At 59.0% G+C, this 57671-nt stretch carries 48 protein-coding genes (1 of these 48 running past the window's edge); 10 read left to right on the top strand and 38 right to left on the bottom strand.

Annotated features, from left to right (window positions below):
• The 5 genes from ACTQ05_RS03190 to ACTQ05_RS03170 all read right to left on the bottom strand — a co-directional run.
• On the bottom strand, positions 1–37 hold the start of the coding sequence (locus ACTQ05_RS03190) for a hypothetical protein (RefSeq protein ID WP_441537920.1). The gene continues 1493 nt to the left of window position 1, outside the view; only the first 37 of its 1530 coding nucleotides appear in the window; the start codon lies at positions 35–37; its stop codon lies beyond the left edge, outside the window.
• Positions 38–52: 15 nt separating this feature from the next.
• A complete protein-coding gene (locus ACTQ05_RS03185) occupies positions 53–3181 on the bottom strand; it encodes a type I restriction endonuclease subunit R (protein ID WP_441537919.1) in 3129 nt (1042 codons plus the stop codon).
• Between the two features lie 142 nt (positions 3182–3323).
• The gene (locus ACTQ05_RS03180; RefSeq protein WP_441537918.1) at positions 3324–4544 is read right to left on the bottom strand and encodes a restriction endonuclease subunit S; all 1221 of its coding nucleotides are present in this window, start codon (positions 4542–4544) and stop codon (positions 3324–3326) included.
• Complete coding sequence (locus tag ACTQ05_RS03175) at positions 4541–6394, bottom strand: type I restriction-modification system subunit M (RefSeq protein ID WP_441537917.1); 1854 nt, start codon at positions 6392–6394, stop codon at positions 4541–4543. The genes ACTQ05_RS03180 and ACTQ05_RS03175 overlap by 4 nt, the downstream gene beginning before the upstream one ends.
• A 2-nt stretch (positions 6395–6396) precedes the next feature.
• Positions 6397–6603, bottom strand: a complete 207-nt coding sequence (locus ACTQ05_RS03170; protein WP_270225392.1) for a hypothetical protein — start codon at positions 6601–6603, stop codon at positions 6397–6399.
• A 482-nt stretch (positions 6604–7085) separates the two neighbouring features.
• On the opposite strand from ACTQ05_RS03170, the gene ACTQ05_RS03165 reads away from it, so the two are divergent.
• Positions 7086–7913 carry an abortive infection family protein gene (locus tag ACTQ05_RS03165; protein WP_441537916.1) on the top strand — a complete coding sequence of 276 codons (828 nt, stop codon included), beginning with the start codon at positions 7086–7088 and terminating at the stop codon, positions 7911–7913.
• A 203-nt stretch (positions 7914–8116) separates the two neighbouring features.
• On the opposite strand, the gene ACTQ05_RS03160 is transcribed toward ACTQ05_RS03165, so the two are convergent.
• Positions 8117–8851: an exonuclease domain-containing protein gene (locus ACTQ05_RS03160; protein ID WP_441537915.1), complete on the bottom strand. Its 735-nt coding sequence runs from the start codon at positions 8849–8851 to the stop codon at positions 8117–8119.
• 258 nt (positions 8852–9109) lie between these two features.
• Between ACTQ05_RS03160 and ACTQ05_RS03155 the strand changes: the two genes are divergently transcribed.
• The gene (locus tag ACTQ05_RS03155) at positions 9110–9235 is read left to right on the top strand and encodes a hypothetical protein (protein WP_441537914.1); all 126 of its coding nucleotides are present in this window, start codon (positions 9110–9112) and stop codon (positions 9233–9235) included.
• A gap of 644 nt (positions 9236–9879) precedes the next feature.
• Here the strand turns inward: ACTQ05_RS03155 and ACTQ05_RS03150 are convergent.
• A complete protein-coding gene (locus tag ACTQ05_RS03150) occupies positions 9880–11112 on the bottom strand; it encodes a uracil-xanthine permease family protein (RefSeq protein WP_441537913.1) in 1233 nt (410 codons plus the stop codon).
• 241 nt (positions 11113–11353) lie between these two features.
• On the opposite strand from ACTQ05_RS03150, the gene ACTQ05_RS03145 reads away from it, so the two are divergent.
• On the top strand, positions 11354–12010 hold the full coding sequence (locus ACTQ05_RS03145) for a helix-turn-helix transcriptional regulator (protein ID WP_441537912.1): 657 nt from the start codon (positions 11354–11356) through the stop codon (positions 12008–12010).
• 244 nt (positions 12011–12254) lie between these two features.
• Here ACTQ05_RS03145 and ACTQ05_RS03140 read toward each other — a convergent pair whose 3' ends face one another.
• Positions 12255–12632, bottom strand: coding sequence for a RidA family protein (locus ACTQ05_RS03140; RefSeq protein WP_152077077.1), 378 nt, complete (start codon positions 12630–12632; stop codon positions 12255–12257).
• 299 nt (positions 12633–12931) lie between these two features.
• Between ACTQ05_RS03140 and ACTQ05_RS03135 the strand changes: the two genes are divergently transcribed.
• Both ACTQ05_RS03135 and ACTQ05_RS03130 read left to right on the top strand, forming a co-directional pair.
• On the top strand, positions 12932–15427 hold the full coding sequence (locus ACTQ05_RS03135; RefSeq protein ID WP_441537911.1) for a DUF3656 domain-containing U32 family peptidase: 2496 nt from the start codon (positions 12932–12934) through the stop codon (positions 15425–15427).
• A 15-nt stretch (positions 15428–15442) separates the two neighbouring features.
• Positions 15443–16102: an RluA family pseudouridine synthase gene (locus ACTQ05_RS03130; protein ID WP_441537910.1), complete on the top strand. Its 660-nt coding sequence runs from the start codon at positions 15443–15445 to the stop codon at positions 16100–16102.
• 445 nt (positions 16103–16547) lie between these two features.
• On the opposite strand, the gene ACTQ05_RS03125 is transcribed toward ACTQ05_RS03130, so the two are convergent.
• The 26 genes from ACTQ05_RS03125 to ACTQ05_RS03000 all read right to left on the bottom strand — a co-directional run bounded on the left by ACTQ05_RS03125 (position 16548) and on the right by ACTQ05_RS03000 (position 43282).
• Positions 16548–17294 (bottom strand): DeoR/GlpR family DNA-binding transcription regulator, encoded by a 747-nt coding sequence (locus tag ACTQ05_RS03125; protein WP_427717633.1) that lies wholly within the window; start codon positions 17292–17294, stop codon positions 16548–16550.
• Between the two features lie 3 nt (positions 17295–17297).
• Positions 17298–18377: a Gfo/Idh/MocA family protein gene (locus tag ACTQ05_RS03120; RefSeq protein ID WP_441537909.1), complete on the bottom strand. Its 1080-nt coding sequence runs from the start codon at positions 18375–18377 to the stop codon at positions 17298–17300.
• A gap of 578 nt (positions 18378–18955) precedes the next feature.
• A complete protein-coding gene (gene rplX / locus ACTQ05_RS03115; protein WP_006235043.1) occupies positions 18956–19261 on the bottom strand; it encodes a 50S ribosomal protein L24 in 306 nt (101 codons plus the stop codon).
• 13 nt (positions 19262–19274) lie between these two features.
• Entirely contained in the window at positions 19275–19643 is a 369-nt protein-coding gene (gene rplN / locus ACTQ05_RS03110) for a 50S ribosomal protein L14 (protein WP_117734331.1), read from the bottom strand.
• A 118-nt stretch (positions 19644–19761) separates the two neighbouring features.
• Positions 19762–20022: a 30S ribosomal protein S17 gene (rpsQ, locus tag ACTQ05_RS03105; RefSeq protein WP_006235040.1), complete on the bottom strand. Its 261-nt coding sequence runs from the start codon at positions 20020–20022 to the stop codon at positions 19762–19764.
• Between the two features lie 16 nt (positions 20023–20038).
• Positions 20039–20254: a 50S ribosomal protein L29 gene (rpmC, locus tag ACTQ05_RS03100; RefSeq protein ID WP_006235039.1), complete on the bottom strand. Its 216-nt coding sequence runs from the start codon at positions 20252–20254 to the stop codon at positions 20039–20041.
• A complete protein-coding gene (rplP, locus tag ACTQ05_RS03095) occupies positions 20254–20691 on the bottom strand; it encodes a 50S ribosomal protein L16 (RefSeq protein WP_370450531.1) in 438 nt (145 codons plus the stop codon). Before rplP ends, rpmC begins: the two co-directional genes overlap by 1 nt.
• Positions 20691–21401, bottom strand: coding sequence for a 30S ribosomal protein S3 (gene rpsC, locus ACTQ05_RS03090; RefSeq protein ID WP_154514689.1), 711 nt, complete (start codon positions 21399–21401; stop codon positions 20691–20693). The genes rplP and rpsC overlap by 1 nt, the downstream gene beginning before the upstream one ends.
• A 6-nt stretch (positions 21402–21407) precedes the next feature.
• Positions 21408–21779 (bottom strand): 50S ribosomal protein L22, encoded by a 372-nt coding sequence (gene rplV / locus ACTQ05_RS03085; protein WP_006235036.1) that lies wholly within the window; start codon positions 21777–21779, stop codon positions 21408–21410.
• A 14-nt stretch (positions 21780–21793) separates the two neighbouring features.
• Positions 21794–22054, bottom strand: coding sequence for a 30S ribosomal protein S19 (rpsS, locus tag ACTQ05_RS03080; protein ID WP_006235035.1), 261 nt, complete (start codon positions 22052–22054; stop codon positions 21794–21796).
• Between the two features lie 32 nt (positions 22055–22086).
• Positions 22087–22917 carry a 50S ribosomal protein L2 gene (gene rplB, locus ACTQ05_RS03075; RefSeq protein WP_117583062.1) on the bottom strand — a complete coding sequence of 277 codons (831 nt, stop codon included), beginning with the start codon at positions 22915–22917 and terminating at the stop codon, positions 22087–22089.
• A 179-nt stretch (positions 22918–23096) separates the two neighbouring features.
• Positions 23097–23384 carry a 50S ribosomal protein L23 gene (gene rplW / locus ACTQ05_RS03070; RefSeq protein ID WP_006235033.1) on the bottom strand — a complete coding sequence of 96 codons (288 nt, stop codon included), beginning with the start codon at positions 23382–23384 and terminating at the stop codon, positions 23097–23099.
• Positions 23385–24011, bottom strand: coding sequence for a 50S ribosomal protein L4 (gene rplD, locus ACTQ05_RS03065; protein WP_006235032.1), 627 nt, complete (start codon positions 24009–24011; stop codon positions 23385–23387).
• A 46-nt stretch (positions 24012–24057) separates the two neighbouring features.
• Entirely contained in the window at positions 24058–24678 is a 621-nt protein-coding gene (gene rplC, locus ACTQ05_RS03060; RefSeq protein WP_089572481.1) for a 50S ribosomal protein L3, read from the bottom strand.
• A 458-nt stretch (positions 24679–25136) separates the two neighbouring features.
• Positions 25137–25757 carry a histidine phosphatase family protein gene (locus ACTQ05_RS03055; protein ID WP_441537908.1) on the bottom strand — a complete coding sequence of 207 codons (621 nt, stop codon included), beginning with the start codon at positions 25755–25757 and terminating at the stop codon, positions 25137–25139.
• Positions 25758–25796: 39 nt separating this feature from the next.
• Positions 25797–26951 carry a cation diffusion facilitator family transporter gene (locus tag ACTQ05_RS03050; RefSeq protein WP_441537907.1) on the bottom strand — a complete coding sequence of 385 codons (1155 nt, stop codon included), beginning with the start codon at positions 26949–26951 and terminating at the stop codon, positions 25797–25799.
• Between the two features lie 140 nt (positions 26952–27091).
• Positions 27092–27400 carry a 30S ribosomal protein S10 gene (rpsJ, locus tag ACTQ05_RS03045; RefSeq protein WP_427717612.1) on the bottom strand — a complete coding sequence of 103 codons (309 nt, stop codon included), beginning with the start codon at positions 27398–27400 and terminating at the stop codon, positions 27092–27094.
• Positions 27401–27460: 60 nt separating this feature from the next.
• Entirely contained in the window at positions 27461–29560 is a 2100-nt protein-coding gene (gene fusA, locus ACTQ05_RS03040) for an elongation factor G (protein ID WP_154514697.1), read from the bottom strand.
• Positions 29561–29579: 19 nt separating this feature from the next.
• On the bottom strand, positions 29580–30053 hold the full coding sequence (gene rpsG / locus ACTQ05_RS03035) for a 30S ribosomal protein S7 (protein WP_006235013.1): 474 nt from the start codon (positions 30051–30053) through the stop codon (positions 29580–29582).
• Between the two features lie 73 nt (positions 30054–30126).
• Positions 30127–30504 carry a 30S ribosomal protein S12 gene (gene rpsL, locus ACTQ05_RS03030; RefSeq protein WP_154514699.1) on the bottom strand — a complete coding sequence of 126 codons (378 nt, stop codon included), beginning with the start codon at positions 30502–30504 and terminating at the stop codon, positions 30127–30129.
• 439 nt (positions 30505–30943) lie between these two features.
• Positions 30944–35419 (bottom strand): DNA-directed RNA polymerase subunit beta', encoded by a 4476-nt coding sequence (locus ACTQ05_RS03025; protein ID WP_370450532.1) that lies wholly within the window; start codon positions 35417–35419, stop codon positions 30944–30946.
• A gap of 6 nt (positions 35420–35425) precedes the next feature.
• Complete coding sequence (rpoB, locus tag ACTQ05_RS03020) at positions 35426–38854, bottom strand: DNA-directed RNA polymerase subunit beta (RefSeq protein ID WP_427796029.1); 3429 nt, start codon at positions 38852–38854, stop codon at positions 35426–35428.
• Between the two features lie 561 nt (positions 38855–39415).
• Positions 39416–40324, bottom strand: a complete 909-nt coding sequence (locus tag ACTQ05_RS03015; RefSeq protein WP_154514705.1) for a UTP--glucose-1-phosphate uridylyltransferase — start codon at positions 40322–40324, stop codon at positions 39416–39418.
• Between the two features lie 311 nt (positions 40325–40635).
• A complete protein-coding gene (gene rplL / locus ACTQ05_RS03010; RefSeq protein WP_154514707.1) occupies positions 40636–41013 on the bottom strand; it encodes a 50S ribosomal protein L7/L12 in 378 nt (125 codons plus the stop codon).
• A 102-nt stretch (positions 41014–41115) separates the two neighbouring features.
• Complete coding sequence (rplJ, locus tag ACTQ05_RS03005; protein WP_117646079.1) at positions 41116–41637, bottom strand: 50S ribosomal protein L10; 522 nt, start codon at positions 41635–41637, stop codon at positions 41116–41118.
• 508 nt (positions 41638–42145) lie between these two features.
• Complete coding sequence (locus tag ACTQ05_RS03000) at positions 42146–43282, bottom strand: pyridoxal phosphate-dependent aminotransferase (RefSeq protein WP_441537906.1); 1137 nt, start codon at positions 43280–43282, stop codon at positions 42146–42148.
• Positions 43283–43375: 93 nt separating this feature from the next.
• On the opposite strand from ACTQ05_RS03000, the gene ACTQ05_RS02995 reads away from it, so the two are divergent.
• A complete protein-coding gene (locus tag ACTQ05_RS02995) occupies positions 43376–44035 on the top strand; it encodes a hypothetical protein (protein WP_441537905.1) in 660 nt (219 codons plus the stop codon).
• Position 44036: 1 nt separating this feature from the next.
• Here the strand turns inward: ACTQ05_RS02995 and ACTQ05_RS02990 are convergent, their stop codons facing one another.
• Positions 44037–44600: a uracil-DNA glycosylase family protein gene (locus ACTQ05_RS02990; protein WP_441537904.1), complete on the bottom strand. Its 564-nt coding sequence runs from the start codon at positions 44598–44600 to the stop codon at positions 44037–44039.
• 3 nt (positions 44601–44603) lie between these two features.
• Complete coding sequence (locus ACTQ05_RS02985; protein ID WP_441537903.1) at positions 44604–45980, bottom strand: alpha-amylase family glycosyl hydrolase; 1377 nt, start codon at positions 45978–45980, stop codon at positions 44604–44606.
• Positions 45981–46217: 237 nt separating this feature from the next.
• Between ACTQ05_RS02985 and ACTQ05_RS02980 the strand changes: the two genes are divergently transcribed.
• Genes ACTQ05_RS02980 through ACTQ05_RS02965 form a run of 4 tightly spaced genes read left to right on the top strand, consistent with a single transcriptional unit; the run spans position 46218 to position 53375 of the window.
• Positions 46218–48800, top strand: a complete 2583-nt coding sequence (locus ACTQ05_RS02980; RefSeq protein ID WP_441537902.1) for a dynamin family protein — start codon at positions 46218–46220, stop codon at positions 48798–48800.
• 9 nt (positions 48801–48809) lie between these two features.
• Positions 48810–52325, top strand: coding sequence for an ATP-binding protein (locus ACTQ05_RS02975; protein ID WP_441537901.1), 3516 nt, complete (start codon positions 48810–48812; stop codon positions 52323–52325).
• A complete protein-coding gene (locus ACTQ05_RS02970) occupies positions 52325–53014 on the top strand; it encodes an HNH endonuclease signature motif containing protein (protein ID WP_441042019.1) in 690 nt (229 codons plus the stop codon). Before ACTQ05_RS02975 ends, ACTQ05_RS02970 begins: the two co-directional genes overlap by 1 nt.
• Positions 53007–53375 (top strand): DUF6985 domain-containing protein, encoded by a 369-nt coding sequence (locus tag ACTQ05_RS02965; RefSeq protein ID WP_154514722.1) that lies wholly within the window; start codon positions 53007–53009, stop codon positions 53373–53375. Before ACTQ05_RS02970 ends, ACTQ05_RS02965 begins: the two co-directional genes overlap by 8 nt.
• Before the next feature lie 220 nt (positions 53376–53595).
• Here ACTQ05_RS02965 and ACTQ05_RS02960 read toward each other — a convergent pair whose 3' ends face one another.
• A complete protein-coding gene (locus ACTQ05_RS02960) occupies positions 53596–54792 on the bottom strand; it encodes an MFS transporter (protein ID WP_427796027.1) in 1197 nt (398 codons plus the stop codon).
• A gap of 123 nt (positions 54793–54915) precedes the next feature.
• The gene (feoB, locus tag ACTQ05_RS02955; protein WP_441537900.1) at positions 54916–57327 is read right to left on the bottom strand and encodes a ferrous iron transport protein B; all 2412 of its coding nucleotides are present in this window, start codon (positions 57325–57327) and stop codon (positions 54916–54918) included.
• Positions 57328–57671 lie beyond the last annotated feature (344 nt).

Raw genomic sequence — 57671 nt, 5'->3', positions numbered from 1 at the left:
CGCGGTTATCTAAACACTTTTGCAAGCCAATCGTCATTGCATCCTCCAACAACTATGCCGCGCGGTCCATGCCATAGAAGTAGTTAAATATCTCCTCAATACATCCGGGCAATGCTTCATCGGGATAACTAGACTCAGGAAGCTTGTATACCTCGTCGCGCACGATAAGCCTCACAATGTCGCGAGTCTCAGTCTTCTCCGTCCAGCGCACCATGTTGGTAAGCCGTTCTTCGATGATGGAAACCATCTCTATGGCTACGTTCTTGACCTGCTTGATCTCAGCAGGCGTCAATGTGTCCTTGAACAGCATCTCGAATACCGTCATCTGCTGTTGATTCTGGAAGCCTTCGCGCACATACTCCCTCTGCTTGTCATCGAGATCGCGAGAGAGGTTGATGAGGTCGTTGAACGTCTTCTCGATCATCGCCTTGTCCTGCTCGGAGTTGTAGCTCTCGATAATCCGCTCGTAGCGTTCGAAGTAGTCGATGCGTCTGGGATTGCCCCTCAGCGCGGTCTCAAGGCGCCCTTCTATGACAGAACGCAGGTCGTCAATGATGAGGTGTTTGCGCTTGGCCCTGGCAAACTCCTGCGAAAGCCTGTTGAAGTCGATACTACTGATATCGAACTTGGTAGCAGTTTTGAGCCCCTCGGCGGCCTCGCTGACCACCACATGTTCGCTCACGATGCCCTGCAGCTGGACCATGAGCTCGGTTGTGTCAGCACTGGCCCTGTGAGCATTGATGTGGTTGAAGACGGCGCGCAGGGCGTCGCGCTTGGCCAGCAGTTCCTCGCCCACCTCGCGTCGGCTCACGTATTTGTACAGGGTGAACAGCTCACGGCACATGACACCGTAACGTTTCTTTGCCTCGTCGCACTGCGAGACGCAGTCTGCGGCGTTCTTGATCTCTGCAACCTTGTCGAAGCCCTCTGCTGTCAGTAGGGATTCGAGCTCGTAGCCCAGTGACGACACGAACGAGACAGCGTCGTCCGTAAGTTCAGAAATCTTCGCAAGTAGCTCGTCTTTGTCGACCACCGGATCGACTCCGTGTCCGTCATCGGGGTTCTCGGTATAATCGGCCAGGGCCTTCCTCAGGGCCTTCACGACGCCGACATAGTCGATGATGAGGCCGTTGCTCTTGCCCTTGCTCACGCGGTTGGCGCGTGCGATAGCCTGCATGAGACTATGGGCCTTGAGTGGCTTGTCGAAGTACATGGCAGAGAGCGACTTCACATCGAAGCCGGTAAGCCACATGGCGCATACGAAGACGATACGGAACGGATTGTTGGCATCCTTGAACTCGTCGTCTAGCTGGCGCTCCTCCATCTTCTGGCGATGTGGCACTATGTCGAGTCCCCACTTGCGAAAACGATCGATCTCGTTCTGCTCCTGGCTCACCACGACCGCCATCTCGGTGGATTCCATCCAGGCGATTTTACGGCGCTGCTCCATGGCCTGCTGCTGGTCCATGCCGGCAAGCTTTGCGCGCTCCTCGTCGAGCGCCTCGGCCCAATACTCCTGCACGTAGTTGTACATCATCACGCAGGTAACCTTGTTCACGCAGATGAACATGGCCTTACCCGACTCCCATATGTTCGTGTAATGGGAGACGAAGTCGCGGGCCACGGCCCTCAGGCGCGGCTCGGCCATGATGATATGAACGCCGTGATTGAGCTGGGCCTGCACCTTCTCGGTCTGGTCGGCGTCGAGGTCAGCATCTTCAACGGCTTGGAGCAGCTCGTCGTTGATCTCCGGATTCTCGATGCCGAGCTGGTCGCTACGGTTCTCATAGAAGAGCGGTACTGTGGCACCGTCCTCGACGGCGCGCTTGAAGTCGTAGACTGAAACATAGCCGCCAAAGGTCCTGGACGTTAGGTTGTCGTAAGCAAGAATTGGTGTTCCCGTAAAGCCCAGGCGCGACGCCGTTGGCAGTAGCTTCACCATGTTCTCGGCGAAGATGCCGTTATTGGACCGGTGCGCCTCGTCGGAGAGCACGACGATATCGTGGTCGGGCACGATGGGCTCGGCGTCAGGCTGGTTGAACTTCTGGATAAGCGAGAAAATATAGCTCGGATTACCCTTGAGCTTCTCCACCAGGTCCTTGCCGCTCGTGGCACGGCAGCGCTCGGCGGGGATACCCGCCAGGCAGCCGCAGCTTTCGAACGTCTCACTAATTTGCTTGTTTAGCTCATCGCGGTCTGTGAGCACTAGAAACGTCGGAGACCCCGATTGCGTTCGACGAATCTTCTCGGCCAAGAAAACCATCGAGTAGCTCTTGCCCGAGCCCTGCGTGTGCCAGAAGACGCCGAGCTTGCCATTGCGCAGTTCACGCTCAGAGTATGCACGTACGGCTTCGTTCACGCCCAGGTACTGGTGATTGCGCGCCAGGATCTTGGCGGCCGGCGAGTCGAAATGATCAAACAGGATGAAGTTCTGGAAGAGGTCGAGCAGCGTCTCTTTGGCGCACACGCCCCTCAGCATGGTCTCGAGCGCAACACTGCCAGCGTCGCCCTCACTCAGGCGTTTCCATTCACCGAAGAACTCATAGGAGCTGCCCAACGTTCCGATTTTGGACTCCAGCCCGTTGGAGAGCATCACAAAGGCGTTGTAATAGAAAATCTGGGGAATGGTGTCCTGGTAGTCGGTGTAGTTGTCCTCGTACGCGCGCAACACGTCCTTGTCGTGACGTTTGAATTCGACAAACAGCAGCGGCACACCGTTGACGAAGCCTACCAGGTCGCAGCGACGTCGATGCATGGGGCCCTTCACCCACAGCTCCTCTGCCACCACAAAGCGGTTCATCTTTGGATGTTCAAAGTCGAAAGCCTGTGCAAGCTCGGTACGCGTGGAGCCATCGGCCTGAACCTTCTTCACCGGTATGCCGTCGCGAAGCATCTTATACTTTGCCTCGTTAGTCTGGAGCAGCGAATCGCCGACGAAGACCTGCTCCAAGGTTGCCGCAGCCTCGGCGCATTCCGCCTCGGTGAGATGCTCGTTCAGTTCAACCAACGCGTTCATGAGATCGCGCTTGAGAAGGACATCCTTATAGGAGTCGCGGCCCAGCGTGCCACAGGGGCCGAGAACCTCATCGTCGAAGCAATAGTGGACGTCCCATCCCATACAGCGCAGCAACTCACCCGCGGGCTTTTGGACAGCTTCCTCCTCGGAGTAACGGCTAGTCATTGCCTTCCCCCATTCCGTGTCAGGGCATCTGCCGGACGATATTTCAAGTCAAGCGGAATCACGTCGTTAGCCTCACATAGGTTGGGCCAATTGACAGGGTCGAAGTTGAGACCCATCTCGAGCGTCTTTTCGCAGTCCATCGCTACACCTCGATTTCCCTGGACATGAGTTTGGGAAGCAGGCGGTCGCGCGCCTCGTGAGCCAAAGCGGCCTTCTGTTCAAGATGTTCACACATAGCAAACAGCGATTCGGAGACGATGGAGAACCGTTCCTGCGTCTCGCAATCAGGGCTGACAAAACTGATGCGGCTCAACGTATCCGGCTTGAGATGGAGCACATTCGTGCCATTGGCAAGCGTGGCTATCATTTCCGCCGCACCGCTAAACCTTAAAGTGGCATAGAGATAGCTTGCAGTTACACCCTTTGGGACAAGTTTAATTAAATCCATCGACATCAAGAAGCCGTCCGCCCGCTTCGGAACTCGTGCGACATGTCCAACAAGACGGCGCTCTTTCGTCATATCAGTAACAGCCATAATTACGTCACCAGACGAAATCAACTGGTCGGCTTTATAGACGCCTTTATAGGGCTTTTCAGCGCCAAAAGACCAGCCACCGTAAGCCGCAATGTTATTTAGATTGGCAAGTCGCATCTTTCCCGAATCATCGAGATTGTCGGATGTATATGATTTCCCCCTGAAGAAATCAACGCAATCGAGTAGGTTGCCTTTCTTCCACCCCTCGGGGAGGCCGTCGACAATGCGCACAGCCTCATGGCCGGGAAACCTGAGGTCGATGAACCACTCCTTGTAGAGACGCTGGGCGGCCTCCTCAAGGAGCTTAATCTGTCTGCGGTTGTTCTCAATCAGCTCGTCATAGGCAGAGAGCACGCCAACGATGCGCTTCTGCGTAGACAGGTCCGGATAGCGTACCTTCACTCGATTGAGCGCAGCTGCAGGAAGGTGTTTGATGGTCGCACCACCCGTGTAGTACTGACGGATTTCCTGGGTCGAGCCGATGTGAACCAAAAAGTAATAGAGGTACCAGTTGTCCAATTCGCCCTCATGAGCACGGACTCTATGAAGGGCCTTTTGGTAGAACATCTCCTCGTCCGAATTCCAAATCGCGCAGCGACCCGGATCTCCACCCTCGCAGATAAGCAAATCGCCGCTCCTAAGTGCAAACTTCGAGAGTTCGGATTCCTTGAAACGCATTTCCTTGACCTCAGACAGGTCGATACCATCCCACTGGACATTGTCGTTTCCTAGATAGGGATGGTAATCGCCCTCGTTCTTCTTTGCGTCCAGCATTTTGCCAAGCTGCGTGTCGGCAATCGCGCCCAGGGGTGATTCTTGCCAACTCATAGCCCCAGCTCCTGGAAGTTGTGGTCGATGACGGCCATGAGACCATTGCTCTGGCGCTGCAGCTCCAGCAACTCCGAGTGAATCTCGGCCATGCGCTCATGGAAGTCCACACCGTCGTCCTCGACGGGCGGCACGCCCACGTAGGCACCCGGGGTCAGGCTCCAGGAGCTTTTCTCGGCAGACTGGTCGCCCCGGATCTCGGCGCGTTTAGCTACCTTGCAGAGGCCGGCCACGTCAGCGTACTCGCCCTCGCCAAACTTCTCGGTGAGCCATACAGCCTCGCCAATCTCGATTGCCGCAGACTCCATCCTCTCCGTCACCTCGGTTAGGGTCTCGCGGCGCTTTTTCTGCTCGCGCTTGGGTAGGGCATCGACTTCTGCCTTAGCGGCGTCTTTCTGAGCCTCGATGGCCCCCAGCATCACCTCGTGCGCAATGGCGAAATCCTCGACGCCGTCGATACCCAAGAGCTTCTCCGCCGCGTCGCCACCAAACAGCGGCGCAACCTCAGCCGCACGGTCCTTGTACGCCTCAATGAGATCGTGGTACTTGCCCGTTTCGCCGCGATAGAGCCAGACGATGGCGGAGAGGTTCTTCAGCTGCCAGGGCGTCCACTCGTTGAGCGTCGTGGAAACGGCAGTGTGATAGCGTTGGGCGTCGATGAACAGGACCTTATCGAGCAGTTCCTCGGACTTGCCTTTGTCGAAGAACCACAGCGTGCACGGCAGGCTCTTGGTGTAGAAGAAGTTGTTGCCCACGTAGATCATCGCGTCCACGTGGCCGGTCTCCACGAGCTTGCGACGCTGGGCGCGCTCGGAGTTGGAGTCGGTGGCAGAGGACGCCATGACGAAGCCCGCACGCCCCGTGTCCTTGAGATAGGAGTAGAAGTAGTTGATCCAGAGGTAGTTGGCGCCGCTTGCGGACACCTCCTCTTTCTTGTTTGCCTTCGGCGCGCCAAGCGGCAGGCGCCCAGCGTCCAGAGCCTTTGCGTGCTTCACCTTATCCACGTTAAAGGGCGGGTTGGCGGCCACAAAGTCACACTTGCCGTCGAGCGCATGGGCATCGTTATAGAAGGTGTTGGCGTCATCGCCCGACTTAATGTTACCTTGCATGCCGTGGACAGCCATGTTCATGAGGCAAAGCTTGGCGTTGTAGTCGACCTTCTCCTGTCCGTAGAACATCATGGTCTCGGCGGGGTTGCCACCCTGCTCGCGCACATAGTCGCTGGCAGAAACGAACATGCCACCCGAGCCGCAAGCGGGATCGAGCATCTTGCCACGCGAGGGCTCGATGACGTTCATGATCATACGGACGAGCGACTTGGGCGTGAAGAAAACGCCATCGTCGCTAGCCACCGCAGGAGCAAACTTGCCGAGGAAGTACTCATAGATGCGGCCGATGATATCATCACCCTCCTCGTCGAGGGCAGGGTTGTTGAAGACGCGGATGACGCTGCGTAACAGGTCATTGCCAAGTTCGGCGTAGGTGTCGGGAAGGACGCCCTCGAGCGAAGGGTTAATGGCAGCGATACTTGCCATGGCTTCGTTGACCGCCTTGCCGATGTCGGCACCGTCGGGCAGGTTGAGTAAGTAGTCGTAGCGGGCCTTCTCGGGGATGAACATCGCGCCTTTGGCGGAGTAGTCCGCTGCCTGCTTGGGCGGTTTGCGACCCGTGATGGCGGCACGCTCAGCTTCGATCTGCTCGTCGGCGCGCTTGAAACGACCCCATGCATAGCGCAGGAAGATGAGGCCCAAAACCGGCATGCAGTACTGCTGGCTCGTCAGCTTGGAGTTGGCACGCAATTCGTCTGCCGCCTCCCAAAGCTCACTCTCGAGCTTGCGGATATCTGCCATCGTTAGTTCTCCTTCTTGGACAAATACTCAATGAGGCTCGTCTTCACGAGGGACGTGAAGCTGACGCCATTGAGAGCTGCCGCCTCCTTGGCGGCGTCGCGCATGTTCTTGGGAATGCGAATGGTCACTGCCACGTTCTCGCCGTCCACGAGGAAGCTTCTGAGCTCGCTCGGGGTGGCCTCACCGTCGATAAGGTCGGCGTACTTCATGGAAACCTCCGCGATTGCATGATGCAATACAAATGTGCTTACGATTCTAGCAAAGGGCACAGGGAAATAGCCGTCTGGTGCAGATAAGCAGGCAATGCAATTGGCTCCAATAAAATGGAGCAGGACGATTATTTGCGCAGATTAAAGAGCATGTAGAAGCGCGCGACGCAAAGCATAATAAAAGAACTGTATTGAGTACGCTGCGACATACACAGCAATCATTGAAGTGAAACCATAGTGGATCAATTACGGTTCTCGAGATGTTAGGAGGCAGAGAGAGGCTGCTTCAAGGCATATGGCCCATCTGGGCAAGCGAAGACAGCTGCTCAAAAGAGAGCTACTAGGATTGCACATAATAGCTTTTCGTTCAGATAATCTTGCACACGATTCAACGAGCGGTGACGCCCACTCTGGGAAAGCTTGCATCGTCTCCTTATAATGCCTCATCAAGAAAGTATCAGGTGTTTTGCAAGGCGAGAAAAATGGCTATGACCGAAATTGAAAAAGGGCTGTTCCTCAGACTCTTCAACCGTGGCGGCTATGTTCTTAATTTCACAACAAGCTCCTTCGACACTTTTACTAAAAGCAGCATTGGCGTTGCACTTTGTGCTCATTACGACTTATCGAAAGGAAAATCTCTCACCAAGTACATCGAAGAAGAATCTGATGTGTACGGAACAAAGTTGCTATGCGACCTGTTTGATTACTATGAGGCACAGCCTGAATACGCCAGCGAAATGGATGGCACTTCCACTGCCCGCGACGCTAAGGACCATCATTTTCTTTATGAAAAATGCAAGCCCGTTGCGAGGCGAGAGCGGGCGGGCATTTCCGTTCTCGCACAACGTGAGGAACTTGAGACCCATTTCACGAGCGACTACATGCGTCAACAAATCGATGCCCTCTTTTCATCACGAGAGACCAATCCAACTGAAGCAATTGGTAAGTCCAAGGAACTGATCGAAAGTTGTTGCAAGACAATCCTTGAAGAGAACAATAGAGACTATGGGGGCAATTGGGGCGTATCGCAGCTTGTCAAGGAAACGATGAAGTGCCTCGGCATTGAGACAGACGATATTAACGCTGACCTTCCGGCGGGAGGGATCATGAAGCGCATCCTCAGCAGCCTCGGCAACATCGCCGGCGGTATTGCTGAGCTGCGTAACCCATATGGAACAGGTCACGGTAAAGCCGACAGCTACAAGGGGCTGACCATAAGACACGCAAAACTTGCTGTAGGAAGTTCGGCGACACTAGTCGAATACCTCTGGGATGCCCATGAATGGCGCAAAGAACGCCAGCAAAGTTAACCGACACAATCGGTTTCTAACTTATGCAGCCTCGCCAGCGCACTTAAGGGCAACGGTCGCAACCGCCGTAATCCATTCCACCTGCACTTTTGTTTTGATAATGAGGCGCAGCTGATCGTGATAGGCCACTGCGGCAGCCACCTGCCGACATCAGGAACTGCCAGGCAGTAAGGCACCGCACCAGCATGGGCGGAGGGTGCCCCCTACCTCCCCTCCGCCTTCAGCTTCAGCAGCAGGTCGCCCAGCTCGGGGCACTTGCTAGAAAGACACGTCTCGGCTCGCTCGCCCATCCCCCACCGCTGGCGGACTTCCTGGGCGCGCGGGCTCACGTGGTAGTCCCCGTCCATCACCTGCTTGAGCAGCTTGGCGGTCACGCGCGCATCGGCTAGGGCGCTGTGGGCATGGCCCGTCGACTCGTCGAACTCGATGCCAAACCACGTTGCCGCGTCGCCCAACGAGACGCGCCCGTGGCTGCCCACGTCCATGATCGAGGTGTAGAACGCCTGCAGGTCGGCCCAGTCCGTAGGAAATGCGGAAAGGTCGATGTGCTTTGCCTGGCACTCGGTCAAAAGCTGTCGACGGTCCGTCCCGCTCCAGCAAACCACCTGGGCGGAGTAGCGGCCGATCCAATCGCTGAGCCTTTTGATCACCACATAGAGCGGATCGGCCATCGCGGTATCCACGGCCGATATCCCCGTAAGCTCGCGGACGGGAAACGCAACGCCTTCGGTAAATTCCGTCTGCACAAACTGTGAGAACTCGCCCATAACGTTGCCGTGGTAATCGAGCTTGACGGCGCCGACCTCGATAATCTCATTGCGCAGTCCACGGCGCTGGCGCTGCTTTGGCACCGGCGCAAACTCAAAGTCCAGCACGATCTGGCGCGCAAAGTTTGTCGTATCGATAGCCGAGATACCCGGCGTCTTTTCAGCTGACACGGTTATGGCCTCTCTCCGTTGCCTGCCGCTTGCTACATAGGCGGCTACATTGCCGTAAGGATAGGCGCTCGTGCGGACATGAAATCGCCCAGCGCGGCTACCCGGCATCCTTGCGTAAAGCTGCGTTTTGAGATGGTCAGATCGCTGTTATTATCGAACATATATTCGTATTTATGGCTGCAGTTTGATAGACTAGTTATTGTTGACGGCAGTTCCATGCGCCGGGCAGCGCCCTCCATGCGACGGGAGGTGATGCCCATGACCGATCTGATTGATTTCGTGAAGCTCCTGACCTCTTTGGTCTCGCTCCTCACGGCGCTTATCGGACTTACCGAGGCACTCAAGCAGCGTTCGAAGCAAAACAAGAGGGGTCGACGCCGTTAAGGCATTGACCCCTTGATCAAAGCAACGGCGCTGCCCAGCTATCACCCTTGGGCTGCCGTCGACTTCATTCTACCCACGGTTGCCAGGTTTAACAAATGAATTTTCAGTAACGAGGCCTCGGCGCCCGCTCCTGCGTTCGCTCAACTCGTCGCTCTACTCCAGCCACCACTCAACATCCACGGAGCACTCAACCGCAAATGCTAAAGACCACGCGATCGGGCAAAGCCCCGTCACCAACAACACAGGACGGACCCTCAGCTTCCTTTACGTTATAGCTAGCTATATTATACTTTCCGATAATATAGCTAGCTATAACGTAATTCGACAAGCGGCGCACGCAAAAGGGGCGGTACACCACCGCACACGGACCGTTCCGGAAGCTCCTGACCGCTCTGGTCTCGCTCCTCACAGCGCTCATCGGACTTTCCGAGGCACTCAAGCAGCGTCCGAAGCATAAAAAGAGGGGTCGACGCCGTTAAGGCATCGACCCCTTAATCTAAACAACGACACTGCCCAGCTCTTCACCACTTGGGCTGCCGTCAGCCTTATTTTACCCACGGGACAAACCCTTTGAAGTGCGGCTTGGCGCCGCATGGCGTCGGCGGACGAGGCGATGCGTCCGCCGACGAATAGCACCAAATTGGTTACTTCTTGCTCTCGGGCAAGACCAGATCCACGGCAGCGTCCTTGGCAGCATCGATGTGCTGAGCCACGACCAGCGTCTGCGGAAGGATCAGGTTAAGGACAATGGCCATGATGGCGGTGGGGGTTACGGCATTGGAGCCGATGACGGTGGACACCCAGGTGGGCATGCCCTCGCCGGCAAGGCAACCGCTGGCCATCCAGATACCCAGGCCAAAGACGACGGAGGTACCGACGATGGTGGTGGTGCGCTGCGTAAGGCCCTCGCGGGTGAACATGCGCACGCCGTTCATGGTGATGGTGCCAAAGACGCCGACGGTCGCGCCGCCGATGACAGGCTGCGGGATAGCGGAAAGGACGGCAGAAAGCTGCGGGAACAGGCCGGCGATGGCAAAGACGGACGCGATGATCACAAAGACCCACTTGTTGACGACCTTGTTGGAGCAGATGATGCCCACGTTCTGGCCAAGGGCGCTGGTGGGAAGACCGCCCAGCAGGCCGCCGACCATAGAGGTGAGGCCCTGAGACACGATAGCGCCGGAGAGCTCGCGCTCGGTGGGCATGCGGTCGATGGAGCCCAGGCAGGCGGCGGAGACATCGCCGATAACCTGGATGGCAACCATGGGGAACACGACGGCGAGGGTAATGCAGACCTCGGGATCAAACTCGAGTGCGTAGGGCATGAGCTTGGGAAGGGCGAAGACCTGAGCGGTGGCGACGCTAGAGAAGTCGATCATGCCAAAGGGGATGGAGACGATCATGCCAACGATCATGCCAAAGAACACAGATCCCAGCTTGAACGTACCCTTGCCAAAGTTGGCAAGCGCGAAGACCACGGCGAAGGTGATAAGAGCGACGCACCAGGCCTGCGGGGTGCCCCACAGCGGCGTACCCATACCGCCGGCCATATACTTGACGGCCGTGGGATACAGCGAGACGCCGATGGAGAAGATGACCGTACCGGTCACGACGGGCGGGAACAGCCACTTAATCTTGCTGTAGGCCAGACCAAAGAGGACCGCGACGGCACCGCCGACAATCTCGCCGCCCAGCAGCGCACCAAAGCTAAAGCCCGAGGCACCCATAGCCTGCAGGGCCGGCAGGAACGCGAACGAGACGCCCATGACGATGGGCAGGCCGCCGCCGATGCGACGGAAAGGAGCGAAGGCCTGAAGGGCCGTGTCGATTGCCGAAAGAATGAGCGCCACCTGAATGATGTCGGTGCTCTTTCTCATTCTCAATAATAATTTTTTGTTATCAGACTATTTTTCAGCTGAGACAACGCATTTCCGCAGGTCAGGAAAGTGTCTGGTCAAAATAACATCTAACTTTTCTTTTGGTCGACCGCTTACCGCCAAAATCCTACCGTTCGTCTGTATTACGCAATGTACCTGCGAATATACGAGTCAATAGACACCGTGTTACCATGAGAAAAAATTGTTATGAAACTTCCGATTTCATCCAAAGGAGTTGCCCGTGAACGAGACTGTACGTCGCTTTTTGCCGATGGTCGATTTCCTGGAGCAGATACTCGGCAAAAACAGCGAAATCGTGCTGCACGATTTCTCGGATCCCGACCACGCCATCGTCGATATCCGCAACGGCATCGTGAGCGGCCGCAAGGTCGGCGGTCCCGCCACCGATCTGGCACTCAAGATCATGCACGATCCCAAGTATCGCGACCTGCCGTTTATTACGGGCTACGAGGGGCGCGGTGCTGGTGGCAAGGCGTTGGAATCCGCAACGTACTTTATTCGCGAGGATAACGAGATCGTCGGCATGCTCTGCGTCAACACCGATCTTTCCACGGTACGCTCCATCAACGCCATGGCTCAGCAGCTCATGGCCTGCTTCGACGCTGCACCAAGGCAGGCGGAGCCCGCGTCTATCGAGGTCGAAATTCTTTCGGAGTCTACACAGGAGCTCATCGACCACAGCATTTCCGAATTGCTCGAAAGCCGCGGCCAGGATGTCGCCTCGCTTGGGCAGGCCGATCGCGTGGACGTTATTCGCCACCTTAACGGCAACGGCGTATTTATGCTCAAGGGCGCTGTTGCCTGCGCTGCCACCGCACTGGGCATCTCGGAGCCCAGCGTCTACCGCTACCTGCAAAAAGTCCGCAAGGAGGGCTAACGAGCAAAATGGAGCGCGGGCAGTCTTTTTGGGACGGGGCTATTTTAGCTACCCTCCCTCTGCCCACGATTTCGATGAGCCGCAAGTAAAATCAATCCTGCATATAGGGGTAGCTAAAATGGCCCCGTCCCAAAAAGACTGCCCTTGGTGGCTCCGCAAGCGATCCGTCACGTGACAAAAGACCCTGCAGCTCACACGCGCTGCAGGGTCTTTTTGCATGTCATGTTTAGTTGTTGCCAACGCCTTAGAGAGCGGCGACGACCTCGATCTCGACCAGACCGCCAGCCGGAAGAGCGGCAACCTGGAAAGCGCTGCGCGCGGGGAACGGGGCCTCAAACTTGGAGGCATAAATCTCGTTCACGGCGGCAAAGTCGGCGATGTCAGCCAGGTAGACCGTGGTCTTGACGACATCGGCAAACGTAGCGCCGGCAGCGGTCAGCAGGGCCTCGACGTTGGCGAGGGACTGCTTGGCCTGGGCCTCGATGCCCTCGGGCAGCTTACCGGTCGCGGGATCGATGCCCAGCTGGCCGGACAGGAACACCATGTTGCCGGTCTGGATACCGGGAGAATACGGGCCGATGGCTGCGGGCGCGTTATCGGAAGACACGACGGTCTTGCTCATGTTTTTCTCCTTACGATCAAATAGAGAGCGTGAGCGCGGCGTTCGCACCGGGAGGCACAGTTCGGTCTGAACACCGCGCTTGATTGGGATAGTAGGGGATGATTTTGCCAGATGCAAGATAATTATCAGATTGCGATAATATTTTATCGCCCAACGGTTTCCCCGAACCGCTGAACGGTTCTCCACGGGGTCAGCCAGCCCAGGCTACTGAAGACTTTGTCCTGCTTAGGCTGCGGGCATCGCCCATCGCGACGGCGCCACTATACTTTTGAGTATCTGAGCATTTTGAAAGGCAGGATATGACCGCAACCGCCAGCCGAACCACCAACCGCAGGCCCGAGCTTCTGGCCCCCGCCGGAGGCCCGGAGCCCTTTGCCGCCGCGCTCGCCGCCGGGGCAGACGCCATCTACTGCGGCATGGGCAGCTTCAACGCCCGCCGCAAGGCCACCAACTTTACCGATAAGGCCTTTGAGCAGGCCTGCCGCGCCGCGCACCTGGCCGGCTCGCGCGTCTACGTCACGGTCAACATCGTCATCAAGCAGTCCGAGATGAGCGATGCACTGCAGCTCATCCACCGCTGCTCCACGCTGGGCGCCGACGCCTTCATTATCCAGGACTGGGGCCTGTTCTTTGAGGTCAAGCGCACCATGCCCGGCATCGAGACCCATATCTCGACCCAAGCGAACATCCACGATGACCGTGGAACCATCTGGTGCCGCGAGCAGGGCGCCGACCGCGTGACCCTCTCGCGCGAGCTTTCCATCGACGAGATCGCCGCCATCCACGACGCCGCGCCCGACGTTGACCTGGAGGTCTTTAGCCACGGCGCCATCTGCTTTTGCTACTCGGGCCTGTGCCTGCTCTCGAGCTTTGCCATGGCGGGGCGCTCGGCCAACCGCGGCATGTGCGCTCAGCCCTGCCGTCTGCCCTACGAGCTGATCGACGAGAACGGCCGCACGCTCTCCCCCGCCGGTCGCGAGCGCGCGCTATGCCCGCGCGACACCAACACTTCACAGCTTGTTCGCCGCCTGTATGACGCCGGCGCCGCATCGCTCAAGCTCGAGGGCCGTATGAAGGCGCCCGATTACGTGTACTCCATCGTCGATGTGTATCGTCATCAGATCGATGACATGCTGGCCGGGGCCGTCGTAGATAAGGACGAGGACGCCGCTCGCCAGCGCCAACTCAAGCGCTGCTTTAACCGCGACTTTACGCACGCCTATCAGGACGGCACCTCGGGCGACGAGATGATGAGTTACGAGCGCTCCAACAACCGCGGCCAGATTGTGGGCACGGTGCTGGGCAGCCGTCTGGCCAACCGCGACGTGCGCGGGCTCAAACCCGACGACCGTCGTCGCCGCGCCGCCATCGCCCGCATTGAGCTGTTTGAGCCCGTGGGCAAGGGCGACCTGTTGGAGCTTCGTCACGACGATGAGCTCGACCAATTCCTGACCACCATCGCTATCGATGATGCCGCCGCCGGCGACATCATCGAGTGCCGCGTGCCCCGTAGTATGCCCGAGGGCTGCCGCGTGCGTGTGATTCGCAGTCAGCGCGCCATTGACGCTGCCGGCGCTGCGCTCAAGCGCAACGTGCTACGCCGCCGCGCCGTAGACGTGTCCGTCGCGGCGCGTCTGGGCGAGCCGTTTACCGTCACGCTCACCTGCTGCGACGACCCCACGCTCACCGCCACCGCCACCGGCTTTACCGTCGAGGCCGCCAAGACCCGCGCCGTCGAGGCATCCGATCTGGTGGAGCATGTGGGCCGCATGGGTTCCTCGCCCTTTGAGGCCGCGAGCTTTGACGTGGCGCTCGATGAGGGCTGTGGCATGGGCTTCTCCGCTGTGCACAAGGTTCGCGCCGCCGCTTGCAAGGCGCTCGAGGAGGCCATTTTGGCGCCTTACGAGGAGCGCGCCCACACGCTCGAGCTGCCGGCGATTGTCACCAGTGATTCCCGCCCCGCGCCCGAGCACTACCGCGATGAGCCTCAGATCTGCGCCACCGTCACCTCGCTCGAGGCCGCCGAGGCAGCGCGCGCGGAGGGAGCCGCGCGCATCTACATGACCACCGACGCGCTCGATGCGGCCGAGCTCTCCCCCGCCGATGCGTTTGAGCAGGGTATTGTTCCCGTGCTCGATGAGGTCTGCCGCGCCGTCGACCACGCGCGCGTCGACCCGTGGGTCGTTGCCGGTGCCACGGTCGCTATTGGCAACATCTCTGAGCTTGCCCTGGCCGCCCAGGTTGGTGCCACGGCCGAGATTCGCTCTTGCCTGCCCGTGCACAACACGCCTTGCATGGAGGCACTCGCCGAGCGCGGAGCCGGGGCGTTTTGGCTCTCGCCCGAGATCACGCTCGACGAGATCATCTCGCTTGGTACCTCCGCGCCCGCGGCCCTGGGCATCACCGTTTTCGGCCGCCCGCGCGTTATGACGAGCGAGCACTGCATCCTGCAGGTGGCCAATGGCTGCATCCACGATTGCGCCCACTGCCGTCTGCGCGCCCGCAAGCTGTCGCTCAAGAATATCGACGGAAAGGTCATGCCGGTGCGTACCGACATCCACGGCCGCTCGCGCCTGTACGACGCCTACCCCATCGACCTCACACCGCAGGTTCCACAGCTGCTCGACGCCGGCGTGCGCCGTCTCATGGTCGACGGAACCCTGCTCGAGGCCGATGAGATTGGCCGCGCCGTCGCACGCGTCCGTCGCGCCGTCGAGGCCGCGCAGGCCGGCCGTAAGCCCGCCACCCGCCTGCGCGGCGCCACTTCGGGCTGCATGTTTGTGGGAATTAGCTAACCGAAAGGCTTACACGTGAACGAAGAACCTCAAGTCCTCTACTGCGACGCCTGGCTCATGGCCATCGATAAGCCCGCCGGCATGATCGTCCACGGCGACGGCACCGGCGAGCGCACGCTTACCGACTATGCCAGCGACCTTTTGCTGGCGATGGGCGACGGCTTTGCCGCGACCGACATGCAGCCGCTCAACCGCTTGGACCGCGACACCACCGGCGTGGTGCTGTTCTCGCTCGACAAGCAGACGCAGCCCGCCTTTGACCAGATGGTCATCGACCACGCCTTCGAAAAGCACTATCTGGCGCTCGCCGAGGGCAAGATCGACTGGAACGAAAAGCTCATCGACAAGCCCATCGCCCGCGACCGCCACGATAGCCGCAAGATGCGCGTCGGCACCAGCGGCAAGCCGTCGCAGACGCACGTCAAGGTGCTCAAGCGCCTTAAGAGCCGTCGAGGCCTGCCCACCCGTTCGTATATCGATGTTGAGCTGCTCACCGGCCGCAAACACCAGATCCGCGTGCACCTGGCAAGCGAGCATCATCCCCTGGTTGGCGACGACCTGTACGGAACGCCGCGCCCCTGTGGCCTCATGCTCCACGCCCACAGCGTATCCTTCACGCATCCCGTAACCGGCGAGCGCATCCACATCGAAGCCCCCTGCCCCTGGGAGCCCTAAAACCTGCCAAAAAGGGGACAGGTTTATTTTGGCAGGTTTTATCTGGGCAAACGTCAAGTCGCCACGATGGCTCAGCCGCGGCCCCAAAACATCTCGATCTGTAACAGTTGGAACCCGTTTTCCGGTCTATCTGTTACAGATCGAGACATTCAAATCCCCCTCAAGGGAAAATCTCGATCTGTAACAATAACTCGGCAAAATCGGTCCCAGATGTTACAGATTGAGACAAAGGGATGGCGCGGTTCGGAAGTATCTCATTCTGTAACATCTAACCCACTTTTAACGGTCCAGTTGTTACAGACTTAGACAAACCGGCGGACAACGAAAGCGGCAACGCCTGTGATGGACGTTGCCGCTTTTCTATTGAGAAAACTGCTCGGTTTTCGCTACTAACCACCACAATGGGGACAGGCACCTTTGTGATGGTTTTGGCCTTGTCCCGTCGCTAGACCGTGATGACGTTGTCCATTGCCCGATACTTGGCGGGCACCTCGCCCGCGGTAATAATCGTTGCGTCGCGAAAATCTGCGAACTTGACAGGCGCCACCATGCCAAATTTACTGGCGTCCGAGATTACAAAGCGCTTGGCCGTATGGCGCATCGAGATGCGCTTTACTTGCGCTTCCTCGATATCGGGCGCCGTGAAGCCCTGCTCGGCGGCAATGCCGTTAGAACCCCAAAAGCCACAGTTGAAGTTGTAGCGGTCTAAGGTTGCCAAGGCATCGGGGCCAACGAGTGCTTCGGTCTCGGGCTTGAGCTCCCCGCCTAGTACCACGGTACGCATGCCGCGCAAAGCGAGGTGCTGAGCATGGAGCACGGAATCGGTCACATAGGTGACATCTTCAAGGTGTGGAAGATGCTCGATGAGCTTGAGCGTCGTCGAGCCCGAGTCGATGTATACAAAGCTCTCGGGCTCCACCAGCGCCGCGGCACGGGCGCAGATACGCTCCTTATCGTCGTTATGGAGGTCGCTGCGCTCATTGAGCGTTAGGTCGCGCGTCACGTGCGCGCGCTCAAGACTCGTCGCTCCGCCGTGGACCTTGGCAATGCGGTGTGCTCGATCGAGCGTCTGCAGGTCGCGCCGAATGGTAGACGCCGTTACGCCCAGGGTATCGGCAAGTTCTTGCACGGTAACCGAGCCGGCCTGCTGCACCATCGACACGATCGCGTTGAGCCTATCCTCCGCAAGCATCGCTTACTCCTCCTCGGGGTACACGACTCCCCAGTCGGCGCGGAGCTTGGTCATAAGCTCCATAACATCAGAAGCGTAATCCAGAAGCGCGCGCTTCGAATCATCGCCGGCAACGGCCTTCTCCAGGTCGGCCATCTCGTAGCACAGGGCGTAAGCCTCGGTGCCGGTGTGGACCTCCTCACGATGACCGTCCGCAGTCCATACAATCGTTGCGTGATCGGCGCGGGGATACTCGTTGACCTCGATGTAGCACTTATCGAAGCTGATGACCGAGCGCTTGGGCTGCTTGGAGTGAAGTGTAAGGCTCACCACGCCCAGCTGCTGCTCGACATTACGGCAGACGATGCCGCCCGCAACGTCAACGCCGGTCTCACAGGTGTTACCGAGCGAAACGACCTCAACAGGCTGGCTTGCCATAAAGAGGCGCATGACGGACAGGGCATAGACGCCAATATCGAGCATGGCACCGCCAGCAAGGTTGCGATTGTAGAAACGGTTGGTCAGGTCGCCGTATTCCTTGTAGCTGCCAAAGTTGAGCTGAGCGAGGTTCATGCGGCCAAACTCGCCGGCATCCATGCGGCGGCGCAGCTCCCGATACAAGGGCATGTGGAGCACCGTGGTGGCGTCCATAAGGACCACGTTATGCTCGTCGGCAATGGCACGCGCTTCGTCGAGCTCGGCGGAGTTGAGGGTGATGGCCTTTTCGCAAAGCACGTGCTTGCCAGCTGCCAGAGCGGCGCGCAGGTAGGTGATATGCGTGTTATGCGGCGTGGTGATATAAACGGCGTCGATGTCGGGATCGGCGTAGAGGTCCTCAACCGTCTCGTACACCTTCTCGACGCCATACTGCTCGGCAAAAGCCTGGGCCTTGGAAAGCGTACGGTTGGCGACGCCCGCAAGCTTGCGGCCGGCAAGGGCGAGAGACTGGGCCATCTGGTTGGCGATAACGCCGCATCCGATCACGGCCCAACGAAGCTCGGGAGCCGTAAAGATGTCGTTAGGGAACGGCTGATCTTGGACCGAGGCAAACGCCGCCTTAGCGGCGGCTTCGGCGTCGAGCGGAGCCTGTTTGGAATCTGTCATCATGTGCCTCCTGAGTCATCGGAAGTTCTTCATTTCCAACAGCCTTATATTCGCACAAATTTGCGCGCATTTGCTTGTATTTGCGTGTTTATTTGTTTATCGGTTATTATTAAACCATAATTAGCAGATATTTGCGCGGCTATGCGCATTATCGCGCAAGACTCTGCGCGTAAATACGCATGCAACGATCGTTATGATGCATAAAAAGTTGGAATGCCAAAACCCCTAAACGCAAAGCAGGCTGTCTTACTCTGCCCCCTAGGGGCATCAGACATCAAAAGATCATCCCTAACTGTCGGCACATAGGAACTGTCCCAGGCTGCCGAAACCTGGGGGCGTTTCCCGTACGACGCTTTATGGCAAGACTGTCCCCATCAACTAGCCGTTTAAGAACGTCCCCAACGACTAGTCATTTATGTCTGTCACCAATGAGTATGGCCACTCATTTAAGTCTGTCCCCAATGAGTACCCGATGAGTAGCCACTCATTATAGTCTGTCCCCAATGAGTAGGGATAGAAAAAGGCCCGGGTGCCGTGGCATCCGGGCCTTTGCTAGCAACTTAGATGTTGCGGGCAGCTTAGAACTTGTGGCCGCACTTCTTGCAGACGCGCAGCTTGTTCTTGCCGTCCTTCTCGTGACCGACGCGGGTAACCTTACCGCACTCGGGGCAAACGAGATTGACGTTGGAGGCATCGATGGGAGCCTCCTGCGAAACGATGCCGCCCTGCTGGTTGGCAGCGTTGGGCTTGACGGCCTTCTTGACGACCGAAACGCCCTCGACAACGACCTTGTTCTCGGCGGGGAGAGCACGCAGGACAACGCCCTGCTTGCCGCGATCCTTACCAGAGAGAACCTGGACCTTATCGCCCTTCTTGATATACATATATCTCCCCTAACTACAGGGTCTCGGGAGCGAGCGAGACGATCTTCATGTACTTCTTGTCACGAAGCTCGCGAGCGACGGGCCCGAAGATACGGGTGCCGACGGGCGAACCATCGTTGTTGATGACAACGCAGGCGTTATCATCAAAGCGAATGTAGGAGCCATCCTTGCGGCGGATCTCCTTAACGGTGCGAACGACGACGCAACGGACAACGTCCTTCTTCTTGACGTTGGCGCCAGGGGTAGCCTCCTGGACAGCACCGATGAACACATCGCCGATGCCTGCATAACGACGCTTGGAACCGCCAAGCACCTTGATGCAGCGAATCTTGCGAGCGCCGGAGTTGTCGGCGACGTTCAGCATGGTTTGCATCTGAATCATGGTAGATGTTCCTCCGAACTAAGAACCGAAGAGAGGTGCGCAGCCTTTATGCGGCCCGTGGTATGCAAGCCAGGCATACGCACATCTTCGGAAACGTACAAGTCGTAAGAGCGACTGCTTATTTAGCGCGCTCGACGACCTCGATGAGGCGCCAACGCTTCATCTTGGACATAGGACGGGTCTCCATAACGCGGACGGTGTCGCCCACGCCAGCCGTGCACTCCTCGTCGTGAGCGTGCAGCTTCTTGGAGCTGGTCATCATCTTGCCGTACTTGGGGTGACGCTTGCGCTCGGTGATGGTGACAACGATGGTCTTGGCACCGGAGACGGAGGTAACGACACCCGTACGGACCTTACGCGAGTTACGCGAATCAGTCATATTCTCTCCTTAGGTCCTACTCGGCGACAGCGGACTTCTCCGCTGCGATCTCGCGGGCGCGCTGCTCCGTGAGGACGCGAGCGATGTCCTTCTTCACGGTGTTGACGCGAGCGGTGTTGTCCAGCTGGCTGGTGGCCATCTGGAAACGAAGGTTAAAGAGCTCGGCGCGCATTTCCTTCAGCTTCTCAACGAGCTGAGCGTCCGAGAGCTCACGAATCTCTGCGGGCTTCATTAGTTCTCCTCCTCGGCCGTCTCTGTAGCGGCAGGCTTAGCGACGATCTTGGTCTTGATGGGGAGCTTGTGCTGCGCCAGACGCAGAGCCTCGCGAGCGACCTCCTCGGGCACGCCCTTGACCTCGAACATGATGCGGCCGGGCTTGACGACGGCCACCCACTCCTCGGGGTTACCCTTACCAGAACCCATGCGAGTCTCGGCAGGCTTCTTAGTGATGGGCTTATCGGGGAAGATCGTGATGTAGACACGACCGCCACGCTTCATGTAGCGGGTCATGGCAATACGAGCGGCCTCGATCTGACGGTTGGTGATCCAATGGGCCTCGAGAGCCTGGATACCAAACTCGCCGAAATGCAGCTCGGTATTACCCTTGGCCTGGCCCTTCATGGAGCCACGCTGCACCTTGCGGTGAAGAATACGCTTAGGGGCAAGCACTACTGACCCCTCCTCTCGGAGTTACGACGACGAGGACGGGAAGAGCCCTCGAGTGCAGGGTTGGGAACAGGCTGGCCCGGGAGCTTCTCGCCCAGGTAGATCCAGACCTTCACGCCACAGGCACCCATGGTGGTGCTGGCGACAGCCGTGCCGTAGTCGATCTTGGCACGGAGGGTGTGCAGAGGCACGCGACCCTCACGGTACCACTCACGACGGCCCATCTCGGCACCGCCGAGACGACCGGAGCACTGGATACGGATGCCCTTGGCGCCGGCCTTGCGGGCGGACTGGACAGCCTTGCGCATAGCGCGACGGAAGGCAACGCGGCCCTCGAGCTGCTCAGCGATAGACTGAGCAACGAGGTTGGCGTCGAGCTCGGGGCGCTTGATCTCGACAACGTCGACGGAGAGCTGGCCCTTGGAGACGCCAGCGACCTTCTCGAGCTCGGTACGGAGGGTATCGATCTCGGCACCCTTCTTACCGATGACAACGCCGGGGCGAGCGGTGAAGATGATGACCTTCACCTTGTCGCCAGCGCGCTCGATCTCGACGCGGGAGACAGCTGCGCGGGAGAGACGCTTCTCGAGGTACTTGCGGATCTCGAGATCGTTACCGAGGGTCTTAGCGTAATCCTTCTCTGCGAACCAGCGGGAGCGCCAGTTCTCGGTGATGCCAAGACGGAAGCCGGTGGGGTAGACTTTCTGACCCATACAGCTTTACGCCTCCTTTCGAGGAGCAACGACGACGGTGATGTGGGAAGTACGCTTCAGAATGCGAGAAGCGGAACCCTTGGCGCGGGGACGGATGCGCTTAAGCGTCGGACCCTCGTCAACATAGGCAGCAGCGACAACCAGGTTGTCGGCACGCAGACCGTTGTTGTTCTCGGCGTTCGCAACGGCGGAGCGGAGAACCTTTTCGACATCCACGGCGACGGCGCGGTCGCAGAAGTGGAGGATGTCGAAGGCCTGAGCGACAGGCTTGCGGCGGATCAGATCGACCACCAGGCGGGCCTTGCTGGGGGAAACACGCACGTACTTAGCGACGGCGCGAACCTCGGTGGCCTCAGTTTCAATAGACTTAGTTGCCATTTACGGTTAACCCCCTATTTGGCCTTGTGGCCACGGAACGTACGAGTCGGCGCGAACTCGCCGAGCTTGTGACCAACCATGGACTCGGTAACATACACGGGCACATGCTTGCGGCCGTCGTGGACGGCGATGGTGTGACCAACCATCTCGGGGAAGATGGTGGACGCGCGGGACCAGGTCTTCACGACGTCCTTCTTGCCAGCCTCGTTCATCGCGGTGATACGCGAGAGAAGGCGAGTCTCCACGAACGGGCCCTTTTTGAGACTTCTGCTCATAAGTGCTTTCTCCTAAAACTCGGTATCCGAAATTACTTCTTACGGCGACGAATGATGTGCTGGTTCGAGACCTTCTTCTTCTTGCGCGTACGAAGGCCCTTCGTCGGCTTACCCCAGGGGGTAACGGAGGGACGACCAGAGGTGTGGTTCTTGCCCTCGCCACCGCCGTGCGGGTGGTCGACAGGGTTCATAACGGTACCGCGGACGGTCGGGCGCACGTTCATGTGACGCTTACGGCCGGCCTTGCCGATGACGATGTTGGCGTGATCAGCGTTGCCGACCTCACCGACGGTGGCGCGGCAGGTAACGAGGATGCGGCGCATCTCGGAGGAAGGCATACGGACGATGGCGTACTTGCCCTCCTTACCCATCAGCTGGCAGGAGTTACCGGCGGAACGGGCGATAGCGGCGCCCTTGCCCGGCTGGAACTCGACGGCGTGGATGAGCGTACCGACGGGGATGTCGGCGAGGGGCAGAGCGTTGCCCGGCTTGATGTCGGCGTCAGAACCGGACATGACGGTCTGACCGACCTCGAGGCCCTTGGGGGCCAGGATGTAGCGCTTCTCACCGTCAGCATAGTGCAGCAGAGCGATGCGAGCGGAACGGTTCGGATCGTACTCGATCGTGGCAACCTTGGCGGGCACGCCGTCCTTGTTGCGCTTGAAGTCGATCACGCGGTAACGACGCTTCACGCCGCCGCCCTGGTGGCGGGTGGTGATGCGGCCGTTGTTGTTACGACCGGCCTTCTTGGGCAGGGGCTCGAGAAGAGACTTCTCGGGCTTGGTGCAGGTGATCTCGGAGAAGTCGGAGATCGTCTGCCAACGCCTACCAGCGGAGGTCGGCTTAAGGTGCTTTACAGCCATTACAATCCCTTTCAATAGGTATCCGTTAGCCATCGCAGACAGGGATTCGAGGTTCTGCCTCGGGTGCGATGACACCGGACGTATACACGGTTCCGGGCGTGTCCATTTTATACGCCCAAAACCTTGAGCTCTCGCCTCCCCTATTTGGGAGGCATGAGCTCACTCAACAGCAGCGAGTCTTAGGCCTGGTTGCCAAAGACCTCGATGGTGTCGCCCTCGGCCAGCGTAACGATGGCCTTCTTCCAAGAACGGGTCTTGCCGGCGACATAGCGCACGCGCTTGGTCTTGGGCTTGACCGTCAGGGTGTTCACGCGAACGACCTTGACGCCGAAGATCTCCTCGACAGCGTCCTTGATCTGATACTTGTTAGCATCCTTGGCGACCTCGAACGTGTACTTGTTCTGCTCCATGCCGGAGAAGGAACGCTCGGACACGATCGGACGGATGATGATCTCGTGGGCGGTCATTTATGCAAGCACCTCCCCGAAGTGAGCGGCGATGTCGGCGGGCATCAGCACAGCGTTGTTGTTGACGAGATCATAGGTGTTGGCCTCGTCGGCAGTGATGATGAACGTCTTGGGAATGTTGCGGAACGACAGGTAGGCGTTGACGTCCTCATCGCGAACGATGATGGTCAGACGCTTGCCCTCAAGGCCAAGAGCCTTGAGCATGGCAACGGCAGCCTTGGTGGAAGGCTTCTCGAAGCCGTAGTCGTCGACGAGCACGAGCTCGCCATCGGCCAGCTTGGCGGATAGCGCAGAGCGCATAGCCAGCTTGACCTCCTTGTTGTTCATACGCTTAGCGTAGGAACGGGGCTTGGGGGCGAAGACAACGCCACCGTGACGCCACTGGGCAGCACGGATGGAACCCTGGCGGGCACGACCGGTGCCCTTCTGACGCCAAGGCTTCTTGCCGCCACCGGAAACCTCAGAGCGGCCCTTAGCGGACTGGGTGCCCTGACGCCAAGAGGCCATCTGGCACTTGACGATGTGGTGCATAACGTGGATGTTCGGCTCGATGCCGTACACCTCAGCGGCGAGCTCGGCCTCGGCGACCTTCTTGCCCTCGCTGTTCTTTACTTCAAACTTTGCCATTTAAGTGTTCTCCTTGGTATGACGCTGGGCTAAATGGGCTGGGCCCTTAGGCCATACGGATGGCGACGAGACCATTCTTGGCACCCGGGACAGCGCCCTTGACCAAGATGAGGTTCTGCTCGGCATCGATGCGGACAACGGAAAGGTTCTTGACGGTAACGCGCTCGTTACCCATGTGGCCGGCCATCTTGACGCCCTTGAGGACGCGCGCAGGATAGGCGCACTGACCGATAGAACCGGGGTGACGCTGGAAGTGAGAACCATGCGTCATAGGACCGCGGCGCTGACCCCAGCGCTTGATGCGACCCTGGAAGCCCTTACCCTTGGAGGTACCGATGACGTCGACCTTCTCGACATCAGCGAAATCAGCGACGGTGACGACCTCGCCGACCTTGTGCTCCTCGCCGTTCTCGACGCGGACCTCACGAAGGAAGCGGACAGGCTCGACGCCGGCCTTGGCGAAGTGACCAGCCATGGGCTTGTTCACGTTCTTGGCCTTGATGTCGCCGAAACCGATCTGGACGGCGTCATAGCCGTCGGTTGCCTGAGTTTTAACCTGCGAGACAGCGCAGGGGCCAGCCTGGATGACCGTGACGGGAACGACGTTGTCGTTCTCGTCCCAAACCTGGGTCATGCCAATCTTGCGGCCGAGAATCATGCTGATCAAGATATGATCCCAACTCTCGCGTGGTCTTGGGACAATGCGTACACCACCGAGCGTACGCCCCTAGAGGACCACTACTTACACGACGTGCTCCCCAGCCTTGTATTGCGTCCGGACTACCTGACAACCCTATTAAGCAGGCATTTTGTCCAGCCAGAATACTCCCCTGGTTTCACACAGCTGTTTAGTATACACGGCTGCGGGCGTATCCATCGAGATTCATATTTCACTCACATTGTTTACGCAGGTAAAGTGCGTAGCACGTTCCCAGTGTGCGGCGGAGGGGGCGGGCCTGAGACTTATTAAGGTTGCTGCTCTACAGTCCTGCTCACGACGGAGAGCACATTAAGTGCTCTCCTGTTCGTGCGGAACTCGCGACAACCTTAATAAGTCTCAGGCCCGCCCCCTCCGCCGCACACTGGGAACGCCACGTTGATGTCTGCTTAACTCTGCTCGCTCAGCTAATGACATTGTTGGGGATCCACAATTTGCTGCAAGGTGAACTTGCATTGGGGCGTATCGTCCTCTTCTCGCGCATCGTCGAAATCGACGATCATAATGGCGCAGTTGGGGAGTTTTGCTGGGAGCTCGAAGCCCTCTGGAGCTGCAGCCTTGATGAATTGGCGGCTGGCGCTGCCGTGGCTTACTGCTAGAAGGGTTTCGATGCCCTCGGCGCCCATGAGATTGGTGAGGGTGTCTACCATGCGTTCTTGCAGCGCGCGGCTTCCTTCTCCTCCGAAGGGGACCAAATCCTCGCCCGGATCCCAAACGTCGGTAGGCAATGCGTCGTGCGGGCCTTCCTCGAAGGTCCCATAGCCGCGCTCGATGATGCCTTCGCAGGGCTCGACAGTAGCATCCGGACCGAGGATCTCGCATGCGACGAGACTTGCCGTGTCCATAGCTCGGCCTAAAGGCGAAGAGACCACTTTGTCGGGGACGACGCCGTGGGCTTTGAGCCATTCGGCTGCCGCTTGGGCCTGTTGACAGCCCAAATCGGTAAGCGGTGAATCACAGCGACCCTGGACGAGCTTTTTTACGTTGAATTCCGTCTGGCCGTGGCGGAGCAGATACAGCCTCTTCATATTCTCCCCTTCTGTATAACGTGCTTTGCCGGCGCAGACCTACTCGTGGGTATGCCCTACGTAGTCATCGTCGATCGTAATCTTGGCAATCGACTTGGGAAATTCCGATTCGACCCTCTGGGCCAACGCGTGCTTGAGCTCATCGGACCCCATGCCCAAATCCGAGGGACGCACGCAGTCAAAGATCACGTTGGTGTGCGTAGGACCCGGCACACAGCGCAGGTCATGAATCGAAAGGCGGCTATCGATCTGTTGGGCCATGGCGTGAATGCGCAAACGCATGCTCGCCACCTTGGGGTCATCGGTCACGATGGGATCGTAGTGAAGCGTGACAATCATGTCGTCTTCGTCCCTAAATGCCTGTTCAATGTTATCGAGCGTGTCATGACTTTCCAGCGGGCTGGCCTCGGCCGCCATCTCGGCGTGAGCGCTTGCGAACTTCCTGCCCGGGCCGTAGTCGTGAACCATTAGGTCATGAACGCCCAAAACGCCAGGGTAGCTCATGATCTTGCCGCGAATATGTTCGACCAGCTTGGGATCGGGCGCCTGACCCAAAAGCGGGCTCACCGTATCCTGGATGAGTTCAAAACCGCTCCAGCCAATATAGGCGCCAACGGCAAGGCCGACCCAAGCATCAAGATTGATATGCGTCACCTGCGAAACAATTGCGCACGCTAACACGGCGCCTGTGGCAAGGACATCGTTCTTGGAATCTTGCGCGGTCGCATGCAGCGTCTCAGACTCAATACGGTCACCGAGCTTTTGGTTGAGAGCCGCCATCCACAGTTTAACAACCATCGAAAGCGCCAAGACTGCCACCAGGGCAAGCGAGAACTCGACGGGTTCGGGGTGGACGATGCGCTCAAACGAGGACTTCACCAGTTCGAGGCCGATGAGCAGCACGAGCGCCGCCACGACCAGACCCGAGAGATACTCGTAGCGGCCATGGCCGTAAGGGTGTTCGGGGTCTGCCGGCTTGCCCGCCAGCTTAAAGCCAAGCACGCTCACGATGTTTGAGCTAGCATCGGACAGGTTGTTCATGGCGTCCGCCACAATCGAAACCGATCCCGACAGCACGCCAATTGCACCCTTCGCAGCGCATAGCGCCACATTAGCGAGAATACACACCACGCCCGTCAACGTGCCCACGCGCGCACGGTCGCCCTGCGCACGACGAACGATCCACTCGACCATCAATATCTGCCCCCAACAGTTTTACTCATACACCCGTTTGTCGAATAGCTCAGTAGTGTAGACCCTTTACCCCATCGATACAAAAAAGGCCGCAACCCTTAGGGCTGCGGCCTTACAAATCGCACTATCGAGCAAAAAGCTTAGAGCTTGATGTCGATGTCGACGCCAGCGGGGAGGTCGAGACGCATGAGCGAATCAACGGTGCCCGAGGTGGGGTCGAGGATGTCGATGAGGCGCTTGTGGGTGCGCATCTCGAACTGCTCGCGGGAGTCCTTGTCCTTGTGCGGCGAGCGGATAACCGTGTACAGGTTGCGCTCGGTGGGCAGGGGGACAGGACCGGAAACGCGAGCGCCGGTCTTCTGAGCGGTCTCGACAATGAGCTTCGCGGACTGATCGACGACCTCGTGATCATAGCCCTTGAGGCGAATGCGGATCTTCTGGGTAGCCAACTTAAACCTCCAAAGAGTGCGAGAGATGTTCTCGCGGATTACGTAACAGGGAGCTCGAACTTAGGCGTTCTTGCTCATGACCTCGTCCACGATGGACTTGGGCGCAGGCTCATAAGAGTCGAACTGCATCGTGTAGGATGCACGGCCCTGGGTCTGGGAGCGAAGGTCGGTAGCGTAACCGAACATCTCGCCCAGCGGCACCTTGGCACGGATGAGCTTGGTGTTCTTGCGATCCTCCATGCCCTCGATCTTGCCGCGGCGACCGGAGAGGTTGCCCATAACGTCGCCCATGTACTGCTCGGGGGTCTCGACCTCGACAGCCATGATCGGCTCGAGCAGCTGCGGATCGGACTTCTTGAGGGCGTCCTTGATAGCCATGGAACCGGCGATCTTGAAGGCGGCCTCGGAGGAGTCGACCTCGTGGTAAGAACCGTCGAACAGGGTGACCTTAACGTCGAGGACCGGGAAGCCGGCGATAACACCGGTGTTCAGGGCCTCCTGGATGCCCTTGTCGATGGACGGGATGTACTCCTTGGGCACGACGCCGCCGACGATAGCGTTGACGAACTCGTAGCCGAAGCCCTCCTCCATCTTCTCGAGCTTGATGACGGCGTGGCCGTACTGACCGCGACCGCCGGACTGACGGACGAACTTGCCCTCAGCCCTCTCGACGTCGTGACCAGCGGTCTCGCGGTAGGCAACCTGGGGCTTACCGACGTTAGCGTCAACCTTGAACTCACGGAGCAGACGGTCAACGATGATCTCGAGGTGCAGCTCGCCCATGCCGGCGATGATGGTCTGGCCGGTCTCGTGGTTGGTGGACACCGTGAAGGTCGGGTCCTCCTCGGCGAGCTTGGTCAGAGCCAGGGACATCTTGTCCTGCTCGGCCTTGGTCTTGGGCTCGATGGCAACGTCGATAACGGGCTTAGCGAACTCGATCTTCTCGAGGACGATCTCCTTGCCCTCGGCGCACAGGGTGTCACCGGTGGTGGAGTTCTTGAAGCCAACGCAGGCGACGATGTCACCGGCGCAAGCGTCGTCACGGTCGATACGCTCGGCGGCGTTCATCTCGAGGATGCGGCCGAGGCGCTCGCGCTGACCGTTGGAGGCGTTGACCACGTAGGAGCCGGACTCGGCGCGACCGGAATAAACGCGGACGTAGGTGAGCTTACCGACGAACGGGTCGGTCATGATCTTGAAGACCAGGCCGGAGAAGGGCTCGTCGAAGGAGGGATGACGCACGATCTCCTCGCCGGTTTCCGGATCGGTACCGGTGACGGCCTCAACGTCGAGCGGGCTGGGCAGGTAGTCGACGACAGCGTCGAGCAGCTCCTGAACGCCCTTGTTCTTGTAGGCGGAGCCCACAAAGACGAGGTTGAGCTCGTTGGCCAGAACGCCCTTGCGCAGAGCAGCCTTGAGCTCCTCGACGGTGAAGTCCTCCTCCATGAGGATCTTCTCCATGAGCTCGTCGTCAAAGCTGGCAGCGGCGTCGAGGAGCTCCTCGCGCTTGGTGGCAGCGATGTCGGCGAACTCAGCCGGGATCTCATCCATCGGCTCGGGGTAGGTCATGCCCTTCTCGTCGGCCTTAAAGTCCCATGCAGTCATGGTGACCAGGTCGATGACGCCCCAGAAGTTGTCCTCGGCGCCCATCGGGACCTGAGCGGCCACGGCGTTAGCGTCGAGACGATCCTTCATGGTCTCGATAGCGTTGAAGAAGTCAGCGCCCACGCGGTCATACTTGTTGATGAAGGCGATGCGGGGAACGTTGAAGGTAGAGGCCTGACGCCAAACGGTCTCAGACTGGGGCTGGACGCCGGCAACGGCGTCGAAGACGGCGACAGCGCCATCGAGGACGCGCAGGCAGCGCTCGACCTCGGCGGTGAAGTCAACGTGGCCCGGGGTGTCGATGATCTGGATGCGGTAGTCCTTACCGTCCTTGTTCCAGAAGCACGTGGTAGCAGCGGAGGTAATGGTTACGCCGCGCTCCTGCTCCTGAACCATCCAGTCCATGGTGGCAGCGCCCTCATGGACCTCACCGATCTTGTGGGTCTTACCGGTGTAGTAAAGAATACGCTCGGTCGTGGTGGTCTTACCGGCATCGATGTGGGCCATGATGCCGATGTTACGGGTATCGGAAAGCTTGTGCTTAGCCTTAGCCATGTTAGTTCCTTACCTTAACTTACCAACGATAGTGAGAGAACGCGCGGTTGGCCTCGGCCATCTTGAAGACGTCCTCACGCTTCTTGACGGAAGCGCCCAGGCCGTTGGAAGCGTCCAGAATCTCGTTTGCGAGACGCTCAGCCATGGTCTTCTCCTTGCGAGCGCGGGAGAAGTTGACGATCCAGCGGATGCCCAGAGCGGTGGAACGACGGGAGTTGACCTCCATCGGGACCTGATAGGTAGCGCCACCGACACGCTTGGGCTTAACCTCGAGCGTGGGCTTGACGTTGTCCATAGCCTTCTTGAAGGTAGCGAGAGCGTCGCCACCCTCGGACTTCTCGGCAACGATCTCGAAAGCGGTGTAAACGATGCGCTCAGCGGTGGCCTTCTTGCCGTCAAGAAGGACCTTGTTGATGAGCTGAGTCACCAGGCGGTTGTTGTAAACGGCGTCAGGCTGAACCTCACGACGATTAGCTGCTGCACGACGCGGCATGTGAAATCTCCTTAAGTGTCTACCGTGCGGCGCTTAGGCGGCACACGGCGAAAGTATCAAAACGTTATCTGGCTTATTTGGCCTTGGGGCGCTTAGCACCGTACTTGGAACGGGCCTGCATACGGTTCTGGACCGGAGCAGCGTCGTAGGCGCCACGGATGACGTGATAACGGACACCAGGGAGGTCACGAACACGACCGCCGCGGACGAGCACGATGGAGTGCTCCTGCAGGTTGTGGCCCTCACCCGGAATGTAAGCAGTAACTTCGATGCCGTTGACGAGGCGAACACGGGCAACCTTACGAAGAGCCGAGTTCGGCTTCTTGGGGCTCGTGGTGAAGACGCGGGTGCACACGCCGCGCTTCTGGGAGTTGTGCTGCAGAGCAGCGTTCTTGGACTTCTTGGGCGCGGAACGACGGCCCTGGCGAACCAGCTGGTTAATAGTAGGCAAAGCGTACTCCTTCTCGAATGATTCCAGCTTTCTGTAAAGTGCAACGGCTTGAATCGAGGGGTCAGCATCCCCCTACGAAACACGCAGTTCGATAGGATACGTGCCGTTAGCTGTGTCGTCAACAGACCACGCCGCCGGGCGTATCCTAAAATAGCCACATTTCCGCAAAGCCTACACAAAAGGAATCCCCTCCTGTGCGCGAGGGCGGATTCCCGGTCCGGGCGGCCCCCGGGGTTAAGTTTGCTGCTCTACAGTCCTGCGCAAGACGGAAAGCACATTAAGTGCTTTCCTTTGCGTGCGGAACTCGCGACAAACTTAACCCCTATGCCGCCCGTCCCGGAAATCCTACGTACTCGTCGGGGCAACGTTCCTCGACAAAAAAGACCCGCTCCCCTGTTGGGAAGCGGGTCTTTGGAAGGGCGGTTAACGTACTGGGAAATTACTCCCCGTCGTTGTCCTTGGCCTCTTCGGCGTCGTCGGTGTCCACGAGCTGGTTGAGCAGCTCGTCGAGGGAAGCCATGTCCTCGTTGATGGCACCGTTGGCGGAAGCCTTCTTGTCGTCGATCGGGGCGCCCAGGAGCTCCTCGTCGGCATCGGCGTGATGCGTCGGAGCGGAGGTGCCCAGCAGGATGTCGTCCGGACCGTCGGGGCTAAAGACCATCTGCAGCAGCTGCGAGAGGTCTTCCTCGTCGGCAACGTCGTCGTTGTTCTCGAGGATGTAGAGCAGGTCGTGGGCCTCGAGGCCGTCACGGAGCTCCTCGATCGCCTTGGCACCGATGCCATCGATGCGCAGCAGATCCTCCTCGGACTTGCCAACCAGGTCGCCGACCGTCTCGATGCCGACCTCACTGAACTTGTTGGTCCAGCGCTGCGACACACCCAGGTCGTCGAACAGGTACAGGCGAGCCTTCTCGGCGGAGATGGTGTGGCCGTTGCGGGTGAATGAACCGTCAGCACCGCCAAACTCGTCGTAGCCGGCCCAGTCGAGCTGCTGAGGGAGCCGCTCGTCCAGGTCCTTGAGCTCCACGGGAGCCCACTCGGGCAGCGACTTGGCGTTGGGCGAAGCCGGACCATCGATGTCCACGTAGCCGTCGGCCGTGCGATACGTCAGCTTGGCGTTAGCGTACGGCTTGAGGCCGGTACCAGCCGGGATCTTCTTACCGACGATGACGTTGGACTTAAGGTCGAGCAGGTGGTCGACCTTGCCCTCAATAGCAGCCTCGGTAAGGACGCCGGCGGTACGGATGAACGAAGCGCTCGACAGCCAGGAGTCGATGTTGGACGCAACCTTGAGCGTACCCAAGATGACGGGCTCAGCCACGGGAGCCTGACCGCCCAGACGGGCAACGCGCTCGACCTCGTCAGCGAACTCGTAGCGGTCGACGTACTGACCAAGCAGGTACTTGGAGTCGCCGGGGTTGGTGATCTGAACGCGACGCAGCATCTGACGTGCGAGCACCTCGATGTGCTTGTCGTTCAGGTCGACGCCCTGGCTGGTGTAGACGTCCTTGACGCTCTCGACGAAGGTGTGCATCGTCGACTCGATGTCGGTCAGCTTGCGCAGGTTGCGGAAGTTGACGAAGCCCTTGGTGATCTGGTCGCCGGCGCGAACCTCGCAGCCGTCCTCGATCTCGGGCATAAAGCGCACCGAAGCGGGAACGCGACGCTCGTCGAGGACACGGGTGTGATCCTCGGAGTCGGTGAGCGTCAGCACGTACTCGGACTTCTCGGGCTTAATCGAGAGGTGGCCGGAGTACGGAGCCAGCTCGGCCTCGCGACCCAGGATCTTCTCGTTGACGTTGCCGACGATATCGAACATACGGCTGACCGTAGGCAGACCCTGCGTAATATCGTCGACGCCAGCGACGCCGCCGGAGTGAATGGTACGCATCGTAAGCTGCGTACCGGGCTCGCCGATGGACTGGGCGGCAATAATGCCGACTGCGGTACCGATGGCGACCGGACGACGGGTGGAAAGATCCCAGCCGTAGCACTTCTGGCACACGCCGTACTTGGAGCGGCAGGTGAGCAGCGCGCGAAGCTTGACCTTCTTAAGGCCCGCATCGACCATCTTCTGGATGTCGGCGACCTTCTCGATATAACCGTCCTGCTCAAAGAGCACGGTGCCATCGGGAGCCACGACGTCCTCGATGAAGCAACGGCCGACAAGATCGGTGTTGAGGTCGGTGGTGCCGGGGATGATGAGGTTGTAGGTGACGCCCTCGTGCGTACCGCAGTCCTCCTCGCGGACGATGACGTCCTGGGCCACGTCGACCAGACGACGGGTCAGGTAGCCAGAGTCCGAGGTGTGGGATGCGGTATCGACCAGGCCCTTACGGGCGCCGTAGGTCGAAATGAAGTACTCGAGCGGCAGCAGGCCCTCGCGGAAGTTCGCCTTAATGGGAAGGTCGATCGTCTCGCCGGACATGTCTGCCATCAGGCCACGCATGCCGCCGAGCTGACGCAGCTGGGTCTTAGAACCACGGGCGCCGGAGTCGGCCATCATGTACAGCGGGTTCTCCTCGTCGAACATGTCGAGCATGAGCGCTGCAACCTTGTCGGTACAAGCGGTCCACTCGTTAACGACTTCGATGTGGCGCTCCGTCTCGTTGATGAAGCCCTCCTCGAAGTACTCGTTGATCTGGTCGACGTTGGCCTGGGCGCGGTCGAGCAGCTCCTGCTTCTCGGCAGGGATGAGAGCGTCCCACACCGAGATGGTGAGGCCGGCGCGGGTAGCGTAGTGGAAGCCGGAGTACTTGATAGAGTCGAGGATCGGACCGACCTTGGCCTCGGGGTAACGATCGCAGCAGTCGGCAACCAGCTTGGCCACATCGCCCTTGACCATCTTGTAGTTCATGAACTCGTAGTCTTCAGGCAGGCACTGGCGGTTGAAGATGATGCGGCCGATAGACGTCTCGAAGCGTGCGGTCTTGTTACCGGTGACATCGTAGTCGACGAACTCGTTCTTGCCGTTCTTGACGCGGAAGATACGGGTACCGTCCTCGTTGATGACGTTGGCGTTCTCGGCGGACACGCGGACCTGAATCTTGGCCTGCATGTCGACCTCGGAGCGGCAGTCATAGGCGTGCAGCGCGTCGTCGAAGCTCGAGAACACGTGGTTCTCGCCCGGCAGACCGTCGCGGACCTGGGTCAGGTAGTACACACCAATGATCATGTCCTGCGAGGGGATGTTGACCGGCTTGCCGGATGCCGGCGAGCGCAGGTTGTTCGCAGAGAGCATGAGCACGCGGGCCTCGGCCTGAGCCTGGCTGGACAGCGGCACGTGGACAGACATCTGGTCGCCGTCGAAGTCGGCGTTGAAGGGCGCGCAGACCAGCGGGTGCAGGTGGATAGCCTTGCCCTCGACCAGCACCGGCTCAAAGGCCTGGATGGACAGACGGTGCAGGGTCGGTGCACGGTTGAGCAGCACGACACGACCGTCGATGACCTCTTCGAGGATGTCCCACACAAAGGTGGCACCGCGGTCGATAGCGCGCTTGGCGCCCTTGATGTTCTCGACCTTGCCAAGCTCGACCAGGCGCTTCATGACGAAGGGCTTGAAGAGCTCCAGCGCCATGGTCTTGGGCAGACCGCACTGGTGCAGCAGCAGCTTGGGGTCGGTAACGATTACCGAACGGCCGGAGTAGTCGACACGCTTGCCCAGCAAGTTCTGGCGGAAACGACCCTGCTTGCCCTTGAGGGCCTCGGCGAGCGACTTGAGCGGGCGACCACCACGGCCAGAGACCGGGCGCCCACGGCGGCCGTTGTCGAACAGGGCGTCCACGGACTCCTGGAGCATGCGCTTCTCGTTGTTCACGATGATCGCAGGGGCGTCCAGGTCGAGCAGGCGCTTGAGTCGGTTGTTACGGTTGATCACGCGACGATACAGGTCGTTGAGGTCGGACGCGGCGAAGCGGCCGCCGTCGAGCTGGACCATCGGGCGCAGATCGGGCGGAATGACCGGGATGACATCCAGAATCATGTTCGCGGGGCTGTTGCCGCCCTTCAGGAAGGCGTCAACGACCTCGAGGCGCTTGACGGCCTTCTCGCGCTTCTGCTTCTGGGAGTCCTCGTCGGCGATGATGGCCTTGAGCTTCTCGGCCTCGGAGGGGAGGTCGATGGCAGCGAGCAGGTCGCGGACGGCCTCGGCACCCATGCCACCCTTGAAGTACATGGAGTAGTAACGGGTCATCTCGCGGAACAGCGGCTCATCGGAGATGAGGTCGCGCTCGGTGAGCTTCATGAAGGCGTTGAAGGCGTCCGTGCGGAGCTGCTTCTCGTCCTTGCACTCTTCCTCGATGTCGACGATGCCGGAGGCGATCTCCTCGGGGGTCAGCGGCTCCTCGTCGGAGAACTCGTCAAAGTTCTCGGGGTTGCCCTGCTCCTTGAGGGACTCGATCTGGCGGGCGCACTCGGCATCGATCTCTTCCAGATCGGCGGCGAGCTCCTCGCGCAGGTCGTCAGCGTCGGCCTCGCGAGCCTCGTAGTCGACCTCGGTGATGATGTAGCTGGCAAAGTACAGAACCTTCTCGAGGTCCTTGGACTTGATGTCGAGCATACGGCTCATCGGGAAGCTCGTGGGGCTCTTGAAGTACCAGATGTGGGACACGGGAGCGGCGAGCTCGATATGGCCCATGCGGTCGCGACGCACCTTGGCCGAGGTGACCTCGACGCCGCAGCGCTCGCAGACGATGCCCTTAAAGCGGATGCCCTTGTACTTGCCGCAGGAGCACTCCCAGTCCTTGGCGGGACCGAAGATCTTCTCGCAGAACAGGCCGTCCTTCTCGGGCTTGAGGGTACGGTAATTGATGGTCTCCGGCTTCTTGACCTCACCGTGCGACCAGGAACGGATCTGGTCGGCGGAGGCAAGGGAGATCTTTACCGAGTCAAATTCAGTAGCTTCGAAATCTGCCACAGTCAACTACTCCTTATCAGTGGTCGTGGCGGCGACAGCCTCGGGTGCCTCGGCGGTCTCGGCATCCTGGGCCTCGACGTCGGCGTCAACGCCGGCGAGCGCAGCCAGGTCATCGAGGGCAGAGGTCTCCTCGGCGGTCACGGGGGCGGAGGCGTCCTCGTCGGCATCGTGCATTGGCTCGATGTCCAGTGCGAGGGAACGGATCTCCTTGACGAGAACCTTGAAGGACTCGGGGATACCCGGAACCGGGACGTTCTCGCCCTTGACGATGGACTCGTAGGTCTTGACGCGGCCCACGGTATCGTCGGACTTGACGGTCAGGATCTCCTGCAGGACGTTGGAAGCACCGTATGCGTACAGTGCCCAAACTTCCATCTCGCCGAAGCGCTGGCCGCCGAACTGGGCCTTGCCGCCCAGCGGCTGCTGGGTAACCAAGCTGTAAGGGCCAGTCGAACGGGCGTGGATCTTGTCGTCGACCATGTGACCGAGCTTGAGGATGTAGGACGTACCCACGGTAATGGGCTCGCGGAACTCCTCGCCGGTGCGGCCGTCAAACAGGCGGGTCTTTCCGCGCTCGTCAAGCTGGGTGACAAACTCGGGGCGCATGTGATCGCCAAAGGCAGCGGTGGCCTTGTTGAGCATATTCTTGTTGGCACGACGGATGACCTCGGCGATCTCGTCCTCCTTGGCGCCGTCGAAGACGGGCGTCGCGGTAAAGAACGGACCGGGGACGTACTTGTCGGAATCGGCATCCTCGGTATCCCAACCGCAGGCAGCAGCCCAGCCAAGGTGGCACTCGAGCAGCTGGCCGACGTTCATACGCGAAGGAACGCCCAGCGGGTTGAGGATAACGTCGATCGGGGTACCGTCAGCCATGTAGGGCATGTCCTCGACCGGCAGAACGTTACAGATAACACCCTTGTTGCCGTGGCGGCCGGCAATCTTATCGCCCTGCTGGATCTTACGACGCTGGGCGACGTAGACGCGCACCTGCTCGTTGACGCCGGGGGCCAGGTCGTCGCCGTTCTCGCGGCTAAAGCGGACGACGTCGATGACGCGGCCGTAAGCGCCGTGAGGCATCTTAAGGGAAGTGTCGCGAACGTCGTGAGCCTTGGCACCGAAGATGGCGCGCAGCAGGCGCTCCTCGGCAGTCAGAGCGCTCTCGCCCTTAGGGGTAACCTTGCCGACCAGGATGTCGCCGGGGCCGACCTCAGCGCCGATGCGGATGATGCCGTCCTCATCGAGGTTGGCAAGCATGTCCTCGGAGAGGTTCGGGATCTCGCGAGTGATCTCCTCGGGGCCGAGCTTGGTATCGCGGGCGTCGATCTCGTGACGGGTGATGTTGATGGTCGTCAGCAGGTCCTCGGCCACCAGGCGCTCGGACACGACGATACCGTCCTCGTAGTTGAAGCCTTCCCACGGCATGTAGGCCACGGTGAGGTTCTGGCCCAGTGCGAGCTCGCCGTGATCGGTCGAAGGACCGTCGGCCAGAGGCTCACCCTGCTCAACGGTGTCGCCGACGCGCACGAGCGGGCGGTGGTTGATGCAGGTGGACTGGTTGGAGCGCTGGTACTTGGCCAGGTGATACTCGTCCATGCCGCCGGCATGCTTGACGATAATCTTGGAGGCATCGGCAAAGATGACCTCGCCGGCGTTCTTGGCCAGGGTGACCTCGCCAGAGTCCAGGGCGGCGCGACGCTCCATGCCGGTACCGACATAGGGAGCGGCGGGGTGAACCAGCGGCACAGCCTGACGCTGCATGTTGGCGCCCATGAGCGTACGCTTAGCGTCGTCGTGCTCGAGGAACGGGATCAGCGTGGCTGCGACGGAGAGCATCTGGCGCGGCGAGACGTCCATGTAGTCGACGTCCTCGACGGGCACGTCGGCGGGAGCGCCGAAGGAGCCGTCGAAGTCGCGGGTACGGGCGATCACGGAATGCGGACGGACGATCTTGCCCTCGGCATCGGTCGTGATAAACTCGTTGGTCTTGGGATCGAGCGGCGTGTTGGCCGGCGCGATAACGTGCTTCTCCTCCTCGTCAGCGGTCATCCAGTCGATCTGGTCGGTGGCAACGCCGTTCTCGACGCGGCGGAACGGGGCCTCGATGAAGCCATACTCGTTGACGCGGGCGTAGAGGGCAAGCGAGCCGATCAGGCCGATGTTGGGGCCTTCGGGGGTCTCGATCGGGCACATGCGGCTGTAGTGCGAATTGTGAACGTCGCGGACGGCCGTCGGCACGTTGGTGCGGCGGCTGGAGCCCGACTTGTGGCCGGCAAGACCGCCAGGGCCGAGTGCGGACAGACGGCGCTTGTGGGTCAGACCGGTCAGGGGGTTCGCCTGGTCCATGAACTGCGAGAGCTGCGAGGAACCGAAGAACTCCTTGATGGAGGCCACGATCGGGCGGATGTTGATGAGCGACTGCGGGGTAATCTCGTCGATGTCCTGGGAGCTCATGCGCTCACGGACGACACGCTCCATACGGCTCATGCCGATACGGAACTGGTTGGCGACGAGCTCGCCGACGGTGCGGATACGGCGGTTGCCAAAGTGGTCGATGTCGTCAACCTTGAAGCCCTGCTCGCCGGCAGCGAGGGACAGAAGGTAGCGCAGCGTAGCGACGATATCCTCGTCGGTGAGCACCGTGACCTCTTCCTCGGTGGTGAGGTTGAGCTTCTTGTTGACCTTGTAGCGACCGACGCGGGCCAGGTCGTAGCGCTGCGGGTTAAAGAGCAGGCCCTCGAGCAGGCTGCGGGAAGCATCCACGGTGGGAGGCTCGCCCGGGCGCAGGCGACGGTAGATCTCGATAAGAGCATCCTCGCGGGTAAGGGCGGTATCGCGCTCGAGGGTGCGCTTGATCACATCGGAGTTGCCGAGCAGCTCGATGATGTCGTCGTTGGTGACGGCGATACCAAGGGCGCGCAGGAACATCGTGGCGCTCTGCTTGCGCTTACGGTCGATGGAGACCATGAGCTGGTCGCGCTTGTCGACCTCAAACTCAAGCCAGGCACCGCGGGACGGGATGATCTGAGCCTTGTAGATCTGCTTGCCCGAATCCATCTCGGAGCTGAAGTACACGCCCGGGGAACGGACGAGCTGCGAGACGACGATACGCTCGGTACCGTTGATGATGAAGGTGCCCTGATCGGTCATCATGGGGAAGTCGCCCATAAAGACGAGCTGCTCCTTGATCTCGCCAGTCTCCTTGTTGGTGAGACGGACGTCGGTCAAAAGCGGAGCCTGATAGGTCATATCCTTCTCGCGGCACTCCTCGACGGTGTGCGCGGGGTCGCCAAACTGATGCTCGCCGAAGGTAACCTCGAGAACATGGTTCTGGCTCTGGATGGGGCTGGATTCCTTAAACGCCTCACGAAGGCCCTCGTCCTTAAAACGCTCAAAGGATTCCCTTTGAACAGAGATAAGGTTGGGGAGCTCCATGGCCTCCGGGATTTTCCCGAAGCTGACGCGCTTGCGCTCAGTGGCAGTGTATGCGTAGGTCACCAGGTTTTTCCTCCTTCACGGAAATGCTCGGTGGGTTGGCGAGGCATAGCTTCGCCAGTTATCGCAACCTAATAGTTTATCAGGTACCGACCGTTGGGCAAGAAAAGCCTTGACGCGATTGAGTTTTTGGAGTAGCAAAGTTTTTCGACAGAAAATGCGCAGGTAGATGTGCGTATATCGAACATACGTTCATATATTTTCTGTGAACAGAGTTACTGATGCGCGTCGCCGAATGGCGGAATGGCGGCGAAGGCTGATCGGGCGGAAACTGTGTCCCGTTTTGAGGCCTCAAACTGGGTCGTAGTTTCCGATTGAGCCCTGTCTGGGAAACTGTATCCCGTCCTGAGTCGATATTCTGGGATGCACTTTCCGCTAGGGTCCTCAGCCGGAAAGCGCATCCCAGAATTCGACCAAATTGTGGGTCGCACTTTCCGGAGCTAAGCGGCAGTTCGCAAAAAAAAACGGGTGCAGACCGAAGTCCGCACCCGTAAGCGCTGTTTACTTGCGCATCAAGCCGCCGCGCTCGTCGATGGCATCCCAGAAGGCATCGGCAAAGCGAGGATCGCTTGCAGCCATGAGGGCGTTGGTGGCCATCCAGCCAGACGGGGTACCGGTGTCGTAGCCCGAGAGCGGGTCGATGACGACAGCGTACATAGCCTCGCGGTCGAGCGAACGGGCCATGGCGTCGGTCAGCTGGATCTCGCCGCCCTTGCCGGCCTGCTGGTCGGCAAGCAGCTCCATGACCAGCGGGCTCAGCAGATAGCGTCCGACGATGTAAAGGTTAGAAGGCGCAGCCTCGGGAGCAGGCTTCTCCACCAAGCCGCCGATACGCCACACGGCGCCAGGCTCGGCATCGCCAACGCCCTCAGCGCCCTCGAGGGAGCCCACGCGCTCGCCGGCGATAACGCCATAGCGGCTGACCTCCTCGGGAGCACACGCGGCAACAGCGATAACCGAAGCGCCGCCATGCTCCTTGGAGACGGCAAGCATCTTGTCGCAAATGTCATGGTTGGGCACAACATAGTCGCCCAGAAGAACCAGGAAGTTCTCCCCCGCCACAGCGTCGGCCGCCGAGCGAATGGCATGGCCGAGGCCCTTGGGCTCGTACTGATAACGGAAGTCGACCGGCATGCCGCCTGCGTGGGCAACGGCATCGGCATATGCATCTTTGCCGCGCTCGCGCAGCAGGTTCTCGAGCGAACGATCGGGCTGGAAGTAGTTCAACAGCTCGGGCTTGCCAGGAGAGGTGACGATGATAGCATCATCGACCTCCTCGGGAGCGAGCGCCTCCTCGACGACATACTGGATAACCGGCTTGTCGAGAACCGGCAGCATCTCTTTGGGCGTGCACTTAGTGCCAGGCAGAAAACGCGTGCCTAGACCGGCGGCGGGGATGATTGCCTTCATATTATTCAAGGATCCTTTCGCAGGCGCAAAGCGCCCCAAGCGTGCGGCACGGCGGCCGCAGACCAAATTGCGATACCGAAGTATCTTACCGCCGGAGACATACGTCGCCGTAAGGCAAACGCAATTCTTCAGCAGGTCAACGCAAATTATTGCTCGAATGGTGCAATTTTATGCCCCAGCGGTAACGGGATTGGCACGGCGAAGACAGCGGTGTTCTGCGTGCCGAGCAATGGGAATGAGGGGCCAAAACAAAAAAGACGGGGCTCGCAATGCGAACCCCGTCTGCAAAGAAATATGGCGAGAAAGCCTGATTACTTGAGGGTGACAGCAGCGCCAGCAGCCTCGAGCTTCTCCTTGGCAGCCTCGGCGTCCTCCTTCTTGGCACCCTCGAGAACAGCCTTGGGAGCGCTCTCGACGACCTCCTTGGCCTCCTTCAGGCCAAGGTTGGTGAGCTCACGGACGGCCTTGATGACCTGGATCTTGTTGTCGCCGAAGCCCTCGAGCACGACGTCAAACTCGGTCTTCTCCTCGGCCTCAGCAGCGCCAGCAGCGGGAGCAGCGACAACAGCGGCAGGAGCAGCGGCGGAAACGCCGAAGGTGTCCTCGATAGCCTTAACGAGCTCGGAAGCCTCGAGAAGGGTCATTTCCTTAAGAGCATCGATGATCTCATCGGTGGTAAGCTTAGCCATTTCTAAGTCCTTTCGGTTTCCGTGTCTGTGCACGGAGATCAGTTAAAACACGGCGCGAATGCGCCAGGGGTGCGGCGTTGCCGCCGCGGGTGAAAACAGCGACTAGGCTGCCTTCTGCTCGGAGACCTGCTGGATCGAACGAGCGAGACCAGAGGAAACGCCGTTGACGCAGACAGCGATGTCGCGAGCGAAACCGGAGATGAGACCGGCGATCTGGCCGAGAAGCTGGTCCTTGGTGGGCAGCTCGGCGATAGCCTTAACATCATCAGCGGAAACGGCCTTGCCGTCGGAGATACCGCCCTTGATCTCAAGGACGCCCTTGGACTTAGCGGAGAAGTCCTTAAGGGTCTTAGCGGCCTCGACCGGCTCGGTCTCGTAGAACACATAAGCGACGGGGCCGGCGAGGATCTCGTCGAGCTCGGGCTGCTCCTGGTTCTTGAGAGCGATCTTGACCAGGTTGTTCTTGTAGACCTTCATCTCGGCGCCGCACTCGCGAAGCTGATGACGCAGCTCCTGAGCCTGCTTAACCGTCAGACCGTTGTAGTTGACGACGAACAGACCGGCATTCTCGGCGATACGGGACTCGATCTCTGCAACCTTGTCGATTTTGTACTGCTGGGGCATGAATTACACCTCCTCGAATTCTTTCCGGGCACGGTCCGCCACAAGGACGTGACGGGGGCATGTCCAAAAAGAAAGCCCCCGCGCTGCATGAGCGACGGGGGCGAGAAGACATATCTACTCGACCACCTCGGCTGGCGGGATATCCCATTGAGCTCGCGGGCAATGCCCGTTTGCACCGGCTGTCTCTGGCAGCGGATTCGTGCGTGAACCGAAAGTATTATGGCGGGGACCCCGGCTTCGGTCAACGGCAACCCTGGCTGCACACAATTCCACCATCTCGGTCGCGCCGCCAAAGGCCAGGCGCAAGCTTTTCGCTCGGTCAGGTCCTGGGCTCGCACGAAGAGCACATTTAGTGCTCTTCGGCTCGTGCGGAATCTACGAAAAGCTTGCGCCTGGCCTTTGGCGGCGCGACCTGTGTTGACTTTGGGGCAGCCAGGGTTGCCGTTGGCCGACGCGCCCCACTCACAATCCTTATGTCGGTGGGCTGATGGTTTTGGGTCCCGGTGGGCTATAGGGTTGACACGAAGTTGGACAGGCGGCGGAGGCCTTCGTCCAGATCTTGGTCGGAGACGCAGTAGCTGAGGCGGACGTGGCCTTCGGTGCCGAAGCAGTCTCCGGGGACTAGGGCTACGTTGGCTTCTTTGATGGCTTTGATGCAGAAGTCTTCGCTTGTTAGGCCGAATTGTTTGATGCTGGGGAAAGCGTAGAAGGCGCCGGCTGGTTCCACTACGTCGAGGCCCATGGTGTCTAAGGCTGCGAGCACGCGTTCGCGGCGGGCTCGGTAGACTTTGAGCATGGGGGTTGGGTCGACGGTCAGGGCTCGGGCCGCGGCGTCCATTTCGAAGGAGACGGCGCTCGATACTAGGTATTGGTGAGCTTTTGCGATCTCGGCGATGACGGGGGCTGCAGCTGCGAGCCAACCCAGGCGCCAGCCGGTCATAGCCCATGGCTTGGAGAAGCTCTCGATGACCACCGTCTGCTCGCGTAGCTCCGGGTGGCGCTGGGCAAAGCGCTCATAGCCATCCACATAGACCAGGCGGTTATATACGTCGTCGCAGATTACGTAGATGCCCGCTTGCTCTGCCACGTGTGCCACGGCGTCGAGCGATGCCGCGTCGAGGATACAGCCCGTGGGATTGTTGGGCGTGCAGATGACGATGGCCTTAGTCGCCGGCGTCACGCAGGCGCGAAGCGCGTCCTCGTCAATCTGAAATTGCGCGGGCTCCGTATCCAAAAAGACCGCTTTGGCGTGGTTGGCCACGACGATGCTCTCGTACAGACCAAAGGCCGGCGTGGGGATAATAACCTCGTCGCCGGGGTTGAGCATGGCCATAAATGTTGCCGACAGGGCCTCGGTCGCGCCGTCGGTCAGGATGACCTCGTCGGCCGAAAACGTAAGGCCCGCGTCTCCCATGTAGGTAGACAGCGCCTCGCGCAGGGCGGGGCGACCGTTGTTGGGCGGATAGTGCGTGTCGCCGCGGCCCAGCGCGGCGGTCACTTCGGCGCTAATCACATCGGGCGTGGGAAAATCGGGCTCGCCAAGCGCGAGCGCGATGCACCCCGGATGCTGGGCGGCGAGTGCGTTGATCCGGCGGATACCGGAGGGCTTAAGCGTGGCAAGCGAGGTGTTCATGGGTAGACGCATGGCGTTCCTTTCGTAAGGGTTGCACTAGGATAGCGCGCCCGCGCGCCACCAGACGGTGTAACCTAAACGGAAACCAACCGGAAAGGAGGCGGCATGGAGACAACTGCACGCGGCGATGTACCAAAAACGCTGCAAACCATTGCATATATCAGTATTCCCGAGAGCGCCGATCTTGAGTTTTTGCTTTGGGACCTGCAGGATGCCATCGCCGCCTATGCTCAGCTTTCCGACACCGCGCTCCCCCGTTCGGTCGACTTGGAGGCGGATGATGCCGGTGTAGTCGATGGCATGGTGTTCGCTGTTGATGATGCATTTGATGATGAGGCGATGATCGCTGTCGAGCAGATACTCGATCGCTTCGGGGATACAGAGACACGCGTCTATGTCGTCGTCCAGGCCCTGTCAAAAAACAACAAGCAGGCGGACGAAGTCCTCGACCACCTGTACCGGGCATGTATTCTACGCGACCTGCCATGGTGCGGTGGCGTTGTCATCTGTGCCGGCAGCGGTATTGCGGCGCTTCGCCACTCCCCGCGTATGGGCCTCTTACGCCGTCCATTTTCCGAAGCGATGGATAAGCTTGTAGGCGCTGTGCGCATGGGCTGTTCCATTGAACATGCGCAGCTGCTTGGCGGCGGCGATGCCGATAGTGTCGATGTCGACGGCATGGTGCGCGTCAAGCCCGCCGTGCCCGCACCAATCTGGCATGCCATCATCAAACGCCTCGGCGCCCATGCTCAATCAAGGATCTAGATTACCGTGCGGTCCAGTCAACTGCCTCGCGCCAGCGCTCGACAAGCCGCTCCAGGCGCCAGGCCGCGTTAGCGGGACTAGTTGACGGCAACACGACAGCGGACAGACCCGTCCGCTCCTGTAGATAGCGCTTATAGAGGCGCCCCGCCGTACCTCCGTTGCATACCACCCGCTCGATGGGCGCAGCTCCAGTGATGCGTTCGATATATGCCGGCACAACGTTTTTGATGCTCGCGTCGCTCGACCCCTTAATGTCGCAGCTCTCGATCACATCCCACAGGGCCACACCACCGTTCAACAGCATGGATCGCTTGGCGGCAATAGAGGCGTCGAGCGTCGCGGGCTCGCCGCCCACCAAAGGGTCGCCCTCGTTGGGTAGTACAGGCACACCAAGGCACGCGGCCATCACGCGCCAAAAGCGATTCTGAGGGTTGCCGTAATAAAAGGCATTGGCGCGCGAAAGCACCGAGGGAAACGACCCGAGCACCAAAACGCGCGAGTGCTGGTCAAACACGGGCTCAAACCCATGCTCAATATGTTGATAGCCCTCGTCTGACGCCGCCATGACCTAGGCCCTCAACAGATAGCGCACCTCGTAGGGCGCAAGTTCAAGAGAGCCCGTCAGCTCGACCGTGGGTGCTTCGTCGGCAAGTAGGTCGACGAAGGAGCCGTTGAGTTCGCCGGCTCCAAAGGTATAAGGCTCGTTCACGGCATTGACCGCCACGAGCACCGTCGCGTCGTCGCAGGCGCGCTCGAACAGCAGCTGTTTGTTCTGAATCATCACGTTGCGATACGCACCGTAGTTGAGGGCACGGGCCGCCGCGTCGTCGGCCGAGCGCAGGTGCGTAAGCTGTGTGATGAACGCCGTCAGCTCGTTGGGCGCAGGCTCATCGAGCGCAGGGCGCAGCGCCCAGTCGCCATCGGGGCCGCCCTTTTCGCCAGCAATTCCCCACTCGCTGCCATAGTAGATGCACGGGATGCCCGGCATGCCAAAGAGCATGCCGTAGGCGGGACGCAGGCACGACTTGTCGGTGAGAATGCTCGCCAGGCGCGGCACGTCGTGGTTGTCGACAAACGACAGCAGGTGCTTGCCGCGATAGATGCACCACGGGTCGCCGCCAAACTGACGGTGCAGCGAGTGGGCGATCTCGAACATGTTGATCGAGTTAAAGCTGGAGTACAGTCCCTTGTAACACTCGTAGTTGGTGCAGGAGTCGAGCATCTCGTCGTTGACGATCTGGTTGTAGTCGCCGTGGAGCGTCTCGCCGATCAGCACAAAGTCGGGCTTGAGCTCACGGGCAAAGGCGTGCAGGCGGCGCATAAAGTCGCGGTCGAGCATATAGGCGACGTCCAGGCGCAGACCGTCGACGCCAAAGACCTCGGCCCAACGGCGCACGGACTCGAGCAGGTAATCGACCACGGCGGGGTTTTGCAGGTTGAGCTTCACGAGCTCAAAATGGCCTTCCCAGCCCTCGTACCAAAAGCCGTCGCCGTAGCACGAGTCGCCGTCAAAGCTGATGTGGAACCAGTCCTTGTAGGGCGAGTCCCACTTGCGCTCCTGCACATCGCGGAAGGCCCAAAAGCCGCGACCGACGTGGTTGAAGACGGCGTCGAGCACCACGCGGATGCCGTGGGCATGCAGCGTCTCGCACACGGCGGCAAAGTCGGCATCCCCACCCAGGCGACGGTCGATGTGGCGCAGGCTGCGCGTGTCGTAGCCATGGCTATCGGACTCGAGCGGTGGGTTGATGAGCACAGCGCCAATACCGAGTTTTCGCAGGTAGTCGGCCCATTGGGCGATTTTCATGATGAGGGCATCGGGGTTGGGCGCGTCGTTGGCAGCCTGGGCAAGCGCATCCTCGGCAACGGGCGCGGCGTTTTCGCGCGGAGCTCCACAAAAGCCCAGCGGATAGATTTGATAGAACGTCGTCTCGTATGCCCACATAGCAACCTCCCGGTAAGCTTAACACAACGACATCCATTGTATGCCCGGCAGGGTAGTTAATTTGGGACGGGCTTGGCGCAGCGTATGGCCGGGAACAGCACGGTGATGGCGAGGATCTTGCGAAATAAATGGTACTGCCGAGATGCCGCCGAGCGAATAAAGAGGTGTCCGCACGGATGGCTATCCTATGATGAAGGCGGCATATTCCCACACCTGACCTACAAAGGTAGTTGAACGATGGCAGACATTAAAATCAAGATCGTCAGCAATCCATATCAAGAAACTGTTCGGTTCTTCCGATGGGATAACGGCTGGCAAGAAATAACGACCTCCACAAATCCCAATAGCGCGCTCCATAGCACGAAGATCGTTAATGGTTTCTTCCCCTTTAAGGCCGAAGAGATCATCGACATCCTCGCCAAAGAGTTCGGCGGCGGCGACAAAATCGAATTGCATTTTGAAGGCGCGGATGACGAATGGCAGGAGTTGCTCGCCATCTGCACCGAAGGGCCACGCGCCAACACATACGAGGCCATACGAGACGAGCGTTATCTATCAAACGCCCGAGACGTCTTGCCAGAAATTGTCGAAGTCTTCAGGGAAATCCAGGGGCTTGTAGACGAATCAGTCTCCGAGCGAACAAAAGTCTCTGAGCAAATTAGAAAGTTCACCGATGTCTCGAGCGACATCATCCCGCTGTGTGTACTAGGCAGCTATAGTGCAGGCAAATCGACGCTCATCAACGCCCTCATTGGCATGGAGATCCTTCCCAGCGGCGACGAGCCTGTAACGGCCCGCATATTCCAAATCAAACGTTCAAAAGACCGAGATCGCGCGATGGTTCAATTCTCCTGTGGCAACAGGCGATTCTTGCTGCGCTTTGATCTTGATGGCCTCATGGAAAACAAAGAGCTTGTGGGGGAGCCCCTATACGACATGATCGCAGCCAAAGTCGCCGATTCCATGCCCGGCATGGCCTCCCATATGAACAGCGCTCTCAAGGTTCTTAACTCATATCATGCCGATGAAGACGACCGGACTATCTCCGATCTGATCAGAATCGAAGTCCCCTTTAGCGATACCGACCCGTGGCCCCATGACAGGGAGTTTGTCATCTTTGACACCCCGGGCTCAAACTCTGCCTCCAACGCCGATCACGCTCGAGTGCTCAAACAGGCAATGGAGGGCCTCTCAAATGGCCTTCCCATTTTCGTTGCGGAGTACAACTCGCTCGATACGAAGGACAACAAGAACCTCTCCAACGAAATAGAGCAGATCCCCGCAATCGATGAACGCTTTGCCATGATCGTAGTCAACAAAGCAGATTCCGCCGACCTTCCCAAAGGCGGATTCGACGATGAAGCCGTCTCGCAAATCATGCGTTGGTCCATTCCGGCCAGCCTTTACGGGCAAGGTATCTACTTTGTTTCTTCCATCCTCGGCCTAGGCTCAAAGAACTCCAGCGAGTTTATAAGCGACAACTATGCCGAAAAATTCGAAGACCAGCAGCGTAAATACACCGATCCGACAAGCCGCTTCTACAAAACGCTCTACCGCTACGACATCCTTCCAGGACAGATCTCGCGCAGAACCAACCGCGAATCCGAGGCTTGCAAGGACCTCCTTCTTGCCAACAGCGGACTCTTTTGTATCGAAAACGAGATACGCCTGTTTGCCGAGCGGTACTCCGCATACAACAAATGCAGCAGATCGGAATCGCTCCTACAAGATATTGTCAGCATAACCGAAGAAGAGATTGCCAATAAGAAAACCGACCTCGAACAAAAGAAAGCACAGCGAGAAGCCGAGCTCGAAGAGGATAAGCGCAATCTCATCAACCAGCTCGAAGACTGCAGAGAGCATGCAAGGCTGGACTCCTCGGCCAGCTATGCCGATGCCATCGACAGGAACGTTTCCGCCGAGCAGTGGAAAACCAACCTTGACACGCTTCAAGCACGTCAAGGCGCCATTACCGAAGACAAGCGAGAGCGCCTCGAATACTCAAAACGATCGAACGCAGCCGCGCAAGCGTTTGACTCAATCGCCCCTAACTTTTTCAATAGGCTCGGCGATTCGATAAAAGGAAGCCCGGCAAACACACAAAAGGACGTCGGCTCTCACCCAACATTTGGGTTAGCGGAGGTTGGCAAAGGCCTTTGTGATGACATCACCGATGCGCTCCAAAAAAGATCCGACGCAAAGGCTGCCGAAAGAACAGCCGACAAAGATGCCGCCGACCAGCTCTTTAACGAGGTCATCAATCACTATGACGAATGTGCCGAGCAAATAGCTCGGACCATCGATGAGCTGTCGCAAAGCTATTGGAAGGATTGTGCGGAGCATAGCCGCGATGCCCTCTATCGCATCGCTACCAGCAGCGACAATCCTCTTTCCGAAGAGAAGCGCCAAGAGGTCGGCGATATCATTCTTAAATATCGTGGCCTCGTGCTCGATAAGACAAAGGGTCCCATTTTCAGCAAGGCAGACTTTACCGAACTGAAGCTCATGGACCGTGTCATCTTTAAATCTGACAAGCTTTTGCTTAGGAAAGTCGAAGACAAATTCAACCGCGAAATCTCACGGTGTTTCTGCGAAGCACGCGCCGAAACAGAGCGCGAGCATACTTACGGCTTTACCGAATGGCTCAACGAGCTGCTCGGCCAAATTACGAGCAATATCACCGACTACAACCCGGTGCTCCATGGCCATGTCGAAGACATCAACAGGCAAACCGCGGAGATCAACGCTCTCGAGGCAAAACTCGAGACGCTCAATAATCGAAAAGAGTACATTGCGCGCGTCATTAATTGGAAGGAATAGGCTGATCGCATGGGCATCAAAAACGCGATTATGCGCGCTGCCGATAAAGCCGGCAACGCGGTCGCAACCGTCTCGGTACTCAGCAGCTCCCAACTCGATGAGGTCGACAAAAAGCGAACAGCATACTTGTCAGAAAAGCCGAATCCGGCAGATGAGCAAGCTATCGAGCTCACCAATCGGCTCTTGGCAACTGCCGCCGTTGAGCTTCACAACGCCTATCTGCCGCAGCTACGAAATGTATACGCGCCGATTGACCCCTCTATCGAATACCCCACGGGTTTTAACGCCGACAACAACATCCGCTTCATGAATATCACGAAGTGGGTCGTCGACCCCAACGAGGACAGTCTCGAGAAGCTCGTAAATGTGTACGACGTTCTCTCTGACGAAGATTGCAACATTGCGCTGGTTTTTAATCGAACCAGCGCAAGCACCGAGGTATTCCTTGCAGTCGTCAACAGCGACAATGCCCGCGACAACATCGACGCCGATAATTTTTCCCGGCGCATGTCGGATGCCTTGAGGGGCAACTTCCCCGGTTCCGAAGTGGGACCCGCCAACCGCGGCCCCATTCCGTGTCTAGACAATCGACGCTCGTCTTCGGTTGCCGCCGTTTCGAATATTCCGGCCGAAAAGAACGAGAAGTTCGTCACGCAAACCATTGAAAAAGTTCTTGACGGCATTGTGCCTGGCAGGCCGAGCGAAGACTACACTATCGTGCTGCTTGCAACCCCGATCCATGATATCGAATCGCGCAAACTCCGTCTCGCCGAACTCCACTCACTGCTGACGCCCTATGCCTCATGGACGACCAACTATACCTACCACCAAAACGACTCCATCGGATCGTCCGCGACGGTTGGCATCAATGCAGGCGTGAGTGCCGGCAGGCAGGTGGGGAGCAATCAGGCTGTTGCTCAAAACTACAACGAAACGGACTCGACAAACGAGTCGACCTCGGAATCGAGCAGCGAGAGCGTAACCGACTCGTCCACATCGACCGAAAGCATCACGGATACGGTCACCGACGGCAGAAATGAATCCTCGAGCGGGAGCGTAAGCCTAGGTGTAGGCGCAGGCGCATCCGCAGGCGTATGCGGCGGCGGCAATCTCGGCGTATCCGCAGGCGTATACAGAGGCGGCAATCTCGGCGTATCCGCAAGCCATACCGAGGGCTCGTCACACTCCACATCTACGTCTAAAGGCACAAGTTCATCTACCGGCAAAGCCATATCAAACTCACTCGGCAAAGCCGTTACCAGCGGCGTTGGCAAGGCTGTCTCTAAGGGAGCGTCCGTAACTTCCGGCGTTTCGCAGGCCGTAAATCTTGGCGCCAACTTTGGCGGATCATTCGCGCGCTCAAGCACGGTCACCGCTACCATCGGCGCCGACGAAGGCATCACACAGACGTTCAAGAATTATTCCATCCAACACGCGCTCGAAATCCTCGAGTTGCAAATGAAACGCTACGACCTCGCCTCGGCACTCGGCATGTGGGACTTTTGCGCCTACGTGCTGTCAGAAGACCACAACGTCGCGAATAACGTTGCCCACACCTACCTCGCCCTCACCCAGGGCAAAGAGTCCTATATGTCTCAGGCTGCGGTAAACCTCTGGCGCGGAGACCTCGGAGAGCAAAGCGCCGACGCTGTGGCAGTCTGTTCCTACCTTCGCGATTTGCGCCACCCTGCTTTTGCCCTCTCCCCCGCCCTGCTCGATCAACATCCAAGTTTTTCGGTTTACCCAGCAACAGTCGATGCAACGACCGCCCTTTCGGGCAAAGAGCTTGCCTACTCGCTCAACTTTCCCAAGAAATCCGTCCCAGGGTTGCCCGTTATCGAGTGTGCCTCTTTTGGACGCAATGTCTCAACGTTCGATGGCACGCAGCCCCAACAAGGCCTTTGCATAGGCAGGGTTTTCCATATGCATCGTGAGGAACGCATCAAAACGTTCCTGTCAAAAGACTCGCTCGCCTCGCACACCTTTGTTACGGGCAGCACCGGCGCAGGAAAGACCAATACCGTCTACCGCATCCTCGATCAGGCGCTCGATCAGCAGGTCAACTTTCTTGTTATTGAACCTGCCAAGGGCGAATACAAGGACGTGTACGGAGGCCGCGAAGACGTAAACGTCTTTGGAACCAATCCAGAATTCACACCGCTCCTGCGCATCAATCCTTTTAGCTTCCCGTCCGGCATCCATGTGCTGGAGCACCTCGACCGACTCGTTGAGATCTTTAATGTTTGCTGGCCCATGTACGCCGCCATGCCCGCCGTCCTTAAAGACGCTGTCGCCAGGTCATACGAAGATTGCGGATGGGATCTTGCCGCTTCTGATAACCCGTATGGAGCCGATCTCTTTCCCTGCTTTGCAGATGTTGCCCGCAACGTCCGCGAGATTCTCGACTCCAGCGAGTACGATGCCGAAAATAAAGGCGCCTACAAGGGGTCGCTGCTCACGCGTCTCAACTCTCTCACCAACGGGCTCAACGGCATGATGCTTTCGTCGAACGAAGTCGATGCTAGCGTGCTTTTTGACGCCAACACAGTCATCGATCTATCGCGCATTGGCTCCGCCGAAACAAAATCCCTACTCATGGGTCTTCTTGTACTCAAACTTCAAGAACATCGCATGGCCGAGAAAAAGGACATGAACCAGCCGCTTCGCCATCTGACCGTGCTTGAAGAGGCGCACAACCTGCTTAAGCGATCGTCGAGCAACCAAGGCTCGGAGAGCGGCGACCTGACAGGCAAGAGCGTCGAGATGATCTCAAATGCCATCGCCGAGATGCGCACATACGGCGAAGGCTTCATCATCGCCGACCAGGCGCCCGGCCTTCTCGATATGGCAGCCATTCGCAACACAAATACCAAGATCATCCATCGCCTGCCCGATCTTTCGGACCGCGAGCTCGCCGGTCGCGCTGCCAACTTAAACGACCAACAGATCATCGAGCTGGCACGCTTGCCTAAGGGCGTTGCGGCCATTTACCAAAACGATTGGGTTGAGCCGGTGCTCTGCAAGATCGCCAAAGCAGACGAAGGCGAGCACTTTACGTACAGCCGCCCCATCGAAGACACCACAGACAACCAACACGATGACGCTCTTTCCGTAGCGCGCATGTTGGCATACGGCATCAGCATTGGAACCGAGGCGGAACTGCATAGCATTCGCGAACGGCTCGATCGCCTCCATATCGGCGCGTCCACAAAGGTCAGTATTCTGCGCACTGCCCAAAACCCGCCCAACGAACCGCACATGACCAAGCTGGCGCCCATTATGAGCGCGCTGTTCCCCGATGTCGTCAAAACGGTCGAACGTGAGCTCAAGAGCAGCAATGAAGCCGAGCAATTGACAAGAGCGGCAGAAGAGGCGCTCGGGGCTTCCATCAACCGCGATATCGACAGCCGCACCAGGCAGGTCATCATTCAGGGCATCATGACAGACATCCTGTACCTGCAAATGCAGGATTCAAAGTCATATGACGACTGGCGTAACTGGAACGAGAATTGCGAGGTGAGCTAGTGGAGCTCAGGCAAATGAAAGTCGGCGAAGCAAAGCCGAGTGATAAGCATGGGTTTAATCCCGACAAGCTTATTGGTTCCGAATCAAGAGAAGCCAAGGCTGAGATTAAAAATGTCGGCCGCAATGAATCCCTCGATCCCGACAAATTGATTAAGCCTTCGGTGGAATCGTGCGACTATCCTTCGACTTATAAGGAGCGGCTGGGCCGTACTCCAACTACGGAGAATCCCCATGGCAAATGGTCGGGCGATCGAGGGGAGTCGATGTTTGTTCCCACAGTCGATAGGGTTTGCGAGATTCTTCGAAACAAAGGTCTTGAGGGCATCAATTACAAAGATGCTATTCCCGATTTCGGCCCCATCGCCGAAGCAAAGGTAACCATACAAGGTATGAGCCAACATAGGCATTCGCTGATAGGCGAAAATGGCGAGCGCATAGTCGGCAACTATGAAAAGGCAGACATTGAATGCGCAAAAGCTTGGAACCTTGAGCAGCGCGATGGCAAAGATGATTGGACGCACGAAGATGTCAAGAATTGGCGCGAGGCAAATGGGTACACCTGGCACGAGCACAATGACATGAAAACGTGCTACCTTGTTCCGACCGAAGTTCACGACGTATGCAGGCATCTCGGCGGCGTAAGCGAAATCAAAAACATACTGAATCAGATTGGCGGCTTCGATGACTAACGGCATGAATCTGTGGGGCAGGGATTTCTCGCTCCCCGTCTATTACGAGTGCGACTCGGACCAAGGCGTCCTCGACATTCAAAAGGAAGCAAAGGACGCCCTGCTTGCAAGCTGGAATACCGTTGAGGACAGCAAGGAAGCGATCGAAGATTATTGTCTCGAAAGAGACGGCGATCAGATTGAGGGCCCCATTACAAACATCTTTAGATACGTTATTCCGACCAGCATCGTGGTACTGCGAAGCGATGATGCTCGCAAAGCAGCGCTCATGTGCAACTATCGCTTTGACCCCGAACACGGACTTGCTGCGGTATTTGAGAACGAAAAACTTACAGCCGTCGTCCCCCAAGACGAGCTCTAGGTCGATCATACGCAGACAGAAAAACGAAAACCGAGGCCACTCCAGTACATACCGGAGCGGCCTCGGCCTCTTTTACGTATACTCAGCGAGGTAGCTAAAATAGCCCCGTCCCAAATTAGCTACCCCAGACCCTTTCTAAGCCGCGGTGAAATACGGACTGTTTGCCGGGTTTATTGGGCCCAGCAGTCCGTATTTCACCGCAACTGATGAGGGGACGTGATTAGGCGACGGGCTTTGCGCGGCGTATGGCCGGGAACATCACCGTGATGGCGAGGATGACGCCCACGACGGCAATCGCCCCGCCCGCGAAGCCAATCCAGGCGATACCGGGGCCCGAAACCACGGCGCCGCCGATCGCGGTGCCCGTGCCGATACCCAAATTAAAAAGGCCCGAGAAGATCGACATGGCGACAGCCGACGAATCCGCCGGCGTGTACTTGATAAGCTCGGCCTGAAATGCCACGTTAAAGGCCGTGGCGCAGCAGCCCCACAGCACGCAGACGGCAAGCACTGCTGCGAGCGACGATGCGGCCGAACCCATGAGCAGCAGGGCCGCTGGCACGCCGGAGAGCGTGATAGCCAAAAACGGGAAGCGGTGCCCATCGAACAGGCGGCCAAACAGCCAGCTGCCCACCAGACCGGAGCAGCCAAACGCCGTCAGCGTCATGGTAATGGCGCCCGCGTCGACGTGCGCGACCTGCGCCAGGAAGGGCTCGATATAGCTGTAGCCTGTGTAATAGCCGGTCGCCATAAAAACCGTGACCGCGTAGAGCGCGATGAGGAACGGGTTCTTGAGCAGCTCGGGCAGCTGTTTAACCGCAAACCGCTCTCCCGCCGGCATGGCCGGGAACACCGCTGCCTGGTACACCACCGCGGCGGCAGAAAAGGCCCCGACCACGGCAAACGTCATGCGCCAGCCCACGGCCAGGCCGATGGCGCGGCCGATCGGCAGGCCAAAGATCTGTGCGATGGACGAGCCCGTGGCGATCATGCTGATGGCGAGCGCCCCGTGACGGGTGTCGACCAGGCGCGAGGCCATAATCGAGGCGACCGACCAGAACACGGCATGTGCGCAAGCGACCACCAGGCGTGCGCAGACCAAAATAGGATAGGTGGGCGCCACGGCGGACAGGAACTGACCCAGAGAGAACACGGCGAGCACGCCGAGCAGCATACGCTTGAACTCAAAGCGCGAGGCAAACACCATAAGCGGCAGCGACAGCAGCATGACGCCCCAGGCGTAGACCGAAATCATGATGCCTGCCTGGGCCTCGGTGAGCGAGAACGATACGGCAATATCAGTCAGAAGGCCGATGGGCATGAACTCCGATGTGTTGAACACGAACGCGCAGCAGGCGAGCCCGATAAGCGGGAGCCACTGCTTGAGCGAGATGCCATCTTGTCTTGCCTGAGTCATGTAGGAAACCTCTCCGATTGTCTTGGGCGGTGGGCGATTATATAGCAACGGCCCCGCATCCGTCAGTACAGATGCGGGGCCGCAATCAACTCAATACACAGAGGTTGCGCCGTCAATAAATAGCTAAGCCAACCCCAGCAATATGCCCGCCGCATGCACGATAAACGCCACAATCCAGGCGACCATCACCTGAAACGCAAACACGGCAACGGCATAGCGCGCGCCCAACTCGCTCTTGACGGCACCGATTGCCGCCACGCAGGGCGGGTACAGCAGCGTAAAGACCAAGAACACGTAGGCGGTAAACGGCGAAAACATGGTCGACAGCGCCGCGGGTGACGTTGCATCCAAAAGCACGGTGAGGGTCGAGATGACGCTCTCCTTGGCGATAAGTCCGGTGACGAGCGCCGTGGATGCACGCCAGTCGCCAAAGCCAAGCGGCGCCAACGCCGGCGCGATGATGCTACCCAGACCGGCAAGTAGACTCTGCGACTGATCGGCGACCACATTAAAGCGGATGTCAAACGTCTGGAGGAACCAGATGACCACGGTGGCGGCAAAGATGATGGTAAAGGCCTTGGTAATAAAGTCCTTGGCCTTATCCCACGCCAGCATCACCGTCGTCTTGATGCTCGGCAGGCGGTAATTGGGTAGCTCCATGATAAACGGCACCGGGTCACCCTTAAATGCCGTGCGGTTGAGCACCAATGCCGCGATGCAACCGACCGCAATGCCAATCAGATAGAGCGAGACCATGGCGGGGACCGTCGCCTGCGGGAAGAATGCTCCGCACAGCAAGCCGTAAACCGGCAGCTTGGCCGAGCAGCTCATGAACGGCGTGAGCATGACCGTCATCTTGCGATCATGCTCGGATGGGAGTGTACGGGTCGACATGATAGCCGGCACGGTGCAGCCAAAACCGACGAGCATGGGCACAAAGCTGCGGCCCGACAGGCCAAAGCGACGCAGCACCTTATCCATGACAAAGGCCACGCGCGCCATGTAGCCGGAGTCTTCCAGAATGGAGAGGAACAAGAAGAGCACGACGATAATCGGCAGGAAGGTCAGCACGCTGCCCACGCCCGTAAGCACGCCGTCGACAGCCAGCGAGCGCACCACGTCATTGGTTCCAAACGCCTTGAGACCCGCATCGGCCGAGGCGATGATGACAGCGATGCCGTCCTCCATAAGTCCCTGCAACGCCGCGCCGATCACGCCAAACGTCAGCCAAAAGACGAGGCCCATGATCACCAGAAACGCCGGGATGGCCGTGTAGCGACCCGTCAGGATGCGGTCGATCTTAACGGAGCGCACGTGCTCGCGGCTCTCGTGCGGCTTCACCACGCAGCGCCCACACACGTCGCCGATAAAGCTAAAGCGCATATCGGCCAGCGCGGACAGGCGGTCGGTGCCAGCCTCGCCCTCCATCTGGGTAATGATGTGCTCGATAGCGTCAAGTTCGTTGCGATCCAGGTGAAGTGCCTCGGTCACCAGCTCGTCGCCCTCAACCAGCTTGGTCGCCGCAAAACGCACCGGAATGCGGGCCGTCACGGCATGGTCCTCGATCAGGTTGGCAATGCCGTGGATGCAGCGATGCAGCGCACCGCCGTCCGGGCCATCGGGCGCGCAGAAGTCCAGGCGACCCGGGCGCTCGCGGAACCGCGCCACATGCAGAGCGTGATCCACCAGCTCGTCGATACCCTCGTTGCGGGCAGCGCTAATGGGGACAACAGGCACGCCCAACAGGCTCTCGAGCAGGTTGACGTCCACGGCGCCGCCGTTGGCCGTCACCTCGTCCATCATGTTGAGCGCGATGACCATGGGGCAGTCGAGCTCCATAAGCTGCAGCGTCAGGTAGAGGTTGCGCTCGATATTGGTGGCATCGATGATGTCGATGATGGCGTCGGGATGCTCGTCAAGGATGAATTGACGGCTGACAATCTCCTCGCCCGTGTACGGCGACAACGAATAAATACCGGGCAGGTCGGTAACGCTCGCCTCGGGGTGGTTACGGACAGTACCGTCCTTGCGGTCGACCGTCACGCCGGGAAAGTTACCAACATGTTGGTTGGAACCCGTCAGCTGGTTGAACAGCGTGGTCTTGCCGCAATTTTGGTTGCCGGCGAGGGCAAAGTGCAGCGGCGCGCCCTCGGGCACGGCCGTTTTTGCCGCACGGGGCGAATACGTCCCCTCACCGAGCGCCGGGTGCTCCGTCGTGCCGATTGCGGCGTTAACGCGCGGGCTCGTATCGGTGTCGTGAATACCCACGAGCTCAATGCGAGCAGCATCGTCTTTGCGCAGCGTCAACTCGTAGCCACGCAGGCGAATCTCGAGCGGGTCACCCATGGGGGCGTACTTCATCATGGTGACTTCGGTGCCCGGCGTTAAGCCCATGTCCAAAATATGCTGTCGGAGTGCCTGGTCGTCCGATGCCACCGATGCGACAACGGCGTCCTTTCCAATCTCGAGTGTATCGAGCTTCACGTACGTGTTCCTCCCCCGACGCCCACAGGGCGTTGCATTTATGTTCACCATTGCTAACCGTTTGCCATGGCTAACCAATTTTAACCATGCATGATAGCGCGAACATGCAGCGACGTTCAATCAACAGATTGTTGCAATGGGGACAGATCGCTTTGCCCAATAGATGCGATGCGGAACAACCAGGCGCGGGAGGGGATTCCGGGACACGGTTTCCCAGACGGCACCCTTTCGGAAACCGCACCCCACTATTCAGGCGAATTCCGGGATGCAGTTTCCCGATGGGGGGGACTGCGGACAAAAAGTTGGACCGTTGAGGTCCGGAACGGAGTCCGCATGGCATACAGTAGGAGAATGGTGGAGAGGGCCAGGGCGCTTCGCGGCGCCGGGCTCACCGT

Origin of the sequence: Collinsella sp. LCP21S3_A9 (assembly GCF_052118785.1) — a bacterium.
Taxonomy (GTDB): domain Bacteria; phylum Actinomycetota; class Coriobacteriia; order Coriobacteriales; family Coriobacteriaceae; genus Collinsella.
The sequence above is the reverse complement of the archived record's forward strand: the minus strand, read 5'-3'. Positions and strand labels throughout refer to the sequence as shown.

What these genes read in the sequence shown, in the direction of transcription:
- ACTQ05_RS03185 (WP_441537919.1), bottom strand. Translation starts at nt 3,181, where the DNA reads ATGACTAGCCGTTACTCCGAGGAGGAAGCTGTCCAAAAGCCCGCGGGT.
- ACTQ05_RS03180 (WP_441537918.1), bottom strand. Translation starts at nt 4,544, where the DNA reads ATGAGTTGGCAAGAATCACCCCTGGGCGCGATTGCCGACACGCAGCTT.
- ACTQ05_RS03175 (WP_441537917.1), bottom strand. Translation starts at nt 6,394, where the DNA reads ATGGCAGATATCCGCAAGCTCGAGAGTGAGCTTTGGGAGGCGGCAGAC.
- ACTQ05_RS03170 (WP_270225392.1), bottom strand. Translation starts at nt 6,603, where the DNA reads ATGAAGTACGCCGACCTTATCGACGGTGAGGCCACCCCGAGCGAGCTC.
- ACTQ05_RS03165 (WP_441537916.1), top strand. Translation starts at nt 7,086, where the DNA reads ATGGCTATGACCGAAATTGAAAAAGGGCTGTTCCTCAGACTCTTCAAC.
- ACTQ05_RS03155 (WP_441537914.1), top strand. Translation starts at nt 9,110, where the DNA reads ATGACCGATCTGATTGATTTCGTGAAGCTCCTGACCTCTTTGGTCTCG.
- ACTQ05_RS03150 (WP_441537913.1), bottom strand. Translation starts at nt 11,112, where the DNA reads ATGAGAAAGAGCACCGACATCATTCAGGTGGCGCTCATTCTTTCGGCA.
- ACTQ05_RS03140 (WP_152077077.1), bottom strand. Translation starts at nt 12,632, where the DNA reads ATGAGCAAGACCGTCGTGTCTTCCGATAACGCGCCCGCAGCCATCGGC.
- ACTQ05_RS03135 (WP_441537911.1), top strand. Translation starts at nt 12,932, where the DNA reads ATGACCGCAACCGCCAGCCGAACCACCAACCGCAGGCCCGAGCTTCTG.
- ACTQ05_RS03125 (WP_427717633.1), bottom strand. Translation starts at nt 17,294, where the DNA reads ATGCTTGCGGAGGATAGGCTCAACGCGATCGTGTCGATGGTGCAGCAG.
- ACTQ05_RS03120 (WP_441537909.1), bottom strand. Translation starts at nt 18,377, where the DNA reads ATGACAGATTCCAAACAGGCTCCGCTCGACGCCGAAGCCGCCGCTAAG.
- rplX (WP_006235043.1), bottom strand. Translation starts at nt 19,261, where the DNA reads ATGTATATCAAGAAGGGCGATAAGGTCCAGGTTCTCTCTGGTAAGGAT.
- rplN (WP_117734331.1), bottom strand. Translation starts at nt 19,643, where the DNA reads ATGATTCAGATGCAAACCATGCTGAACGTCGCCGACAACTCCGGCGCT.
- rpsQ (WP_006235040.1), bottom strand. Translation starts at nt 20,022, where the DNA reads ATGACTGATTCGCGTAACTCGCGTAAGGTCCGTACGGGTGTCGTTACC.
- rpmC (WP_006235039.1), bottom strand. Translation starts at nt 20,254, where the DNA reads ATGAAGCCCGCAGAGATTCGTGAGCTCTCGGACGCTCAGCTCGTTGAG.
- rpsC (WP_154514689.1), bottom strand. Translation starts at nt 21,401, where the DNA reads ATGGGTCAGAAAGTCTACCCCACCGGCTTCCGTCTTGGCATCACCGAG.
- rplV (WP_006235036.1), bottom strand. Translation starts at nt 21,779, where the DNA reads ATGGCAACTAAGTCTATTGAAACTGAGGCCACCGAGGTTCGCGCCGTC.
- rpsS (WP_006235035.1), bottom strand. Translation starts at nt 22,054, where the DNA reads ATGAGCAGAAGTCTCAAAAAGGGCCCGTTCGTGGAGACTCGCCTTCTC.
- rplB (WP_117583062.1), bottom strand. Translation starts at nt 22,917, where the DNA reads ATGGCTGTAAAGCACCTTAAGCCGACCTCCGCTGGTAGGCGTTGGCAG.
- rplW (WP_006235033.1), bottom strand. Translation starts at nt 23,384, where the DNA reads ATGACCGCCCACGAGATCATCATCCGTCCGATCGTGTCCGAGCGTTCC.
- rplD (WP_006235032.1), bottom strand. Translation starts at nt 24,011, where the DNA reads ATGGCAAAGTTTGAAGTAAAGAACAGCGAGGGCAAGAAGGTCGCCGAG.
- ACTQ05_RS03055 (WP_441537908.1), bottom strand. Translation starts at nt 25,757, where the DNA reads ATGAAGAGGCTGTATCTGCTCCGCCACGGCCAGACGGAATTCAACGTA.
- ACTQ05_RS03050 (WP_441537907.1), bottom strand. Translation starts at nt 26,951, where the DNA reads ATGGTCGAGTGGATCGTTCGTCGTGCGCAGGGCGACCGTGCGCGCGTG.
- fusA (WP_154514697.1), bottom strand. Translation starts at nt 29,560, where the DNA reads ATGGCTAAGGCTAAGCACAAGCTTTCCGATACCCGTAACATCGGCATC.
- rpsG (WP_006235013.1), bottom strand. Translation starts at nt 30,053, where the DNA reads ATGCCGCGTCGTGCAGCAGCTAATCGTCGTGAGGTTCAGCCTGACGCC.
- rpoB (WP_427796029.1), bottom strand. Translation starts at nt 38,854, where the DNA reads ATGGAGCTCCCCAACCTTATCTCTGTTCAAAGGGAATCCTTTGAGCGT.
- ACTQ05_RS03015 (WP_154514705.1), bottom strand. Translation starts at nt 40,324, where the DNA reads ATGAAGGCAATCATCCCCGCCGCCGGTCTAGGCACGCGTTTTCTGCCT.
- rplL (WP_154514707.1), bottom strand. Translation starts at nt 41,013, where the DNA reads ATGGCTAAGCTTACCACCGATGAGATCATCGATGCTCTTAAGGAAATG.
- rplJ (WP_117646079.1), bottom strand. Translation starts at nt 41,637, where the DNA reads ATGCCCCAGCAGTACAAAATCGACAAGGTTGCAGAGATCGAGTCCCGT.
- ACTQ05_RS03000 (WP_441537906.1), bottom strand. Translation starts at nt 43,282, where the DNA reads ATGCGTCTACCCATGAACACCTCGCTTGCCACGCTTAAGCCCTCCGGT.
- ACTQ05_RS02995 (WP_441537905.1), top strand. Translation starts at nt 43,376, where the DNA reads ATGGAGACAACTGCACGCGGCGATGTACCAAAAACGCTGCAAACCATT.
- ACTQ05_RS02990 (WP_441537904.1), bottom strand. Translation starts at nt 44,600, where the DNA reads ATGGCGGCGTCAGACGAGGGCTATCAACATATTGAGCATGGGTTTGAG.
- ACTQ05_RS02985 (WP_441537903.1), bottom strand. Translation starts at nt 45,980, where the DNA reads ATGTGGGCATACGAGACGACGTTCTATCAAATCTATCCGCTGGGCTTT.
- ACTQ05_RS02980 (WP_441537902.1), top strand. Translation starts at nt 46,218, where the DNA reads ATGGCAGACATTAAAATCAAGATCGTCAGCAATCCATATCAAGAAACT.
- ACTQ05_RS02975 (WP_441537901.1), top strand. Translation starts at nt 48,810, where the DNA reads ATGGGCATCAAAAACGCGATTATGCGCGCTGCCGATAAAGCCGGCAAC.
- ACTQ05_RS02965 (WP_154514722.1), top strand. Translation starts at nt 53,007, where the DNA reads ATGACTAACGGCATGAATCTGTGGGGCAGGGATTTCTCGCTCCCCGTC.
- ACTQ05_RS02960 (WP_427796027.1), bottom strand. Translation starts at nt 54,792, where the DNA reads ATGACTCAGGCAAGACAAGATGGCATCTCGCTCAAGCAGTGGCTCCCG.
- feoB (WP_441537900.1), bottom strand. Translation starts at nt 57,327, where the DNA reads ATGGTGAACATAAATGCAACGCCCTGTGGGCGTCGGGGGAGGAACACG.